The organism is uncultured Rikenella sp., assembly GCF_910577125.1.
In the GTDB taxonomy this organism is placed as follows: domain Bacteria; phylum Bacteroidota; class Bacteroidia; order Bacteroidales; family Rikenellaceae; genus Rikenella.
Map to the genome: position 1 here is coordinate 1 of NZ_CAJTMN010000007.1, position 46,620 is coordinate 46,620.

Sequence of the window (46,620 nt, forward strand, 5' to 3'; positions counted from 1 at the left end):
CGGGGCCCAAAGCAACGTCAGTTGCGGGCCTCCGCTGCGGGAGGCTTCGGCCCGCTTTGAATGGAGACTGCCATTATAAAGAGACGCCGCGTCCCGTTTATTCCGAGAGGCAACGCAACTGAAAACCGTGGGCGCGACTGCTCGCATCCGAAGGATACATGTACGTCATATCGAATAACAGACGCCAGGTGCCCGTGCTACTGCCGGGTACTGACGAAGACCAGATCGTACCTTCGCTGCCGATGCTACGCTGCACGCCGTCCGCACGATAGCGGTAGCCCGGGGCGGGGGGGTGATTTCCCTTTTAAGGCGTCGGCGCGCGGTTGGCTTGAGGGTACTGCCCTTACGCCGGGCGGGCGGTGCGTGCCGCACTCCCAATTGGCCGTGTCAGCCCCGTTTATTCCGAGAGGCAACGCAACTGAAGACCGCTGGCCCGGTGCGCCGTGTAGCTGGGGTAGAGTACCGTCACGTTGAAAGACAAGTTCACGCCACTGGTGTTGCTGACCGTCGAAGACCAGCTGTAACCGCTGCCGCCGACGTACACCGGATCGCCCGAGCGCGAATGGCGGTTGCCCGGGGCGGGAGCTGTCCGGTGTCGAATACAGGAAAAAACAGTATATTTGCCTACTCGTAAAATTTCATTCGATTCCCTTAATCTATCTCCCAAGGCAGAGAAGCCCCATGAATACCGATACAGCTCTCCTCACCGCCGCGAAAAGACTCCCCGAGAGAACCGTCGAACGCCTGAGCGAATATCGTCGCATGCTGCTGGAGTGCTTGAAACAGGGAAAAACCCATATCTATTCCCACGAACTCGCTTCGATGCACGGCATTACCGCCGTTCAGGTGCGGCGCGACCTGATGCTCATCGGCTTCAGCAGCGATACCAAGAAAGGCTATGACGTGGAGGTGCTCATCGACTTTATCGGCACCCTGCTCGACAGCCCGGCCGGGTTGAACGTCGGCGTGATCGGGATGGGGAATCTGGCTCAGGCTGTGACCCACTATTTCAACGGGAAACGCTCCAAACTGCGCATTACCGCCGCTTTCGACATCGATCCGAACAAAGTGGGGCATACGGTGGCGGGGGTGCCGTGCTATCATATGGAGACCTTTGTCGAAACCGCCCGGAAACTCGATCTCCGGATCGTGATCCTGACTTCCCCCTCGTCGGTGGCGGCCGGGATGGTCGAACCCGTCACCCGGGCCGGGATACGCGGAGTGCTCAATTTTACCTCCACGCCGCTCAATTTTCCGGACGACATCTATGTCGAAGATTACGACATCATTACCTTGCTGGAGAAGGTAGCCTATTTCTCCAAAGGAGATTTGTCGGACTCCGTTGCGGTGCAGGATTAATTTCGGAGGAGAGACCTCTCATGGAAGTGCATTACGGATTCGAGACCCTGCCTGCGTTCGATCGAACGGCCGTCGCCGTGGGGTCGTTCGACGGCGTCCACCGCGGACACCGGCTGCTGATCGACCGGCTGAACGCGGCGGCCCGCGATCTGCCCGGCGGAGAGGGAACTTCGGTCGTAGTGACCTTCGACCCTCATCCGCGGTTCGTGCTTCGGGGAGAGAATCGGCTGTTGAGCACGCTGCCCGAAAAACTCGACCTGTTGTCCGAGACAGAGGTAGACCATGTCGTGGTCGTACATTTTACGCCGGAATTCAGCCGGATCGACAGCGAAACCTTTGTCCGCGATTATCTGAGAGGTCTGTTGCGGGCCGAGATCGTCCTCTCCGGCGAAGGGCACCATTTCGGTCACGACCGCTCCGGATCGATCGAAGCCTTGGAACGCGACGGCATCCATACGGCCAGTCTGGGGCGGTACGAACAGATCAGCTCGACCGCGATTCGGCGGGCGATCGAGGCCGGAGAGATGGAACGAGCCGCCGGAATGCTCGGAGCGCCTTATCTGATTCGGCGAGATACGCTCTCCGACCCCACGAAACTGCTTCCGCCGGCGGGCGAGTATCGGGTCTCTTTTCCCGACCGCGGTCCGGCCGAGGACCAACTGTACGTCGACTCCTCTCTGGCCGGACGACAGGATTTGCCCCTTCGCATCCGGGTACTTGGAAAATAGCGATATATCGTCTATATTTGTTCATGGATCGAATGCCGCTTCCTGCGGACGGACGGTCTGCCTCTGACGATAACAAAACGAACAAACTCTAACTGGATATGCGACTGATTATCGAACCCGATTATGCCCACCTCTCGCGCTGGGCGGCCAACTACATTGCGCACAAAATCAATGCTTTTGCTCCGACGGCGGGGAAACCGTTCGTACTGGGGTTGCCCACCGGTTCCACGCCGCTGGGGACGTACAAGGAGCTGATCGCGCTTCACAAGGCGGGAAAAGTTTCGTTTGCCAACGTGGTGACGTTCAACATGGACGAATATTGCGGCATCCCGAAAGAGCATCCGCAGAGCTACTACACGTTCATGTGGAGCAACTTTTTCAACCACGTCGACATCAAGCCCGAAAACGTTAACATTCTGAACGGCAACGCGCCGGATCCGGAGGCGGAGTGTGCGGCTTACGAGGCGAAAATCGAAGCGCTGGGTGGGATTCATCTCTTTATGGGCGGGATCGGGCCGGACGGTCATATCGCTTTCAACGAGCCGGCGTCGTCGCTGACCTCGCGGACGCGGATGAAGACCTTGACGCTGGATACCATTATCGCCAACTCGCGGTTCTTCGAAAACGACATCAATAAAGTGCCCAAGACGGCGCTGACGGTAGGTGTGGGGACGATAATGGCGGCCCGCGAGGTGCTGATTCTCGTGAACGGGCACGGAAAGGCGCGGGCTCTGCGGCACGGGGTGGAAGAGGGGATCAACCATATGTGGACGATCAGTGCGTTGCAGCAGCATCCGCACGGGATCATCGTCTGCGACGAAGACGCCACTTCGGAACTGAAGGTGGGTACTTATAAGTATTTCAAGGACATCGAAAGTCGGAATCTCGATCCGGAGACTCAGTTGTAGCTTTTGACTTACAGCGCAGTTTTATCCGTCTTTTCTTCCGGTTTTAAACCGGAAGAAAAGACGGATTTTTGTGTGGCATGTACTGTTCGCAGCGCAACATGTTTGAAATTGCGGGTAGACCCGGCCAAAGCATCCCGCAGTGATGCGCTCTAAAGTTTTTTCGGTTCCTTTTGTTCACAAAAGAAACAGGTCGAAGTGCGTGGATGAAGCATGGAACGATGAATTGGGCTGGGCAGAAAAGTGGAAATGCGTAGCATTTCCCGTCCACGGGACGTGGGGCCCGCGCGGCCCGAGCGCAGTACCCTCATACCAAGGCGCGCGGACAGAACTCATTTCCGTCGCCCGCCCGCTTAAAGAGGGATTTCACTCATTTTGCGGAGAGCAAAATCGAGATGAAATCCCAGCGGGCGACGATTAAAGTGCTCCGCGCGCGACTGCTGGAGTAGGAAATCGTTCAAAGCGACTTGCGCTTTGAACAAGATTTCCGCCAGCGCGCGTAGGGTAGAGGCTGCTATTTCGGAGTGCCCGGAGGCACCGGCGGAGCGATAGCGGAACCGTAGTGAGGCGGACACCGGGCGGTGCTTTGGGCCGTATAAGGCCGAGGATGGGGCGGTGAATTGGGCTGAGCTTTTGCGGCTCATAGAGCCGCGCAGTCCGCCGCCACCCCACGCGGCGGACTGCAACTTCGCGGAGCTCGTTGCGCCTCCGCTGGCGTCGAACTGTCGTTTGTATTGCGAGTGAGGCAGAGTTGAGAACAGGCCGGCGCCCGGGAGCGACCGCAATTCTCGACGCGTGAGCGGCGAGTTGCGGGCCTCCCGATGGGAGGCGTCCGGCCCGCGCGACCCTGCGGGTCGCAGGAACTCGGTCGATTAGGTAGAGGCTGCCTTTATTGGGGTAGACACGGCCAGTAAAAGACGTAGCGCGTCCGTTTATTCCGAGAGGCAACGCAACTGAAGACCGTAGGCGCGGCAGTTTGTATCACTGGTACGAAGGTATCCGGAGGAAAAATTCAAAAATTGTCCTTGAATTTGATTAACCGATGAGGACCAACTGTAACCGTAATAACCGGTATCCAACAAGCCACCTAGCCCTCCGCGATGTCCTGCGTCGCGGAAGCCCGGGGCGGGTGTTTCGTTTCCTGTTTATTCCGAGAGGCAACGCAACTGAAAGCCGTAGGTACGGCTGTTTACAAAACTGGGCTCAAGATCAGCGGTACTGAATGTCAGATATGCTCCATCAATGTCATTCGTTGCGGACGACCAGCTGAATCCGTGACAACCGATATATACCAGTGTCCCGGAGTTTGTATGACGGTAGCCCGGGGCGGGGTGTTGGGTTTGGAGCATTTTCTCGCGTACCTTAGAAGAACAAACGTGCTTTAGAAAAATAAAATCAGGCTTTGCAATTTAGCTTGCAAAACCTGATTTTCATATGAATAATCGGAAACGCTTATTTTGCCTGCAGCGTCAGCTTCGCACCTTTGACACCCGGCGCCGTCGCTTCGAAAACAATCTCGCCCGGCGCCTCCGCACTTTGTACGATCGCCGTCAGCTGGCCGCTGAAGAGCTTCATTTGCGGCAGGTGGAACAGCTCCAGCGAAGCCGGATTGCCATTCGCCGCCGCACGGTAACTCCCCGCGCCCTTCACCTTGAATCTGATCTCACGCGTGTCCTCCGGGCACAGGTTCCCCTCCTTATCCACCACCCGCACGTTGATAAACGAGAGGTCTTTGCCCGTCGCATCCAGCACCGTTCGATCCGCCGTCAGTTCGATGCGATGCGGCTTTCCTGCCGTACGAATCTCCTCGGTCGCCATCGCCCGGCCCGTCGAATCATAGGCCACCACGCGCACCGTCCCCGGCTCATATTTCGTATCCATCCACATCAGCCGGTAACGCTTCTGCCGCTCGAACGACGCCTGTGCCTCCTTCGTATAAGAACCCTCCACCCTGATCGTCGTATCCTTCGTGCGAATCCCCTGGCTCACCCCATTGATAAAGAGCTCGGCCGACGGGTAATTCGTGTAGACGAAGACCGGAATCGTATCCCCGATCCGTTCCTCCGGCCACGTCCAGTGCGGCAGGATATGCAGCGTCTCCTCGGTCGGGTTCCAGTGGCTGCGGTAGAGGTAATAGCGGTCTTTCGGAATTCCCGCCAGGTCGATGATCCCGAACAGCGAACTGTGGCTCGGCCAGTTCGTGTAGTACGGCGTCGGCTCGCCCAGGTAGTCGAATCCCGTCCAGACGAACTCCCCGATGGCATACGGCAAATCCTCGTGCTGGATGAAATCGTCCTCCGGCAGGTTCGACCAGCCGCAGTGTTCCACATCGTACGACGATGCCTGATGATCCGGATAGGTCTTCATCGCCGCCCGCACCACCGGAAACTTATAGACCCCGCGCGAACTAAGAGTCGAGGCGGTCTCCGTCCCCAGAATGATCCGTTGCGGCAGCTTGCGGTAGTTCTCCGGATACATGAACGGCCGGTAGTTGAATCCCGGCACCTCCATCACCGCCGCGAAGTTGTTGTTGATCACCGCCCCCGGATTGTCCATCCCCTGCGTCACCGGCCGCGTCGGGTCTTCGCGGTGCGCAATCGACTGGAGCCAGTGCGCGATCTTCGCTCCGTGCTCCATCCCCTGCTCCGGCACTTCGTTGCCGATGCACCACATCACCACGCTCGGCGCGTTGCGGTAGTGGCGGATCACATTGACCAAGTCTTTTTCCGCCCAGTCGTCGAACAGCCGGTTGTAGCCGTTCTGGCACTTCGGCGACCGCCATTCGTCGAACGTTTCGACCATCAGCATCATCCCCATCTCGTCGCAGGCTCGCACCAGCTCCGGCGCCGGCATGTTGTGCGACGTGCGGATCGCGTTGGCACCCATATCCTTCAGCATCCGCACCTGCCGCCGGATCGCCGCCTCGTTCACCGCCGCCCCCAGCGGCCCCAGGTCGTGGTGGTTGCAGACCCCCTTGAAAACCGTTTTTTTGCCGTTGAGATAGAACCCGTCGTCCGGCCGCACCTCGATCGTCCGAATCCCGAACGGCGTGCTGTATTCGTCCTTCAGGTCATCCCCCTCGTACAGCTTCGACACAGCCGTATAAAGCACCGGATTCTCCAAATCCCACAACGCCGGACGGTCGACTACAAGATCCTGTGTCAAGACACCCTCGTCATAATCGGTCAGCCGTGTCGTGGTCTCCGCCACCTTGTTTCCCGCGCTGTCCCGGATTTCCGTCACCAGCCGGTAGCGGTTCGTTTCGACGGTTTCCGGTAATATGACCTCCGTCTTCAGATTCACTTTTGCGAACCGCTCGTTCACCACCGGCGTGGTCACATACGTCCCCCAAACCGGAATGTGCGCCCCGTCGGTTACCACCACGTGCACGTTCCGGTACAAACCCGCTCCCGGATACCACCGCGACGACTCCGGCAGATTCTCCAACCGCACCGCCACCGTATTGTTCATCCCGTCGGCATTCAGGTACGGCGTTACGTCGAAGTGGAACGAGTTGTAGCCGTAGGGCCACTCGCCGACCCGCTGCCCGTTGACCCACACCTGTGCGCCGCTCATCGCCCCGTCGAAGAGCAGGGTCGCCCGTCGGGTCGAATCCCGGCCGAACTCCGGCACGTCGAACCGCGTCCGGTACCATCCGGTACCCACGAACGGCAGCCCGCCTGTCCGTCCGGCATGTTCGCTGGGCTCGACCTGCCCGTCCTGCACGATGGCGACATTTTGTTTGTCGTTGTTCGGATTGAACGGCCCGTAGATCGCCCAGTCGTGCGGCACCGTGACGGTCTGCCACCGGCTGTCGTCGTAGTCCGTGCGGAGGGCGGCCGAGTCGTCGGTGCGGGTGAAGCGCCACCCCTTTTCCAGCAGAAATTCGCGCCGGTCGGCCCGGGCGTTCGGCGAGCCGAAGCACCAGAGGCCGAGGGCCAGAAGCAGATAATTCCTTGTTTTCATCTTCGAACGGTTGGTTTTCGGGTAAAGATAACGATTTTATCGTTGCGAACCCTCCGTCGGCCCGGGCGTCCGGGAGATTTATTTGCGGATTCGGCGCGGAATCGCTACCTTCGCCTCCGCAAGCGGGCGCATGCTCCTGGTGCGTCGCGCGAGAGGCTCCGGTGGTGGAATGGTAGACACGAAGGACTTAAAATCCTTTGGCCATTGCGGCTGTGCGGGTTCAAGTCCCGCCCGGAGTACTGAACGGGCGGTCGATCGACGGATCGACCGCCCGTTTTGCTTCCGGCTAAGAACGGATTTTAGAGCGACTTCCGAAAAAATGTGCCTTTCCGTCGATCGGAAAAGAGCCGGGAGGGTTTGTATTTTTCGGGATTTTCGTATTTTTGGCCTCGAAAACTTAACCAAATCATCATTATGAAACAACTGCTCGAAAAGATCGCCGCTGAGATTGCGAACTTTCAGGAAAACGCTGCTTTGCAGTGCGAAAAAGGCAACAAAGCTGCGGGGACGCGTGCTCGTAAGGCTACGCTGGAACTGACCAAACTGATGAAGGAATTCCGTCAGGTATCGCTCGAAGAATCGAAGAAGTAAGGCGATTTTTGCGGCTCGCAAAAAATGAGACGAGCGCTTTTCCGACCCGGTCGGAAAAGCGCTCGTTCTTTATACACAGGCGCAGAGGGCCGTGCAGCATGGCAGCCCGTTACAGCAAAGCCTTGATGTCCCGGATGATCCGTTCGGCCAACGCATCGGCCGCCGCTTTGTCCCGGCTTTCGGCATAGATCCGGATGATGGGCTCCGTATTCGACTTGCGCAGATGCACCCATTCGGTCGGGAAGTCGATCTTCACCCCGTCGATGTCGTTCACCTTCTCCGAAGCGTATTTTGCTTTCATTTTTGCCAGAATGCCGTCCACGTCCGTCCCCGGCACCAGGTCGATCCGGTTTTTCGAAATGTAGTAGGCCGGGTAGGTCGCTTTCAGTTCCGACAGTTTTTTACCCGTTTTCGCCAGATAGGTCAGCAGCAGAGCCACCCCGACCAGCGCGTCCCGGCCGCTGTGCAACGCCGGATAGATCACCCCGCCGTTCCCCTCGCCGCCGATCACGGCATTCGTCTCGCGCATCTTCGCCACCACATTCACCTCGCCCACCGCCGCCGCGGCATACGAACCGCCGTAGCGCGCCGTCACATCCGCCAGAGCCCGCGACGAGCTCAGGTTCGACACCGTATTCCCCGGCGTCTGCGACAGCACGTAGTCCGCCACCGCCACCAACGTATATTCCTCGCCGAACATCGTCCCGTCTTCGTTGATCAGTGCCAGCCGGTCCACGTCCGGATCGACCACGACACCTAGATCAGCTCCCACGGCCGGAACGCAAGCCGAAATCTCGGTCAGGTGTTCCGGAATCGGTTCCGGATTGTGTGCGAACCGTCCGTCCGGCGTGCAGTTCAGCTCCACCACCTCGACTCCCATCGCCTTCAGCAGGGCCGGCATCACGACGCCGCCCACCGAATTGACCGCGTCCACCACCACCTTGAACTTCGCGTTCCGCACTGCCTCGACATCCACCAGCGGGAGTGCCAGCACGGCGTCGATATGCTGCCGGTCGTACGACTCGCGGGAGATCACGCTGCCGATGCCGTCGATCTCGGCGAACGCATATCCGTCCGTCTCCGCAATCTCCAGCACCCGTGCCCCTTCGGCCGCATTGAGGAATTCGCCCTGCCGGTTGAGCAGTTTCAGGGCATTCCATTGTTTCGGATTGTGGCTGGCCGTGAGGATGATCCCGCCGTCCGCACCGTGGCCCGTCACGGCCATCTCGGTCGTGGGGGTCGTCGCCAGCCCGATCGAGATGACATCCACGCCGCAGGCCATCAGGGTTCCTTCGACGACGTCGGCCACCATCTCGCCCGACAGCCGCGCGTCGCGTCCCACCACGACCCGCAGTTTCCGACCTGCCTGCGTCGCTTCCGGCGTCTGTTCGGCCAGCCACCGGCTGTACGAGGCCGTGAATTTCACTAAATCGAGCGGTGTGAGCGCGTCGCCCGGTGTACCGCCGATCGTGCCGCGGATACCCGAGATGGATTTGATCAGAGTCATGATTGTAAACCGTTTTGTTTTAAATTAAGCGGCAAGTTAGTAATTTAGCCGGACTTATCGACCCTCAGACTATGCAATTCGGTACATTTTTCCGGGAAAACCTGCGGCTCTCGTTCGCTTCGATCGTGGGAAATCGCCTCCGTTCGATCCTGACGATCACCATTATCGCGATCGGCATTCTGTCGCTGGTGGGCATCGTCACGGCGATCGAATCGATTAAGGAGAGTCTGGTCGAGTCGTTCGCCTCGATGGGAACCAACGGTTTTTCGATCCGCGACCGGCAGATGTTCGGCATGGGGCGCGGCGCACGCACCCGGAACGACAATTTCATTCCGTACGAGCAGGCCTGCGAGTTCCGCGACCGTTTCGAATTGCCGGCCTCCGTCTCGTTGTCGATGTATCTGGGGGGCGGGGCGACGGCGCGGTACGGATCGAACGAGACCAATCCGAATCTGACGGTGGCGGCGTTCGACGAAAACGGATTGCCGAACTCCGGTCTGGAGCTGGCCGAGGGGCGCAACTTTTCCAGACAGGAGGTCGAGCGGGGCGATGGGGTCATCATCATCGGGAGCAAGGTGGCCGAACTGCTTTTCCCGAATGGCGAACAGCCGGTCGGAAAGATGATAAACGTTTCGGGCAGCCGCTATGAGGTGATCGGCGTGCTGGCTGCTCGGGGGAACAGTCTGGGTATGGATAATAATGAAGGGTTGCGGACGATCGTTCCGATTACGACGGCGCGGCGGACTTTTTCCTGGATCCATGCCAGTACGGCGATTTCGGTGGTGCCGACCGATCCGCGGCTGCTGAACTTGGCGATGAGCGAGGCGGAGGGGCTGTTCCGTTCGATCCGGCGGCTGGGGGCGGGTGAGGCTGCGGATTTCGCGGTGGAACGGAGCGATGTGCTGATCGAACTTTTGGCCAATGACCTGGCGACGGTCACGCTGGTGGCTTCGATCGTGGGGATCATCACGCTGCTGGGGGCGGCGGTGGGGCTGATGAACATCATGCTGGTGGCGGTCAACGAGCGGACGCGCGAAATCGGCACGCGGATGGCGCTGGGGGCGAAACCGCGGATGATCCGGCAGCAGTTTCTCTTCGAATCCATTCTGATCAGTCAGCTGGGTGGCATCTGCGGAATCGTATTGGGCATTGCGTGCGGCAACCTGATCGCACTGCTGACGGGCGGAGCTTTCGTGGTGCCTTGGGGATGGCTGTTGGTCGGGATCGGACTGTGTCTGGCGGTGGGAATCGGTTCGGGCTACCTGCCGGCCCGTCGGGCGGCTGCGCTGAATCCGGTCGAGGCGCTGAGGTATGAATAGAACAGGTATTAATACCAGACAGAACCGGTGCTTGTGCTGTCGGCCATAAAGGGGCGCTGCCAAGTGTTGTCCCACAAGGTGCCGCGAATTAGATACAGACCTCCGACAGGTAATCCTTCGAAATGGATTTCGTAGTTTGGAGGCATGCCGACTCGACAAGAGTCGCAGAAGTGCCAATCGTTGTCTGCCCAATGATAGATTTCGAGTGGTGTGCGGTCGGCCGGATAAAATGTGTCCCAACGAACTGTCCAGTACAGATTGACGAATTCCATGTCAAGGTGTTGCGTATGCACGGAGTCGGGAAGAATTTCCCGTTTATGTCCCGATGAAGTCAGTACGAACGGTCTGCCTGCCGGATAGTTTCGTCCGCTGCGATAAAAGATCGGCAAATAGAGAATGTCGTTGTTCCCCATGTCCGTGAATGTCGCTGTTCCGTTTCTCAGCGGAGCCCATGCTACCGGCTGCCATGCGGCGGCATTGAAAACGGCCAGGTAAAGGATGCCGTTGTTTTTGTCAAGATTTTGATTCGGAGCGACGGTTACGTCCGATACGGGAACGTATTGTGCAGTTACATCTTTACGGTTGAACGTGGTGAAAAGCGGTGGAATATCTCCCGGTTCGACAGGAGGGTAGAACGTAGGATCGAAAGAGTAGGTACGGCGAAATATTTTGGGCGTTCGTGTGTTTTCGCAGACAGAACGGAATCCGTCCGGGTTGAATTCCGCAGGTTCGAATGGTTGCCATCGACCGGTTGTATCTCGGACAACTGTCCATTCGTGGCCGGAATTGCGATGGGCCCAAGCCGGACACTCGTCTATGGCGGCAGGAATTCCCAGTTCACGCATGATTTGCACGAAAAGGGCCGATATGGCGCGGCAACTTCCTTTCCCTTCTGCCATCAATTCGGAAATAGAAGGCTCGTTGAGCAAAGCGTGCGAGCGCAAATCAAAAATCATCCAGTCCTTTATATCATTGTTGATAAGTGAAGCCGCAACAATAGGGTCATTTCCTGCGGAGTCGAGCAGATGGGCATAGCGAATACGAATCGTATCTCCGATTCGCCGGTCGAACGGCTCTTTTCCTGCTCGGTAGGGAAGTAGGTATTCGCAAAAGTCGGCAAATGACATGCCGCGAGCGTAAGGGGAACCTTGCCAGCGTTCGAGAGCGGTACGAACGATCTGTCGTCGGAGTTCGGGTGACAGCAGGTCGGCGTCCCGATGAACGGTGTGGGTCGCCCGATAGATGCGGCGGAGGGAATCTAGTGTGTCTTTAGCTCGGTAAAGAGTCTTGTAGTCGTAGGGTGTAAAAAGAATGGTGTCGCCCGTACGGGGATTGAGCAGATGATCTTCCGTCCAACCATATCCGATTATATTCGTGTCGAGAAATCGTTCGGCACGCCACTGGTACCATCGATCCAGAATGTGTTTCCTGAAACCGATGGCTGTCGCTCCACATGCCAAGAGAAACGATACGATGATTGCGATTCGGTTTGTTATCATCTATCGAGAAGAGATTTAGCGAGTTATTCGTTCAGATAGTTGTAATATAGTTCTGAATATTTTGAGTTGCTTTTGCTGGGAATGAAAATATCGATTGCCGTTTTATCTTTCCAACGAAATAGAAGGGATTCGTTCATGAGGCGGAGGATGTTGTTTTGTGGAATGGAATCGTAGTCAACTATGGCATAATTGTACGAAGCCTGCAAACGTTGAAATTTTGCTTGCAGATTCTGGATATAATATTTCGGAGCCAAGATCGTGATATTATGATTGAGTCGGTTGTGTTAAAATCAGTTGTAATGAAACAATGTAAACGATTTTCCTTTTGCATCAAATATAATGGTACACATATCACCATCATACCCGGTGTCACAATATTTGTTTCCAATCATTTCGCCGAGGGCAAGCACAAGTTCAAATACGTAGTTGGTGTGTGGAGGGTGGATTTTATTCGAAGATGAATTGCTCGATAATTCGATTATTGTGAGTAACTACGACTGTTTTATTCAATGCCGAAATGGCGTTGCCAGGCAAAGAATGTCTGATTACTTGTCTGTCGAATGTATATGATGAGTCTCCTTGTTCGAGATAGTATTCAATGAGTGGTACATGATGTCGGCTGACAGGAATGATGTATAGGGGAATTTTTAGGTCAGTTTGACCAAGAATATTACAAAAATCAAGTAGTTGGCCGATACAGACAGAGCATCCGGAATTGAGTAGATAAAACATACTATATCCTTGTTTATCAATAAGTACTGAGTCTATTACAGCATTGAGGTGCTTAATTTGATTTATAGCAGAAACTGCTTTTGATTGGGTAGTGTCGCAGTTGTTGACAATTGTTGTGAGAATTGTTATTTGTTCATTTATGCGGTTCTCGTTTTTAGTTTTAACTGGATTGCCGCAAGACGTCAATCCTCCGACGATCAATAAGAGGCAAATGTATCGGTTCATTTTACTTAATTGTTGATGGTGCTGAGTCTTACGAGTATGGGCATATTGTCCGGATCGTGAGATGTAGCATAGATCGAACGGCCATCTTTACTGATTGAGATAGCATTGATGTAGGCTGGATAATAGTAACTGTCAATAAAGTTTCCGTCCCAGTCGAATTGGAAAATCCATGTGTGCAGATCTTTTTCACTTTTTGTCTGAAAGTCGATGAGATCGCCTGTATAAGCCACGTAAAAATAATCGTTGTTGTAAGTATATGCCAAATAGGTGTATGGAACGAGCGGGCCAAAAATCACTTCGCACTTATCATAAATCTTATATTGTACCTCGTGAAAGTCGTCGGGGCCTTGAATGGTCTTGAGCGGATTTGCTAATGTGTCGTAAATTTCGATGTTTGGTTGACGTAAAGGTATGTATATCAGTTTGTCTTTCGTCGGGCTGAGAAATAAATTGCCTTGTGCTATGTTGCGAGTCTGATAATCAAATTCTCCGAAATCTGTATCAGTTGTGTTGGAATCACCGATCAAGAGACGATACGTTTTGTTTCCCAAACCAGATCGCTTGTCGTAGAAACAGTATGGATTCTCGAATACCAACTGACCGTTTGCCAGTCGATTTTTTCCGTACGAAAATACTTGACACTTTTCAAATGACGGTATGTGGTAGTTTTCCGGGGATTTGAGCACTACATCCAAGTCGATGAATGTCAATTGTTGTCGGACAGGATCGGATATCTTTAATGTGTTTTGTTCTAATTCAATGAAAGGTAATAACATTTCTCCCGGGCCTTTCCCTAACCGAATATAACCCCCGATTTGCTGATTGTTTGTTAAATTGTAGAGCTCGATGAATGGAGCATCTTCAGAAGGTGTGTTTATTACAATAAGAACGGTGTCTTGATACACGAAATATTGTTTCGCATACAAAAATTCTTGGGCCAAGGATAAAGTATCGGCATTCAATGCTTTGGTTTCGGTTTTTATCGAGGGAGAGAGTTGCATGACAACTCTTTGTTCTGAGTGAGAGATACATCCGGCTAATAAAAAGGCTAATAAACCATACAAAATAGCAATGTGTTTCATGTCTTGATGAAATTTAAAGGAGATTTGTGTTAACAATACACAAATCTCCTTCTTTTAAGAATCAATTAGAGAAAGGGGTGCCGTAGCAAGATACGTTGTCAAACCAGCAAATACTGCCGTTTCCTCGGCATCCGCCAAGTACATTTCCTTGATTGTCATATACCTCACATTCGGCAAGTGATTCGATGTTATTCATATTAAGCACTGACATGCCAGAAATGTTTTTTGCCACTAACAGACCTATGCTGAAACAACAAACAGCACAAAAACCAACGATTAGATGTTTTCTCATTGAGAAGTTATTTAAAAAAATCTTATTAAGAATAAAGTCAGGGTAAATACTCATTGTCTTACTCCTTTGCATATAACGGTACGGTTGTCACTGGCAGGAAGAGAACAGGTACCTGTTTCGCCTACGCAAGATGCGATTACTGTACCAGCATTATGTACTTCGCAGTCTGCAAATGATTCGACGTTGTTTAACGTCAGGTTACTCCACAACAAAATATTGTCGGAGTAATGTACAGCAGCTGTAATTCCTGTGCTGAGGCAAAGGGCGGCAAAAGCTCCGAATAAAACCTTCTTTTTCATAATCATTTGGTTTTTAGGTTAATGAATGATCTTGAGCGAACTCTGTGTTTTGCCTTTGCAAAGATAGTATTTTATTGACATAAAAACATAAAAACGATTTATAGTTTAAATATCTTTCCGTATCTTTCGATGGAACTTCATTATCGTTACGAAGATAGATATTTCTCAATTGTTTTGTTCTGTGGAATGAAAAATTTAATGATAGGCTACAAAGACTGGCCATATCGCTCCCAACGTCGGCGGCCGGTCGTCGGATCGTGTGAATCCCAGATATGGGTAGCGATACCGACGATATAGTCGGCCGGAACGAATCCGAAATAACGGGAGTCAAATGAGGTGAGGCCGTTGTCGCCGCTGACAAAATAATAATCATCTCGAAAACAGTATTTTGTGGTGAGATGTCCTCCGATAAGATAATAGCCGGTTGGGGTTTCGACGGCGTCCTGTCCGGTTTCGCGGCGTATGATAGGCTGATAGAGGGCGAATGTCAGGCTGTCTAGATGAATCGTTTCGCCTTGTCGGGGTACGAGAAGCGGTCCGAAATTCCGAATAGTCCATTCCGGAACGCACCACGGATAAATCCGGTGCGGACTGTGGCGGGCTATGCTGTCGGGCATATGGGCCAATTCCTGTTGAGCTGGAAGATAGCCTACGGGGTCGGCGTGGCCGGAGATGCGGTAATGGCCGTCGACCACCGAAAGGGTGTCGCCAGGCAGGCCGACGATCCGTTTGACGTACATTTGGTTGATCCGAAAGTGGATGCCGTGGTCGCCGATGTTCGGGAAATTGAAAACTATGATGTCGTTTCTTTGCAACTGCCGGAAGCCAGGGATGCGGAATACGGATGGTTCGGAGGCGTCGCTTAAAAAGTCGAGTGATCGGTAGATTCGTGCGCCGGCAAGTAGCTTGTTTACCAGAATGCGGTCGCCGGGATGAATGGTTGGATACATGGAATCAGTCGGAACCGGATAGCGGTCCCATACGAAAATCCAAAACAGATATTTCAAAATGAATAGCCCGATTAGCAGACCGATGATGCGGAGGCTCCATTTCTGAATTCGACTTTTTAAATGTGTATCCATAAAATTCAAAGTGTTTGCTTTTTAAATACAAAAATACGATCTTTAAATTTTGAAACTATGAGAAAAGAGAATCTTGCGGTACTTGGCGAGTGGGTGGTGGCCGGGCTGGCGGCTGTCATGTTTTATGTGATTCTGGTGACGTCGAATGCGTTGTATAACGGATTGGTGATGGCCAAATACTTTACTTTTTTGTCGTGTTTGGTAGTTTTTTCCGTGGCAGTAGCCGTGTGGGCAGTTGGTAGTTTACGGCGTAAGGAAAATAGTTACAGAATAACATGGATTGATGGGGCTGTTGGGATATTTATCGGGTATTATCTGTTCAATACTCTTGGGTGGGGTGCGGCTAATCCTCGACAAGTGGTTCTTTCGGTTGGTATGGGGATTTGGTATGCAGGCTTGCGTATTCTATTTACTTCGGAGCGGATTTTTCGCATATTAACCGGTATATTGTTGCTTTGTGCGGGATATGAAGCTATTCTCGGGCTGTTACAACATGGTGGATGGATGCTTTCAAATCATGGGTTGTATACAGTGACGGGGACGTTTTTTAATCCAGGGCCGTATGGCGGATTTTTGGCGATGTTTGTGCCGATCGCTTTATATGGTATGATTCGGCGGGAAAAAAGCAGAGTGGGGATGGTTTGTCGGTGGTTGGCAGGAGGGGGTTTCTTTTTTGGGCTCGTTTTGCTCCCGATCACATGGAGCCGTATGGCTTGGTTAGCAGCGTTTACGGGATGTTTGGCTGTGTTGGGAGAACGGTATGGTGCTGCCTTGAAAACAGTTATCATTGAACATCGTCGGGTGATAATTTGTTTGACCGTTATTGCAGTCGTTGGATTTGTTGTCGGAGGGATAGGAATGTGGCGATTGAAAGCGGCTTCAGCAGAAGGAAGATGGTTGATCTGGAAAATTGCGACTCGGATGATTGGGGATGATCCGGTGACAGGGTGTGGTTTCGGACGATTTGCAGGGGGGTATGGTGAATGTCAGGCCGAATATTTTACAGATCCGCGTTTGGCTGCAGAAGTTCTTGTGGCAGGTGCTCCGCAATATGCTTTTAATGAATATGTACAAATATTGGTTGAAGGAGGTGCAATTGGGTTTGTGGGATTTATGACCATGGCGGGACTGGGACTTTGGGGGCTTTGGCGGCGGAGAAAAACGACAGGAGGACTCTTTTTTGGTACAGTAGGGTTGGCGGTTTTTGCAGGTGGGTCATATCCTTTTGCATTGACAGAGTTTCTGTTAGTCGGTATGTTTTTGTTGGCGGTTGCGGCTCCGGCGGCGGCTGGAATACGGGTGCATCGATACGGTGTTGCAGGATGTTGGATAGTGCTTGTATTGACGTGGACGATATTTATTCTGTTAGCTGAACGACCGCGCAAAGAGGCTTATGAGGAGTGGCGGACAGATCGGATGATGTATGATATGAAATTGTATGGTCAGGTGGTGCGGAGTGCAAAACTCTTGTTTCCTTATCTAAAGACAGAACCGGAATTTTTGTTTGAGTACGGCCATTCGTTGCATTTTGTGGGAGATTACAAAAACAGCAATGACGTGTTGATGCAGGGAGTTTTGTTGAGTGCCGATCCGATGTTTTGGAATGTGATGGGAAATAATCATAAAATGTTGGGAAACTTTTTACAGGCCGAAAAATGCTATTTACGTGCGGTGCATGGTGTTCCGAATCGTATCTATCCGTTATATTTGTTAACGAAATTATATCGGGAGACGGGGCAAAAAGCAAAAATGCGGTTGTTGGGGAATGATATTCTGAATTTTCGGGAAAAAATCGTTTCGCCGGCATGTGTCGAGATAAAAAGAGAGGTGGCTCAGTGGATGAATGAACCTTAAAACTGCACAGTCGAGCGCTTGTGTCCTGTGCGGGAGGAGGTTTGGGCAGTGGTGTGTCGATCCTGTTGCTTTGCGGTTCCGAGCGGCTCCGCTCCGCAGCGGGCGACGACCGGAAAGCTGTTGCGGATGAAACCGGAAAACGTTATCTTTGTCCGAGATCTCTCCCGGCGGGGGAGGACTTTGCAATGAACATGAACGGACTGAAAAAGATGCGATTCGACAAACGGGTGCTCGCAGCGGCGATGCTTGTCGCCGGAATGGCGGCGGGATGGTCTTGTGCGAAGAAAGCGCCTGATATTACTGCCGGAATGGCCCGCGAAACGTTTGACGCCTGGGTGGCCAAGTATGCGCCGGCGGCGTATGCCAATCCGTGTCAGGACGTCTATGTCGAGTTCGTCGAACGGGGGCCGGAGGGCGGAGCGGTGCCGGTGCTGGGATACAGCTGGCTGACGCTCGATTATACGGGGAAAACGCTCGACGGGACGGTGTTCGTGACCCGGTCGGATTCGATCTCGAGACGGGTGGGGAAGTTCTCCTATATGACCCACTATGCCGATGATTTTCTGGAGTTCTCGACCTCTTCCACCAAGTTGTGCGACGGGTTGCGGCAGGCTCTGCAGACGATGCGGGTGGGGGATTCGGTGAGGGTCTATATCCCGATGGACAAGGGGTACAGTTATTCGATGGGTATGAACGATGCCTATGCCGGGGAGAATGTGACGTATGCCATGATGCCCATCATGTTCGAGATGCGGTTGCGGGATCTGACCATGTCGCCGTTCGTCTGGGAACGGGATTCGGCCGAGCGGTATGCGCGGCAGCACTGGGGGACGGACTATCGGAACGATACCGTGGGGATGTTCATGCACATCGAAAAACACAATCCGACGGGGGATACCATTACGAAGGACTCGTCGGTCTATGTGTTTTACGAAGAGTACTTTATGGACGGATTCCTGGCGGCGACCAACGTGGATACGGTGGCGGCGAAATGGCATTTTACGGCCACCTCGTCGGGCAACGGATTGGATGAGACGGCGTATGATCCGCTGTTGCTGCAGGGGAGCGCCGGGGCGAATGCTTCGACCAATAAGGTGCTGTATATAGCGGTGCAGGGGATGCGGAAGGGAGAGGTGGCGGAGGTGGTGACGGTCTCCACATGGGCGCAGGGCGATGCGGGGAGTACGACGGTTACGCCGGAGGTGTTGCCGTATCAGCCGATGCGGTACCGGATCCGGGTACTGGAGAAGTGGCCGGAGGAGACTGAAGATGAGGGGGATGAATGATTGTCCGGATGTTTCAGGGCCAGCCTTAGGTTTAGAATTAGAACAGGATGAAGATGGCGGGACGCTTTTCGAAAGGAGGCGTCCCGCCTTTTTTCCACTCCGCTATCCGCTGCGAGCGGATATACTGTTCCGGCTCCGCCAGGTCGCAGGCCACACAGAGATGGGTGTCGGCCTGACAGACCGCCAGCAGGTCGTCGAACAGCCGCCCGTTCCGATACGGTGCCTCGATAAAGATTTGTGTCTGCCGCTCCTCCTGAGCTCGCCGCTCGAAACGGCGGATGGCGCGCTGCCGCTCCGGCCCTTTCACCGGCAGATAGCCGTTGAAAGCGAAAGACTGTCCGTTGGCTCCCGAAGCCATCAGCGCGAGGGTGATCGAGTTCGGGCCGACGAGCGGCACGACTTCGACCCCGTGCTGGTGAGCCGCGGCGACCAGCAGTGCGCCCGGGTCTGCGATGCAGGGCAGGCCTGCTTCCGACATCACGCCGATGTTTTCGCCCCATTCGAGCAGCGGTTCCAGCATCGGTGCCACCTCCTCCGGCGGCGTATGCTCGTTCAGCTCCGTGAAAGTCAGCTCGTCGATCGGTCGCCGCACTCCGCTCCGGGCCAGAAAACGCCGCGCCGTGCGCGTGTTTTCCACCACGAAATAACCGATCTCGTCCAGCACCCGCCGGTTTTCGGCCGGCAGCGTGACGTCCCAGGAGGCGGTTTCGCCGATCGGCGTCGGTATCAGGTATAATTTTCCCATGCGAATGATTTTGAGAGGGAGGCGGATGTGTAGAATATCTCTCAGAGCTATTCCACATCGAGCCGCACGACGGTAATTCCCGCTCCGCCGAACTCCTCGTGTTCGTCGGTGGCCGAAACCACCAGCGGCACCGTCCGCAGGTAGCGCCGCACCTCCTCCTTCAACGCTCCCGTCCCCTTACCGTGCAGAATCGTCACCTGCGGGAATCCCAGCATGATCGCCTCGTCGACGAAGGCCTCGACGCTCTGCAGCGCCTCGGCTGCCCGCATCCCGCGAATGTCCAGCTGCTGCTTGAAGTTGAGCCGTTTTTTCGACGTGTCGTAGCTCTCTGCCGCCGTGGATGCCGACGTCGGGAAGGAGGAGCTGCTTTTCCGTTGTAATTTCTTGTACTCCGCGTGCGGGACGATCTCCAGCCGGCTCTTGTCCACCACGGTCGTCACGTGTCCGAATGCCACCGTCGCCTTTCCCGAGCCTTGCAAGGCGAGTACTTCGCCCACCGTCTGCTGCCCCTTGATCCGGACATGAAATCCCGCTTCAATCTCTTTGGGCTTGGCCGGTCTCTCCGGCGCAGCTCCCTCATCCGTATCCGAAGCGGTCGCACGTTGCGCCTTGCGCTCCTTTCGCCGCTGTTCACGCTCGCGCAGCTGCTTCATCTTCCGGGCGATCGGATCGTCGGCCTCCGATTCCGGCAACGCCGCCGTCTCGCTCCCCGCAATCAAGGTGCGGAAGGCGTCGAATTCTCCCCGTACCTGTCTTGTGCGCTCCCGTTCGGCCTGCGACTCGCGAATCTCGCGGATCGTGCGCTCGATCTGACGGTTGGCCTCTGCTAAAAGTCGTTCTGCCTCCGCGCGCGCCTCTTTCAGGATTTTTGCCTTCTCCGTCTGAATCTCCGACAGCTGCATCTCGTATTGAGCCGCCGTCCGGTCTATATTTTTCTCCGCCTGCCGAATCCGCTCGCGCTTCGATTCCCAGTACCGCTTATCCCGCGCCGCCTCGCGGATATGCTTCTCGGCATTGGCCTGCGCGGCGCCGATCTTCTCCTGTGCCGCCTGGACGATCTCTTCGGGCAAACCCACCTTCCGCGCGATCTCGAATGCGAAAGAACTCCCGGGCCGTCCCATCTCCAACCGGAACAGCGGCCGGATGTTCTGCAGGTCGAACGCCATGGCGCCGTTGGCAATCCCCGCCGCCCCCGCCGCATAGTATTTCAGGTTGGCGTAGTGGGTGGTGATGATTCCCCGCACGTGTCGCTCTTCGAGCCGCTGGAGCACCGCTTCGGCGATCGCCCCGCCCGTTCCCGGCTCGGTGCCCGATCCGAATTCGTCGATCAGCACGAGCGACCGTTCGTCGGCATGCCGCAGGACGGTTTTCATATTGACCAGGTGCGAGGAGTAGGTCGAGAGGTCGTTGTCCAGCGACTGCTGGTCGCCGATGTCGATAAAGAGGCTGTCGAAAATCCCCATCTGCGAGTCGCTGTCGGCCGGGACGAGCCACCCGCATTGCAGCATGTATTGCAGCAGTCCCGCCGTCTTGAGGCAGACGGACTTCCCGCCGGCATTGGGCCCCGAGATCAGGAGGATGTACTTCTCCGCGGTCAGCGTCAGGTCGAGCGGAACGATCGCCTTTTGCTCCTTTTTCAACGTCGCTTCGAGCAGCGGATGGCGTGCCTGACGCAGATGCAGGGTCGCTTCGTCGCGCAGTTCGGGCAGCACGGAGTCGGTCTGCAAGGCATACCGGGCCTTCGCTTCGATAAAGTCGAGGTCGGTGAGATAAGCTCCCGCAAGAAGCAAAGCGGGGAGCTCCGGCCGGAGCCGGTCGGCGAAGGCGGTCAGGATGCGCACGATTTCGCGCCGCTCTTCGTTGGCGAGTTCGCGGAGTTCGTTGTTGAGTTCGACGACTTCGATGGGCTCGATATAGGCGGTGCGTCCGGTCGCCGATTCGTCGTGCACCAGCCCTTTGATTTTCCGTTTATTAACAGCGGCGACCGGAATTACGGTGCGGCCGTCGCGCACCGACACTTCGCTTCCCGCCTCGACCCAACCGGCTGCCTGGGCCTGTCGCAGAATGGCCTGAAGGCGTTTGTCCGCCTGCGAGGCTTTCTCGTATTGTGCCTGCCGCAATCGGGCGAGCTCGGGCGAGGCGTTGTCGCGGATGAGACCGCTCTCCGGATCGATCAGCCGGCCGATTTCCCGGTGCAGCGGGGTGAAGTCTTCGATCGGTGTGGTGCGCTCGCCGAGCAGCGGGTAGAGTCGGGGCGCTGCATCGCCTCCCTCGTCGCCCCGCCGGAAAAAGCCGGTCAGCAGGCCGAGCTGTTCCAAAGCCCGCTGCAGGTCGACCATCTGCGCCGGCTCCAGATAGGTGTTCTCGATCCGGATCCGTCGCAGAAAAATATTGATATCGGGATAGTTGCCGCCCGGGAAATCGCTTTCGACGATCAGAATATCACGCATCTCGGCCGTCTCGCCCAGCAGGCGGCCGAGGGTCGCGAAGTCTGCGGTGAACGCGGCGTCGCGCACGTGTTGTCGCCCGGTCTCGGTGCTGCACAATTGTGAAACAGCGTCCCGGATCTGGGTGAACCCGATGCGTTGTTCGAAATCGTGCGGATAGATCATGGTCAGTCGTTCTTGCGGCCGAATACCGAGAAGTGGATGTAGCGTCCCGGATTGGCTTTCATGTCCTGTAACAGGAGGGTCAGCTCGTTCGACGCTTGGGTCAGGTTGTCATACAGCTGCCGGTCGTAGATCAGCTTCCCGGCGCTCCCCTCCGCCCGATTGACCGCCGCGAGCGCGTCGTCGAGCCGTTTCACTGCCGTCGTCGCGTCGTTCAGCAGGGTCGGCAGGCTGACGCTCAGCGTGTCGGCCATCCCTTCGACCCGATCGACGATACCGGCCATGTGCGGAGCCGCCTCGGCCAGCTGGCTCGACAGTCGGTTCAGGTCGGCCATCGTCTGTCGTAAATCCCCCGCCACCACGGCATCCAGGTTGCCGCTGATCGAGTTGGCGTGGGCCAGCAGACCCGACAGGTTCGCCACATTCTCGTCGCTCAGCACGGCGTTGATGCCGTCCAGAGCCTTCGAAATGCGCGCCACGAGCGTCGTCGCCATCTCTTTGATCTGGTCGTATTCGGTGTTGACCATCTGCAGGATGCCCTGTTCCATCAGCGACGGAATGGTGTCTCCGTCCGCCAGCAGGCTCTTTTCCGAGCCCAGCTGCAGGTCGATCACCTTGGCTCCCATCAGCGAAGCGCTGGTAATCTTGGCTTTGGAGTCGACGGGGATCGGGTAGTCGCGTTTGACGGAAAATTCGGTGATGACCTTGCCGCTCTCCACGTCGTACCACACCTGTTCGACCGTCCCCACCCGGAACCCTTTGATGGTGACCGGCGACGAAGCTTCGATACCGTCCGAGTTGTCGTACACGGCGTAATAGGTGTTGTCGCGGCTGAAGATGTCGCGACTTTTGATGTAGTTGATTCCGAGGTAGAGCAGCAGTATCATGGCGATGCCGAACATGCCGATCCGCGCCTCGCGCGAGATTTTTTTCTTTTTCATAATTTACGGTTTGTCAGCCGGAAATGCGGGGGATTCGGGCACTCCGACTCACCGTCCGATGGCTTCGGCCAGCGGGATCGGATCGTCGTGCCGGAATGCGACCATGAACGCGTCCGGGAAGGTGCGCCGCACCTCTTTCTGCAAAAGTAACGCTTCTTCGTAAGAAAAACACTTTCCGTAGAAATATTTGTAGCGTCCGTCGATCCGCATTTCGGTAATGTGGTCGGCATAGGGGCCGAACTCGGTGCGGCTGATCCGCATCCGGGCGAGGGCGCTTTTGAGCTGGATGCGGTAGACGACATCCTGTTGTCGGGCCGGCCGCGGAGCCGGTCGCGGCTGTGTCGTCTCGGCCGGAGGGGTGGCAAACCGCACCTCGCGTTTGGCGGCGGGAACCGGCTGCGGCTCCTCTTCCGGAGTCGGCTGTCGGACGGGCTTCGGAGTGGTTTTCTGAGCGGATTTCTGGGGTGTCCTGGACGGCGTTTTCGAACCTTCGGCCGGTTTGGCGGCCGGTTCTTTTTTCGTCGGCGGCGGAGTGGCGAGGGCGCGGCTGTCGGTGTGCGTCTTGTAAGCCTTCACGGCCCGGAACAGCGCGGCGGCGATCTCCTCCTGTCCCGCCTGCGACCCTAAATATTTCGCCTCTTCCGGGTTGGAGATGAAGCCCACTTCGGTCAGCACGCTCGGCATCGGCGTGCGCCACAGGACGAGGAATCCCGCCTGCTTGACCCCCTTGTTCTGCCGCTTCGCTCCGGAGACGTATTGATCTTGAATCTGTTGCGCCAGCGAGAGGCTCTGGCTCCGATAGGCGTATTGCATCAGCGAGAAGAGGATCAGCGACTCCGACGAGTTGGGGTCGTAGCCTTCGTACCGCGAGGTGTAGTCCGCTTCGAGGCCGATCACGGCGTTTTCGCGCATCACCACCGAGAGGTTCTCGTTACCCTTGTCCTCCCCCATGACATAAGTCTCGGTGCCCGATGCGCTGCGGTTCGGACTGGAGTTGGTGTGGATCGAGACGAAGAGGTCTCCGTCGGCCTGTTTGGCGATTTTGCTCCGTTCGTCCAGCGCGATGAAGCGGTCGTCGCGCCGCGTGTAGACCACCCGCACGTCCGGCAGCTGTTTCTCGATGAGCCGGCCGAGTTTCAGGGCGATCCCTAAGTTGATGGCCTTCTCCTGCTGGCCGTTCCCGACCGCTCCGGGGTCTTTGCCGCCGTGCCCGGGGTCGATGACGATGCACCGCACGGCGCCGGTGGTCTTCTCCTGAGCCGCACAGGCTGCCCCTCCGAGCGGGAGCTGCATACTGAGCAGGAGGAAAAATACGTTCCTGAGGTGGGTGCGGAGCTTCATGCCGTACTGCTTTGCGATTCCCCGAAATTCCGTTATTTTTGCAAGTCGCTTCGTGGCTCGGCGAAGTGCGGGGGAACGGAGGACAAAAATAACCTATTTTCATCGGAATTTTGCGCGCGGCACTACGAAAACGGACACTTTTTGCGTTTCTGCTCTGGGCGGGGACGGCCGTTGCGGCCGTTCCGATGCCGGCGGCGGTCGCGGTTCGGTCGGCTGCCGCCGATTCGGTGGAGCGGGACACGCTGCCGGACATCGCGTCGCTTTTCGATATCCTGCCTCCGGCGGCGGATACGGCGGACAGTGCGGCGACGGTGCGGGATACCTTGCCGACGCCTGTCGGCGAGCGGAAGAGGCGGGGAAGTTCGCTCTCGGAGCGGGTCACGTTCAAACAACGGGACTCGCTGGTCTACAACGTGCGGTCGGGGAATCTCAACATGTACGGCAACGGCCGGGTCGAGTACACCGACCTGAAGGTCGAGGCGGAGCACATCAAACTCAATCTGGACGAGAAAAACGTGGCGGCGTGGGGCTATGTCGACACCTTGTCCGAGAAGTATGTGCGTCCGAAGTTCATCCAGTCGGACACGGAGTACGAGCTCGACTCGGTGCGCTACAACATCGACACCAAAAAGGCCTTGATCTGGGGGGGATATACCCGCGAGGGCGAGGGGATCATCTCCGGCGGGCTGGTCAAGAAGATGCCCGACGATGTGCTGCACATGAAAGGGGGGCGGTACACCACGTGCGATGCGGAGTGTCCGCACTTCTACCTCCAGATGACCAGGGGAACGGTCGAACCCAAGAAAAAGGTGGTCTTCGGGCCGGCTTACATGGTGGTCGAGGATGTGCCGATCTATCTGCTCGGGGTGCCGTTCGGCTTCTTTCCGCAGCAGGGGGCGCGGCATTCGGGCTTCATCATCCCGTCGGTCGGCGAGGAGGTCGTCAAGGGCTTCTTCCTGCGCGACGGGGGCTTCTACTTCGTCTTCAACGACTACATGGACCTGAAACTGACCGGGGGAATCTACACCCTCGGGTCGTGGCAGGCGGGAGCGGCCTCGAGCTATCGCCGGCGCTATAAATTCAACGGGAACTTTCAGTTCGACTTCGCCAAAGACATTTTCGGCGAGAAGGGGAGTGCGGACTACGTCAATCAGCAGAACATGCAGATCCGGTGGACGCACCAGCAGGATCCGAAATTCCGGCCCAATTCGACCTTCTCGGCCAGCGTCAACTACTCCACCAGCAAGTACAACCGCTACAATGCGACGAACATGAACGACTACCTCTCGTCGCAGACCAGCTCGTCGATCGCCTACTCCAAGAATTGGGTCGGGAAACCCTTCTCGTTCTCGATGAACGCCAGTCACAGCCAGAACATGCGCGACAGCAGCATGTCGCTCACCTTGCCGACCTTCGTCTTCAACGTCACGCGGATCAACCCCTTCAAACGCAAAAATGCGGTCGGCAAGGAGCGGTGGTACGAAAAGATCGCCTTTACGTTCCAGACCAACTTCTCGAACAGCGTCTCGAACTTCAAGCAGAACGAGTTCATGAAGAAAGATATGTTCGAACGGATGCGGTTCGGGTTCCAGCACCAGCTGCCGGTGAACGCCTCGTTCAACGTCCTGAAATACCTGAACGTGACGCCGGCCTTCAACTACACCGAACGGTGGTATTTCCGCAAGATTTATCAGGACTGGAATCCCGAGACCGAGCGGATCGAGAATACCGATACCACGCACGGGTTCTATCGCGTCTACAACTACGCGGCGTCGCTGTCGGCCAATACACGGCTTTACGGGATGTATGAGTTCGGTCGGAAAAGGAACGTCAAGTTGCGGCATGTGATGACGCCGAGCGTCAGCTTCTCCTATGCGCCGAACTTCGGGAAGGAGCGGTACGGCTATTACCGCACGATCCAGAGCGACAAGCATGGCGGGACGACGACCTATTCGCCGTTCGCCAACGAGATGTACGGGGTGCCGGGGAACGGCGAAAGCATGTCGCTGGGGTTCAGTATCGGGAATACGTTGGAACTCAAGGTGCCCAGCGCGCGGGATACGAGTGGGATGCGGAAAATCAAACTGCTGGAGGCGTTCAATATCAGTTCGGGGTACAATTTTCTGGCCGATTCCCTGAAACTCAGCGTCTTTTCGGTCACCGCCCGGACGACGCTCTTCAAGGGGGTGAGTCTGAATATCAATGCCTCGTTTGACCCGTATATGGTGGACGAGACGGGACGGCGCATCAACCGCTTCGTGGCGGCGCACGGCAAAGGGCTGGCGCGGCTCACCTCGTTCAGCACGGGTTTCAGCTACGGTTTCAGCTCGAAGGCGCGGCGCACGACGGGCGGTTCGTCGGGGCCGGCGGCCAGCAACAATCCGGACAACAGCACGTTGAGCGATGTCGATGCGGCGATGAACGATCCGAGTCGCAACGGGGGATTCTTCAACCAGACGGAAAATCAATATGCGGCGGCGATGCGGCGGGCGCAGTTGCTGGCCACGCAGTACTATGATTTCAATATTCCGTGGAGTTTTTCGTTCAATTACAGTTTCAATTTCAGCCGGCCGGGCAAGCGGATTACGCGGTCGCAGACGGTGAGCTTCAACGGTTCGGTGAACCTGACCGAGAAGTGGGCGGTGGAGTTCGGTGCGGGGTATGACTTCGAAATGAAGAAACTGACGCCGGGGACGGTGTTGATCCGGCGGGACATGCACTGTTTCCAGGCTACTTTGTCGTGGGTGCCGATCGGTTTCCGGCAGAGTTGGACCTTCTCGCTGCGGGCGAAATCCTCCTTGTTGTCCGACTTTATCAAGTACAAGAAAACCAATAGCTTCATCGACAACTATTATGCCTATTAGCGGGGGGGGCAGGCTTGCTGCGAGGTGCGCGAGCAGAGAATGGGACGAGGGAGTTGGGCCGAGGCTGCCGCAGCGAAACGTAGTTTCGCCCGTCCACGGGACGTGGGGCCCGGCCGGCCTTTATTATTTCCCTCCTAAGGCGTCGGCGCGGTGCCTTCGGGCACTCCGAGATGGCCGCCTCTACCCTAACAGGACAGAACTGCCCTACGCGGGCGGCGTCCGGGTGACCCCGGCGGGACAGAGCGATACTACGTATCGCTAAGGCCGCCTCTGCCCCGTTTATTCCGAGAGGCAACGCAACTGAAGACCGGCTGCCCGGTATGTCGTGTGGCTGGGGTAGAGATCCTGCGTGGAGAACCATAAGAACCGCCCGTAGACACCGTTTGCCGAAGACGACCAGCTATAGCCGTAGCGGCCGACGCCGCCCGGGGCGCCTATCCCCCCATAGTAGCCTGCGTCGCGGAAGCCCGGGGCGGGGTACCTTCAATTCTTATACTTAATTCATTGCTCCTGATCATGGATACACCTCGAAAAGTACGTTTCTATACTTTGGGCTGCAAGCTCAATTTTTCAGAGACGGCGACTCTGGCGCGGCAGTTCGAAGAGGGCGGCTTCGTGCGGGCCGGCAAGGGAGAGCGGGCCGATATCTGCGTGATCAATACCTGCGCGGTGACGGAACATGCCGAGAAAAAATGCCGGAACATCGTCCGGAAAGCGGTGCGGGAACATCCCGGAGCCATCGTTGCGGTGACCGGATGCTACGCCCAGCTGCGCCCCCGGGAGCTGGCCCGGATCGAAGGGGTGGATCTGGTGACGGGAAATCATGAAAAGGGGTTGCTCTACGACCAGGTGACGGAATTGTTGGGACGAGGCGATCGGACGGTCGAGGTGCACGCCTGTGCCGCCGAGGAGATCCAGTCGTTCTTTGCCGCCTTTTCGGTGGGAGACCGGACGCGGGCTTTTCTGAAAGTGCAGGACGGGTGCGATTATCGGTGTGCCTATTGTACGATTCCGGACGCCCGGGGGGCGAGCCGTAATATTCCGGTGGCGGAGCTGGTGGCCGAAGCGCGCGAAATCGCGGCACGAGGGGTGCAGGAGGTGGTGTTGACCGGAGTGAATATCGGAGATTTCGGGAGGACGACCGGGGAACGTTTCGTGGATTTGATCCGGGCACTGGACAGAGTGGACGGTATCCGGCGGTATCGGATTTCGTCCATCGAACCGAACCTGCTGACGGATGAGGTGATCGCTTTCTGCGCCGAGTCCGACAAGTTTATGCCCCACTTTCATATCCCGTTGCAGGCCGGGACGGATCGGGTATTGCGGATGATGCGGAGGCGCTACGATACGGCGCGGTTTGCGGAGCGGCTCGACTGGGTGCGCGAGGCGATGCCGGATGCGTTTGTCGGGGTGGATGTGATTGTGGGTTTTCCGGGCGAGACGGAGGCGGATTTCGAAGAGGCGTATCGTTTTCTGGCCGATTGGGTACGACCGGCATTTCTCCATATTTTCCCGTATTCGGTACGGCCGGGAACGCCGGCGGCAGAGTTGCCGGATCGGGTTTCGCCGCAGGTGGCGGCGCATCGGGTGGAGCGGTTGGGCGAGTTGTCGTCCCGGTTGCACGGAGCGTTCTGCGACCGCTTTGTCGGTTCGGTTCGTCCGGTGCTGTTCGAATCGACCGTGCGGGAGGGGCGGATGGTAGGGTTTACGGACAATTACATTCGGGTTGCGATGCCGTATCGATCGGAGGCGGTGAATCGGATCGTGCCGGTCGAACTGGGGGAGAGGCGGACGATGTCGTCCGGATATGCGGGTGGTGAGGAGTGTCTGTCGGGTCGGCCGTTCGGGGTGGAGTAGAGGCTGTTTATTATTTGGGTATAGGCTGCCTTAGGGTGGACACGGGCAGTTTTCGAGTGCCGAGCGGCCCCGTTTATTCCGAGAGGCAACGCAACTGAAGACCGTGGGCACGGCTGCTCGTATGGCTGGGATTGAACATGTTCGGTTCCGCAGCTAAATATTGGCTATGCGGCGGAACAGCCGTCGCCGACCAGCTGTACCCGCCATAGCCGACGTTCTTCAAACCGCCTAATTGCCCGATGTTGCCCGCGTCGCGGAAGCCCGGGGCGGGGGGATTGGGTTTGCTTTCGCGCGCCTTGGAAAATCATATTCAAAAGCGGGCAACGCTTTTGAATGATTTTCCTTTTAAGGCGACGGCGCGCGGTTTTCGTCGCCCGCGGCAATTCTCGTGGGTTGGCTGGATGCCAACCCACAGAATATGCCCTTTTAGGCGGGCGGGCGACTTTCGGGCTTTGTCCCGGACGGAACTGCCCTCGGGCCGGGCGGGCCCCACGTCCCGTGGACGGGAAATGCTTCGCATTTCTGCGGCTGTGTTAGTAAAACTGGGGTAGAGGCTGCTATTTCGGAGTGCCCGGAGGCACTTTATTCCGAGAGGCAACGCAACTGAAGGCCGTCGGCGTGGTAGTTCGCGTAGCTGGAGTGGAGTACCGTCGTGTAGAAGTTCAAGCACACACCACGACAGTGGTCGCCTGAATCGTAGGACGTGGACGACCGACCATACCCACCGTTGCCGACATTCACCGGCCCGCCCGAGTACGAATAGCGGTAGCCCGGGGCGGGATTGGAAGAGAGTCGGCGTCATCGACCATGAAACAGGATGATGCGGAAAGAGTTCCCCCCGTTTCCGATATTACCGCCGCGCCTCCGGCTTCGGTTTTTGCGTCACTTTCCGAATCAGAAAGTTTTTGAAATCCTCGTCCGTCACGAAAACCCGCGCCGCCTTATCCGCCGGCAGAATCTGGCGGAATTTCGTCATGTAGTCCGCCATCAGTTTCCGCTCGGCATCCATAACGCCCAGTACGATTTCGAACTGCCGCTCCGCATCGCGCCCCTCCCGGATCGCTCGATGTGCCGTATGCCGCTTCCGTCCCAGCTCCCGCCGGGCATTCCAGTATGCGTTGTACACCGGCCAGAAGCGTTGCGACTGTTCCGGTGTGAGTTGCAGCGCGTCGCTGAAGAATCCGATTTTCAGCTCCCTGATTTCATCGGCATGGGGCGGACGTTCCTGTTGCGGCATGATTTCCCGCGCTTGCACCTCTGCGACCGCGCATAAGGCGAGTCCGGCCAGAAATCCGCCCGCATAGCGGAAAAACGAAGCGAAAAGAGAGGTATGGGAGGTGAACTGGTGTTTCATTTTATGAGAAAATCATTCAAAGATTAACGATTGTTGTCGAGCAGCTCCGAGAAATCGACACCGCTGTATCCGTAAATATCCAGATAGTCGGTCACCGCCTCCGCCAGCAAGGTTTGCCGTGTCCCATCGTCCTCGTCCGACAGGTAGTCTTGCAACTCTTCGATATCCTCGGAGTAGAGCCGGTATCCCAACAGCGTCTCGCTCGTCTGCCCCTCCTGTGCCATCCACTCGCGCTGCTGGGCCCGATATCCCGTGAAGTAGAAGCCGACGGTCGCAAAAAGCACTAAACAGCCGAACGCTCCCGCCAGCCCCGCTATCCGTCCGAACCGTCCCCACCAGCGTCCCCCCGCCGTCGAAACGCCTGCTGCGGCCAAATCTTCCGCGACCTGTTCGCGCAGCGTGTTCCGCAGCTCTGCGAAATAGCCCTCCGGCACCCGATACGGATGTCCTTTCGGAGAGGTGTGCGGCGGTATGTTTCGTGGTGTGTTCATCGTGTTTTTGTGCTTTGTTCTTTTGACGCTCGGGACGAAACGGAGTTTAATCCCGGGCGGAAATTATTTTATGGCCCGGTGTCGATTATTCCCCCGAGTCGGAACGCTCTTCTAAAGATAGCGCGAAGTCCGAGCCCGACAGCTCTTCCCGCACCCACCGTTCGACTTTGGCCGCCGCATGGTGGTACGAAGCTTTCAAGGCGCCTGCCGAGGTCTCCAACACCGCCGACATCTCTTCGTACGGCATTTCGTCCCAATACCGCAGGGTGAATACCGCCCGCTGTTTGGCCGGCAGCCGGCTGACAGCCCGTGCCAAGGCTCGTTCGATCCCCTCTCCGTCGATCAGCCCCTCGCTTCCGGCGATGCGGTCGAATCCTGCGCCTCCGTCGTCTAAGGAGGCGAAAAGTCCTGTCCGCCGGCTGCGCAACAGGCTCAGTGATTCGTTGACCGCGATGCGATAGAGCCACGTGAAGAGTCCCGCTTCGCCGCGGAAGTCGCCCACGGCGTTCCAGACCTTCAGGAATACGTTCTGGACGACATCGTCGGTGTCGTGGTGGCTCACGACCAGTTTCCGCACCGTCCAGTAGATGCGCTGGCTGTACCGGTCGACCAGTTCGACGAACGCGGCTTCGCGTTCCGTCGGTTCGGCGGAGCGGAGGCGGTCGAGCAGCTGGGTGTCGTCGGCAGCGGTCATGGTCGTTGGATCTGTCAGCGGAAAAGTGGGGATTATTTCAATCGGTGAAAGTAGTAGAGTTCGTATTCCGGCAGGAGTTCCGGGTGGAGAATTCGGATCATGTCCGCCAGCACGCGATCCGGCCGTACGGCGCCGGATTCCCAGAAATCGCTCCCCCCCGCCGGTGTGACCTGTGCGTTGTTGTTGAATACCCGCTCCTCGCGCACCACCGGCAGGTCGGCGAACCGGCGGTTATCCTCTTTCAGCTGCTGTAAATCCTGTGCCGTCCCCGGCGCCAGCCAGTAGTCCGCCTCCTGCATCAGCACCCAGGCCTGTTCGGCACTCACCGGCCGGCTGGCGTCGCTGTCCGTTCCCCGGCCGAGGTAGTCGCCTCCCGCCTCCCGCACCAATCGGGCCATATAGCTCCGGTCGCCCGGCAGGTACCACACGTCGCGGTACGGCGCGTTGAGCATCACCTTCGGTCGCGGCGTCTCCGCCGGAATCCGGGCTGCCAGTTCCCGATAACGTGTCTCGATTGTGTCGAAGCACCGGATCGCTTCATTCAGCCTGTCGGTCAGCAACCCGAACGGGACGATCCATTCCGCCCGTCCCAGCGGGTCGTTTTCCAGATAGTCGGCGATGTAGACCACCGGCAATCCCAACTGGCGCAACTTTTCGGCCGCGGCATGTTCGCCTCCTACCCCGTAGAGGAACACGACATCGGGCCGTAATGCAACGATGGTTTCATAATCGAGATGGGTATCGTAACCCACCTCTTTCACCGCTCCCGTATGCACGGCAGGATTGGCGATGAAGTCGATCCCCGAAGCCCCTTTGACTGCCGAGACCTCTCCGAGCGCGTCCAGAAACGCGACGTGGGTCGAAGAGAGACAGACCGCCGATCGGATCGGATATCGGATTTCCCCCTCCCGAACCGTCTCCGCCGTGTCGGGAATCAGTCTGTAATCGTATCGGGTATTTTCCGCCCCCTGCCACGGATCGCGCACCCGCAGCAGCATGGAACGGCCGTCGTTCAGACTGTCGCCCAACAATTCGAACCGTTCGGCGTACCGGTTCCGGTAAACCGTCACCCAAACGGCAGTGTCGCTCTGTCCGTCCCCTCCTCTGCCGGAGAAACTTCCGCACGCGACGAATCCCGGTATCAGAATGACGGCAAGGAAGGACGTCCGGATGGTTTTGCTTATGCGACGGCTGAACTTCATTTGACAAATATAGTGAATGGGTTTGGAACGAAGTTTGCTTTCACTGGGGTAAACATCAACAATCGTTTAACAATATAAAAATTTTATGGCTATGAAATTCGAACTTCCTGCTTTACCGTACGCTCTCAATGCGCTGGAGCCGACCATGAGTGCGCGCACGCTCGAATTCCACTGGGGGAAGCACGAGGCGGCGTATATCAATAACCTCAATGCGCTGATCGAGGGGACGCCGCTCGAGAACGATACGCTGGAGGAGATTGTCCGCAAGGCGGACGGGGCGATTTTCAACAATGCGGCCCAGGCGTGGAACCACATCTTCTTTTTCTTCCAGCTGGCGCCGAACGCCCAACACGAACCGGGCGGTCTGTTGCGGGCGGCGATCGACCGGGATTTCGGCTCGTTCGAGGCTTTCCGCGAGGCTTTTTCCAAGGCGGGGGCGACGTTGTTCGGCTCGGGCTGGGCGTGGCTGTCGGTCGATGCGGACGGGCGGTTAGCGGTCACTCAGGGCCCGAATGCACAGAATCCGATGAGGAACGGGGCGATTCCGCTGCTCACGGCGGATGTCTGGGAACACGCCTATTATCTGGATTATCAGAATCGTCGGCCGGATTACTTGGCGGCTTTCTGGAATCTGGTGGATTGGAAGGTGATCGAAAAGCGGTACGAGGATACGTTGTAGGGCGGGCCTCCGTACGTTACGGGCTGTCTTTCGTCCCGGCTGTCGGTTTCGACCGGATAGGGGCGAGGGACAGCCTTTTTCGCGTTTCCGTTTATTCCGAGAGGCAACGCAACTGAAGACCGTGGGCACGGTGCGTCGTGCTGCTGGGGTAGAGTTCCGTCGCGCCGAAGTGCAAGAACACGCCGTTAGTCCCGCTGAAAGCGGACGACCAACTGTACCCGCGGTGGCCGACGCTCATCATACCGCCTAATCGCCCATCGTGGCCTGCGTCGCGGTAGCCCGGGGCGGTGCGTGCCGCACTTCCAATGGGCCGTGTCTGCATGAAGAGCCGGGGGATTTTCAAGGGGGATGTAAGTCCCCCTTGAATGTGTTCTTTGCCTACTTTCTATCACATAATAGAAAGTAGGGGCCCCCGCGGCCTAAGCGGAGCAAAGAAAAGAGATTGACTTAGAACCCAAAGACGGATAGCCGAACGACGTTAGGCCGATTGGGCTTTGTCCGCGCGCCTTACGCGATACATCCTATTTCGGCTTGCGCCAAAATAGTTGAATCGCTTCTTAAGGCGTCGGCGCGCGTCGAACTTCGACTGCCCTCGGGCCGCCGGGCAGGCCCCGCTTAATAAGGTAATGACAACCCTATCAAAAGCCCCTATGGGGCCCCGCGGTGGGCGGATGGCTGTGTCAGCCCAAGTTTTCGAACCGTTCTTTGTCCGTGCGCCTTGGGAAATCTTGTTAAAACGCACAAGTGCATTTTGACGATTTCCCTATTAAGGCGTGGCGCGCGGGTTTTTAACTTTCTCTTTTTTCAGTCACCCGCGGCAATTCTGCCGGATTGGCTCATCGCCAATCGGCAGAATATGCCCTCTTATGCGGGCGGGCGACGGGAGAGCTTTGAACCGGATGGAACTGCCCTTACGCCGGGCGGGCGGTGCGTGCCGCACTCCCAATTGGCCGTGTCAGCCCAACTCCTTGCCTCGTTTTTTCCGCGCGCCTTGGGAAATCTTGTTCAAACACGATTGCGTGTTTGAACGGTTATCGGAAGTCGATGATTTCGACTCCCGGATGAGCTTTGGGGTCGAACCGGAAAGTCGCTTCCGAAACCGGAATGTTGACTTTCCACTCCTTGAGTTGCAGCTCGATCGGTCGGTCGCTGCCCGGTACTGCAATCGAGATACGCACCGGCAGCGAGGTCGCCGGATCGATATAGAGAGTCAGAGCCGTGTAATCCGCCGTCGCCTGTTTCGGTTTCAGCTCCACGGTTTGCAATTCTTTGCCCTGTGCCGTCGTGACAGCCGGTAAAGAGCTGTGTTCGAAATCTTTCGGATCGATGTTCATCAGCTTCGCCGGATTGGAGAGGATGTTCGGATCGGCCGGGTCGAGCCGTTCGACGGTCACCTCCTGTGCCTTCGGCAGGTAGTTCCACAGCATCGTCCCGTCGTAATAGAGCTCCTGCCCGAAAACCGAGGCGACGAAGCGTCGGCCGCTCACCGTCAGGTTTCCGATCGTTGTCCCTTCCCCTTCGACCGTGGCGGTGAACCCCACCCGATAGCTCTTGTACGACTGAATTTTCGTACGCACAGCGTTCAGCAGTCTCTCCGAACGTTGGTCGGCGTACACCGTCGGAACACTCAGCAAAAACAGCAAAAAGAGGAGAAAACGTCTCATGAAACAGGCTGAATGACAAAAAATTACAAGTTGTCGAGAATCATTTCGAGCGACATCGGGTCGGCTACCAGCACCTGCCGCGGTTTTCCGCCCCCCTCGCTGTGTCCCACGATGCCGGCCGCTTCGAGCTGGTCGATGAGCCGTCCCGCCCGGTTGAAACCGATCGAGAATTTGCGCTGAATGGTTGAAGCCGAACCCTGCTGATTGGCCACCACGTAGCGTGCCACCTCTTCGAACAGCGAGTCCCGTTTGGCCAGCACATCGCCGCTCGCCGCAGAAGACGACGATTCGTCGCCCTCCGGCGTGTATTCCGGCAGTTCGTAAGCCGACGGATAGCCCTGCTGATGCTCGATGTGATCCGTAATCCGTTCAACTTCAGGCGTATCGATAAAAGCGCACTGCACGCGCGTAACTTCGTTCCCCGTGGAGATGAGCATATCCCCGCGTCCCACCAGCTGGTTGGCTCCCGGCTGGTCGAGAATCGTCCGGGAGTCGATCATGCTGGTCACCCGGAACGCGATACGCGCCGGGAAGTTGGCCTTGATGACCCCCGTAATGATGTTCGTCGTCGGCCGCTGCGTGGCGATAATCAGGTGAATGCCCACCGCCCGCGCCAGCTGGGCGATCCGGGCGATAGGGGTTTCGATCTCCCGCCCGGCGGTCATGATCAGGTCGGCGAACTCGTCCACGATGACCACAAAGTAGGGCAGGAAGCGATGTCCCTTCTCCGGATTGAGCCGCCGGTTGATGAACTTTTCGTTGTACTCCTTGATGTTCCGCACTTTGGCCGCCTTCAGCAGGTCGTACCGGGCGTCCATCTCGATGCACAGCGAGTTGAGGGTGTAGATCACCTTTTGCGTGTCGGTGATAATCGCCTCGTCCTCGGTCGGCATCTTGGCGAGGAAGTGCTTTTCGAGCTTGGAGTACAGCGTCAGTTCGACCTTTTTCGGATCCACCAGCACGAATTTCAGTTCGGCCGGATGTTTCTTGTACAGGAGCGAGGTGATGATGGCGTTCAGTCCCACCGATTTCCCCTGACCCGTCGCCCCGGCCACCAGCAGGTGGGGCATCTTGGCGAGGTCGAAGACAAAGGTTTCGTTCTGAATCGTCTTCCCCAACGCCACCGGCAAATCCGCCCGCGAAGCCTGGAACTTCGTCGACTTGATGACCGAGTACATCGAGACGACCTCCTTGTTCTTGTTCGGCACCTCGATCCCCACCGTCCCCTTGCCCGGAATCGGCGCGATGATCCGTATCCCCAGTGCCGAAAGGCTCAGCGCGATGTCGTCCTCCAAGTTTTTGATCTTGCTGATCCGCACTCCCGGCGCCGGCACAATCTCGTAGAGCGTGACCGTCGGCCCGATCGTCGCCTCGATGGTGTCGATCCGGATACCGAAGTTTTCCAGCGTCGTAACGATCCGGTTCTTGTTCTCGACCAGCTCCTGGTCGGTGACGATCACCCGTTTCGTATGGTCGTCCAGCAGCTCGATCGGCGGTTTCCGGTAGTGCGACAGCTCTAGGGTCGGATCGTACAGGTCGCTGTTGTTGATTACCTCGTCCTCCACCTGCTCCTCTTCCGGCTGCTCGACGATGAAGCTCCCCGGCTCGACTTCCTCCTCCGTCGCACGACGTTCCGTTCGCATTTCGGGCGTCGGTTCAGGGGTGAAGACCGGCCGCTGCGGTGCGGCAACCGGCTCCTCGACCGTCGGCTGCAACGGAACTTTCCGAGCCGCAGTCGCCGGCTTTTCCGGCTCCGCGGCCGGTGTCGGTGCAGGTGTCGACATGGAAGGCGGCATAGCCGGTTCCTCCGCCTGTCGTGTCGCGACGGTAAAACGCACCTCCTCTTCCGCCGGCTCCGGAACAGACGGAGCCGCATACTGCGTAGCGGCTGCCGGAGTAGCCGATGCCATGGCCGAATAGCGGAAGTACGGGTCGTAATAGTAGCTCTGCCAGTCGAACGAGTAGATGATGGGCTGACTCCATTCGTCGTAGCCCATCAGGTAGCCCCACGATCCGTCGTAGTTCTGTACCAGTCTGGCCCGTTCCGCCGCAACCGGCTCGTAGACCGGTTCATAAGTATATCTCTCTTCCTGCTGCGGAAGCGGGTATTCCGGATACATCGGTGCATCCGGGTCGATCTCGCAGCCCGCGGTCTCCATCGCGAGCGGAGGGTGCTCGTATACAGGCGGTTGTGTCTGCTCCGCCTCCGGAACCGGCTCGACGCGCGGCGTCTCTGCGGGCGCCGGAGCCGGTGGTGTCACCGGTTCCGCCGGCTGCTGTTCGGCCAGTGCCTGCCGTCTGGCCTCCGCCTCTGCCCGGAGCCGCATCATTTTTTTCTGAGCCTGCAACCGCTCCAGCTCCTGCCGTATGCGCCGCTCTTCGCGTTTCCGACGGCTGTAGGCCCGGTATTTGGACACCGCCTGCCGGATGGCCAGGTGGTTGGCGTAATACAGAATCCCTGCGAAAGCTGCGATGATCAGCAGCGAAGTTCCTTCGTATCCGATCATGGCGTTGAGCCACTGGGCGATGAAGATGCCGTGGGCTCCTCCCCATCCGGAGCCGATGATTCGGGGATCGGGGCCGAAGAAGTGCCCTGCGCCGATCGACCCGACGATCATCAGCAGGATGAGCGACCGGATGACGCGCCGGAGCCGCAAGGTCCGTACTTTCAGCAGCTTGAGGGCGATGCAGAAGAGGATGACGGGAACGAGTTCCCCGAAGATGCCGAACCAGCGGCCGACGATGCTTTGGGCGAAAATCGCCCCGATGCGTCCCCCCCAGTTCAGGGCATCCTGCCGCACGTCGACGAAGAGATTGCTCCACGTCGCGATGTTTTGGTCGACGTCCCAGTAGATGAGGTACGAGAAGGTCGAGACGGCCAGATAGCCCGACAGAAAGAGCAGGATCAGGCTGAGCCAGATATAGCGGTCGGTGCGGTTGTCCTGACTGTCGGGGTCGATCCGCGAGGCCGGACGTTGGGTCGGTTTGGCTGTCTTGTTCTTATCGGAGGCCTTGGCCGCCGGTTTCGTTTTGGTTCGATTCGTCGCGGTCGCGGCGCCCGATCGTGAGGCGGTGGCTTTTCGAACGGCGGCAGGCGAGTAGTCTCGCCGTGCCCGGCTGTCGGATGGTTGTGCCGCCGCCGGACTGCCGCTCCCGGTCGAAGCCGTCCGCCGGCTGGTGACCCGCTGCACCCGCTCCGTCCGGAGCCGATCCGAGGAGGACGCACCGGAGCGCTCCGCCGGTTTGCGGCGGAGTTCCCGGTCGCGCTGTGCGCGCCGGACGAGTTCGTCGGTCTGTCGTTTGCCGGTTGCCATGGGGTGTTATCGGTTCCGCGGTCGGGCGGCGTATTGTTCGGCGCGGAGACGAAGCTGTTCGGCCGCCTGGTCTCCGCCGGTGCTGATAAAAAGGTGTGCCGGAGTCTCTGGCGTGACTCCGTCCGGTTCGTAAAGCAAGCCGGATGCGGCTAAAATCTCTCGGGTGTGCCGTGCAATGGCCTCTGCCGGGTCGATGAGGCGCATGTCGCGTCCGTCGATAATGCGTTCGATCTGGGGCGCGAGCAGCGGAAAGTGGGTGCAGGCGAGCACCAGCCGATCCGCTCCGGCCGCTAAGAGCGGTTCGATGTAGCTGCGCAGGAGTCGTTCCGTCTCCGGTGCCTCTTCGAGCCCCTGTTCGACCTGTTCGACGAGCCCGTTCCCGGCCACCGGAATGACCCGCACGCCGGAGGCATACCTCCGGGCGGTGGTCTGAAACATCTCGCTGTGGACGGTAAACGCCGTCCCGAGCACGCCGACCACTCCGCTTCGGGTCGTCTCTGCCGCCGGTTTCACGGCGGGCTCCAGACCGACAAATGGCACCTCCGGCCACGTTTGTCTGAGGGTGGCGATGGCTGCCGTCGTCGCGGTGTTGCAGGCCACGACGATCAGTTTGACCCCCTCTGCTAGCAAGGTCTCGACGCCGGCCCGCACCAGCCGCACGATCTCTTCCCGCTCTCTCCCGCCGTAAGGGCAGTGGGCGGTGTCGGCCCAATAGACCGTCCGCTCGTGAGGCATCGCCCGGACGATGGCTGTCCGGATGCTGATGCCGCCCATGCCGGAGTCGATGATGCCGATGGGGGAGCGGGGGTCGGGATGCATGTGTGTCGGTTTTTACGGGAAACAAAGATACGAAAAAGGAGGACGCCGCCGAAAATTTTCGGCGGCGTCCGGCGGGTATCGGGTCGGAGCCCGATTATTTCGTAATGCCGAGCGATTTCTTCACCAGCGGCAGGATGTTGATCATCTCTGCGTCGTTGTAGTAGGCCAGCGCTCCCGCCACCAGGTCGAAGACTGCCGTGAGTCCCTGTTCCTTGCCGACTTTCGCCACCGCAGCCTGTGCCTTCTCCATCACCGGACGGAACAGTTCCATCTGTTTTTCATTGAGCTCCTGCTGAGCCGACTGCTGGAACTCTTCTAAGCGGGTCTGCAGGTCGATCAGTTCTTTTTCTTTCTGTTTCCGGATGGTTTCGGACATGGTGCTGAGCCCGTTGGTAAACTCCGTGCTTTTCCGGTTCATCTCTTCCCGCATCGAGGTGAACTGGCTTTCGAGGTCGTTGCTGAGCTGTGCCAGCTGTACCCGCACCGAGTCGCTCTCCGGCATCGCTGCGATCAGTTCTTGCGAGTTGATGTAACCGAACTTCTGCTGTGCATGTGCCATCCCGGTGCCGATAAACAGGAGTGCCGCCGCAGCCGAAGCAAAAAGGGTTTTCTTTGCGATTTTCATGGTATTGATTGTGTGTTATTGTTTTCTGGTTGGGTTTCTCTATGCAAACATCGTGCTTTTTTTCGAGATTAGAAAGTCTGGCCGAGCGAGAAGCTGAATTTGCTCCCGGCAGCCTTTCCGTTCGAGTCGGAGGTTTGGTCGAAGCCGTATCCCCAGTCGATCCCGAGCATCCCGAGGTAGGGCAGGAAGACGCGCAGCCCGATCCCCGCAGCCCGTTTCAGGCTGAACGGCTTGAACTCTTTGAGTTCGGTGAAGGCGTTCCCCGCTTCGCCGAAGGCCAGCGCATAGACCAGCGTGCCTGCCGTCCGCACCAGCGGATAACGCACTTCGAGGGTGTATTTGCTGAAGATCCGGGCATAGATCCCGTAGTCCGCCATCGGTGTCAGGGCATTGTTCTTGTACCCGCGCAGCCCGATGGTCTCCACCCCGTACATGCTGTACCCCGACAGTCCGTCGCCTCCCATCTGGAAGCCTTCGAACGGCGAGGGTTTGTGCTTGTCGTAATGTCCCAGGTATCCGAACTGCGCCCGCGCCATCAGCACCAGTTTGTTGTTGGCCGAGAGCGGCACGAACCATTGGGCGTTCAGTTGCCACTTGTGGTATTCGATCCATTTGTAGCGTTCGCGGTCGGTCATCGGCTTGCTGTAATCCTTTCCGTCGAACGCCGACCACGGCGGAGTCAGTGCCGCCGAGAGGTCGAATTTCGATCCCCGGGTCGGATATTGCTGGATGTCGTCCACCGAGTTGCGCGACAGGCCCAGGTTGAGCGCCAGCGTGTTGCAGCTCCCGTCCTTGACGATGAAGTAGTCCCAGTTGTAGAGGTTGTAGGTCTGCATGGTCAGCCCGGCCGACAAGACGAAGTACTGGTCCGGCCAGTTGAGCCGTTTCCCGATTCCGACGGTTCCCCCGATGGTTCCGAAGTGGGCGGTGGCTTTTTGTCCGATGTGGTATGCGTTGGTCTCCCGCGAGGTGTAGAACGATACCGAGAGCGAGGTCGGTTTCCGACCTCCGAGCCACGGTTCGATGAAGTTCACCGAGAAGGCCCGATAATAGCTCCCGTTGGTCTGTACCTGAAGCCCGATGGTCTGATTGTCCCCAGCCGGATACGGTCGCCAGGCCTTTTTGTTGAAGAAGCTGCGCAGCGAGATGTTGGTGAAATTGACTGCTACAGAGGCAATAAACATCCCGGCACCCCATCCCCCGGAGAGTTCGAGTTTGTCGTTGGGCACCTCGGTCAGCGAGTAGTTGATGTCCACCAGCTCCTGCTGTACGTTCGGATTGACGTTCGGCAGCAAGGTGGCCGCATCGAACTGGCCCATGCTGGCGAGCCGCTGATAGGTCTGCATCAGCAGGGCCTGGCTGTAGAGTTCTCCCGGCATGGTCGAGAGTTCGCGCCGGATCACATGGTCGTTCGTCCGGGTGTTCCCGTCGAACGTGACGTTCTTGATCCGGAACTGGCTCCCTTCGATGATCCGTATCTCGACGTCCACCGAGTCTCCGGGCACGACCGTCTCCACCGGATCGGCCATAAAGGCCAGATATCCCTGATCCTTATAGGTGTTCGCGATCGACATGTCGGTCGGCATCTGTCCGTTGAGCCGGGTGTTCATCGTCTCGCTGTCGTATACGTCGCCCGACTTCAGGCCGATCGTCCGCGCCAGGGTCTCGGTCGGATAGAGGGTGTTGCCTAACCAGCTGATATTCCGGTAGTGGTATTTGTTCCCCTCCTTGAGCTTGATGTAGATTCCCAGCCGCTTCGGCTTGTCGGGAATCGGGTAGAGCGAGTCGGTGATGATCTCGGCATCGCGGTACCCCTGCGACTTGGCGTAGTTCCGCACGTTTTCGAGGTCTTCTTCGAAGTCTTTCTCGTTGAATTTCGAGCTGCGGAAGAAGTTGATGCTCACCTTGTGGGTCTTCTTCATCGACCGAGTGAGTTTCTTGGCCGACAGGTGGTCGTTGCCGGCGAACTGGATCTCGCCGATCCGCACCTTGTCTCCCCGGTCGATGTTGAAGTGGACAATCACCGCTGTCTTGATCAGTGTGTCCGGGGTCACGGTGTAGTCGATCTTGGCGTTCCGGAAAGCCTTTTCGTCGTAGTATTTCCGGATGAGGTTCATGCAGGTGGTGAGCAGGTAATCCGACAGTTCGGCATTCTGCCGCAGCCGCAGTTTCTCTTCGAGGTCTTTCCGTTCGCTCCCCTTGACGCCAACGAAGTCCCAGCCGCGCACCTGCAGCTTCTCGCGCACGTAGAGGTCGAGGTCGACCGTGTCCCGGTCGCGGATGGTGGTTCCGACCTTCATGTTGGCGAAGAACCGCCGGTCGAGCAATCCCCGCGTGGCGATCGTAATGGCCTCTCCCGGAATCGTGATGGTGTCGCCGGCCGCGATCCCGAGGTTGTCGACGATCATCTGGGGGTCGACCGCCACGGCTCCGTGCACGCGGATTTTTCCGACGACATAGGGTTTCGGCTGCGCTTTGAAATCGACCCGGGGCAAGGCGTCGAGCTCCCGGTCGACCGACCGGCCCAGCAGGGAGTCGTAGATCGGCATCATGGCACTCATGACCCGGAATATGGAGTCGGGAGCGGCGATCTGCTGCCCGCGGGCAACGGATACGGCTCCCGTCGTTACGATCAGTATTGTTGCGAAAATCAGTCGTCTTACCATCCTCATGCGTCTCTGTGTTCGGTCCTGTCTCTTTTGACGTGGTATATCATAGTGGTCGGGCGCGGTCTGTCACTGTTGGTTTCAGAGCCGTCCGAATCGCCGTTCGCGCTGCCGGTACGCTTCCAGCGCCTTGGTGAATTGCGCTCCGTCGAATTCCGGCCAAAGGGTCTCGGTGAAGTAGAGTTCGGTGTAGGAGAGCTGCCACAGCAGAAAGTTGCTGAGGCGCTGTTCGCCGCTGGTGCGGATCAGGAGTTCCGGATCCGGCATGCCGGCTGTCGTCAGGTGTGCCGAGATCAGTTCGGGCGTAATCTCCTCCGGGGTCAGGTCTCCCCTCCGGATGCGTTCCCCGATTTGCCGGGTCGCCTCGGTCAGCTCCCACCTGGCGCTGTAGTTCAGCGCCACGTTGAGGGTCATCCGTAATTTTTCGTCCGGAATATCCGCGGCCCGGGCCTTGCGGATACTCTCCCGGAGCGCCTGCGGCAGCGACGCGAGGTCGCCGATGAAGTTCATCCGAATCCCCGCTCCGGTCAGCGTGTCGAGTTCGGAGAGGATCGCTCCCGCAATGAGCGACATGATGCCGTCTACCTCCGCCTCCGGCCGTCCCCAGTTTTCGGTCGAGAAGGCATAGATGGTGAGGTATTCGATCCCCGCTTCGGCCGCCGTCCGCACCACTTCGCGCACGGTGTCCACCCCGTGCCGATGTCCGTAGAGGCGTTCTTCGCCCTGTCCTTTCGCCCATCGTCCGTTGCCGTCCATGATGACGGCGACGTGTCTCGGCGTAGATCCCGAGGCCGGTTCCCGTACGGGTATGTGGTTCTGTTTCTGTGTCATAAGCGGGTGCAAACACCTCTTTTTCCCTCAGGCCGCATCCGGGATGGGACTTTCGTGGAAAAACTTTCGGCGGCGACGACCGGTGTCGGTCGATGCAATGTGCAAATATAGAATTTTATTTCGGCTTCGCGATGCTGCGGGCCCCCTTTTTCCCGGAAGCGGCCTTCGGACTCCGGACGGTGTTATTGCCGTTCGAACCGTTGCCGTTGCGCTTCGAAGAGGATGACGGCCGCCGCCGCGCTCACGTTCAGCGATTCGATCCGCCCCACGAGCGGAATGCCCGCCTCGACGTCGCACAACCGCAGCACCTCGCGCGAGATGCCTTTGTCCTCCGCCCCCATGACGATGACGGTCGGTTTCGTGAAGTCGACTTCGTAGACCAGCGTATTGCTCTTTTCCGTAGCCGCCACGCACTGCATGCCGATCCCCTTGAGCAGCGCGATGGCTCCCTTGAGCGATCCCGCCCGACAGACCGGGATCAGGGTCAGCGCCCCCGCCGAACTCTTGATCGCTTCGGCATTGACCGGGGCGGAGTTCTTGGCCGGCATGATCAAAGCCGCCGCCCCCGCACACTCTGCGCTTCGGGCGATTGCGCCGAAGTTCCGAACGTCGGTCACCGAGTCCATCAGCATGACTAACGGTGTCTCACCCGCCGCGATTTTCGTTTCGAGCTCTTCGGCCAGTTCGTTGATGTCTTTATAGGAGATCGCCGCCACGACAGCCGCCACCCCCTGGTGGTTCCCGTTGCGGGTCAGCCGGTTGAGCTTCTCGACCGGTACCTCCTGAATGTGCAGCCCTGCCTCCAGCGCCTGTTCCCGCAAGGCGTTCGCCGCGCCGACATGCGCCCGTTCCGCCGCAGCGAGTGTCTCGCCCGCCGTCTTCCGGAAGTAGATTTTTTCGATCTCCGTTCCCGCTTCGATCGCTTCGCGCACCGGATGGATGCCGAAAATCACGTTTTCCGGCGCCCGCTCCTCCCGTTCTTTCCGCTCTTTTTTCGGAGCGGCTTTCGGAGCGGGTCGCCCGGCCTGTCGCTGCGGCCGGGAATCGCCGCGCGGTTCGGCATCTGCCGGCCGGCGGTAAAAGCTCTTTTTGGTCGAAGGATTTTCGTTATCGAATGCCATAATTTTCTAATTTTTCGGTCGTTTCGGCCCACTCGGCCATCGTCGTGTCCAGTTGGGTCTTCAGCTGGTTGTACTCCTCGAAGAGGGCCATCGTGTATTGTTCCGGATCCATCAGCCGTGCCTCCAGTTCCGAGGTCTTTTGCTCCAGCTCCGCAATTGTGCCCTCTAATTTGGTCACCGCGTTCCGCAGCCGTGTCACCTGCCGGTCCCGCTCTTTCTTTTCGGCGTATGAGAGCTCCGGCCGCTTCTTCTGTTCCGGCTGTTTCGGCGCGGTTTTCTGCGGCTCTTTGGCAGGCGCGGCGGATTTCTGCACCGCCGGAGTAGAGGAGGAGCTGCGTTCGATTTCGTGCATATTCTCGATCTGTCTGGTTCTCAGGAAGTCATAAATCCCTCCCAAGTGCTCCTTGACTCGCCCGTCGCGGAACTCGTAAACCTTGCTCACCAGCCCGTCCAGAAACTCGCGGTCGTGCGAGATCACCAGCACCGTCCCGTCGTAGGCCATCAGCGCCCGCTTGAGGATATCTTTCGACCGCATGTCCATGTGGTTGGTGGGTTCGTCGAGAATCAGCAGGTTGTACGGTTCGAGCATCAGCCGCGCCATCGCCAGCCGCGACCGCTCGCCGCCGCTCAGCACCTTGACCTTCTTGTCGATCTCCTCGCCCCGGAAGAGAAAAGCTCCCAGTATATCCCGGAGCCGTGTCCGGATATCTCCCACGGCCACCCGATCCAGCGTGTCGAACACGGTAAACTCTCCGTCCATCAGGTCGTCCTGGTTTTGGGCGAAGTAGCCGATATGCACGTTGTGTCCGGTTTTAGCCGTCCCCTCGGTCGGGGTGAGCTCGCCCAGCACCATCCGCACGAACGTGGTTTTCCCCTCGCCGTTCCTTCCCACGAGGGCCACCTTCTCGCCCCGCTCCACAATGATGTTGGCTCCCGAGAAGACATGTTTTTCGGCCTTGTCTCCCTTCGCGGGAAAGGTCATGCCGGCCTCCTTGGCCTCCACGACCACCTGTCCCGACCGCGGAGCCGACGAAAAACGGATGTTCAGCGTGGCATTGTCCTCCTCCTCGATCTCGATCCGGTCGAGCTTTTCGAGCTGTTTGATCCGCGACTGCACCTGGTTCGACTTGGTCGGTTTGTAGCGGAATTTTTCGATGAACTCTTCGGTTTTCTCGATCATCCGCTGCTGGTTCTCGTAGGCGGCGATTTGCTGCTGTCGCCGTTCGGCGCGCAGTTCGACGTAGCGGCTGTACGACACCTTATAATCTGTGGCCCGTCCGCACGAGAGTTCGATCGTCCGGTTCGTCACGTTGTCCAGAAAGGCCCGGTCGTGCGAGATGAGGATCACCGCTCCGCCGTAGTTTTGCAGATAGGCCTCCAGCCACTGGATGCTCTCGATGTCGAGGTGGTTGGTGGGCTCGTCGAGCAGAAACAGCGTGGGTTTTTTCAGCAGCAGTTTGGCCAGCTCGATCCGCATGCGCCACCCGCCCGAAAAGGTGGAGGTGGGCCGGTTGAACTCCTCGCGCTTGAACCCGAGCCCGAGCAGGGTCTTTTCCACTTCGGCGTCGCGGTTGTCGCCGTCCAGCAGGTGGTAACGTTCCGTGGCTTCGTGCAGCCGGTGGAGCAGCCGTTCGTACTCCTCCGATTCGTAGTCGGTACGGGCGGAAATCTCCTCTGTGCAACGTGCGATCTCCTGTTCGAGACCGATGATCTCGGCAAAGGCTTTCCCGCACTCGGTGACGAGGTCGGTGTCGTCGGCCACGCGCATCTGCTGGGGCAGGTAGCCGACGGTACAGTCGTCGGTCTTCGAGATGCTCCCGGAGGTCGGGGTCTGAAGACCGGCTATAATCTTGAGTATGGTCGATTTCCCGGCGCCGTTTTTGCCCACCAGCCCGATCCGCTCTTTGGGGTTGACGAGGAACGAGACGTCGCGAAACAGGTCGCTGCCGCCGAACGATACGGTCAAATTATCTGCGGATAACATATTCTCGTTAGTTTGTTATAATCCCGTTTTTTGATACGGGAGTGAACTGTTCTTTTTGTGAACAAAAAGAACCAAAAAAACTTTAGAGGATGC

Annotated in this window: 38 protein-coding genes and 1 tRNA gene; 11 read left to right on the forward strand and 28 right to left on the reverse strand. The window is 57.6% G+C overall.

Features of this window, described 5'->3' with window-relative positions:
- Positions 1–97: 97 nt before the first annotated feature.
- Both QZ292_RS01775 and QZ292_RS01780 read right to left on the reverse strand, forming a co-directional pair.
- Positions 98–256, reverse strand: a complete 159-nt coding sequence (locus QZ292_RS01775; protein WP_294596991.1) for a hypothetical protein — start codon at positions 254–256, stop codon at positions 98–100.
- A 141-nt stretch (positions 257–397) separates the two neighbouring features.
- A complete protein-coding gene (locus QZ292_RS01780; protein WP_294596996.1) occupies positions 398–544 on the reverse strand; it encodes a hypothetical protein in 147 nt (48 codons plus the stop codon).
- A gap of 137 nt (positions 545–681) precedes the next feature.
- On the opposite strand from QZ292_RS01780, the gene QZ292_RS01785 reads away from it, so the two are divergent.
- The 3 genes from QZ292_RS01785 to nagB all read left to right on the forward strand — a co-directional run bounded on the left by QZ292_RS01785 (position 682) and on the right by nagB (position 2,995).
- Positions 682–1,359, forward strand: a complete 678-nt coding sequence (locus tag QZ292_RS01785; RefSeq protein ID WP_294596999.1) for a redox-sensing transcriptional repressor Rex — start codon at positions 682–684, stop codon at positions 1,357–1,359.
- A gap of 20 nt (positions 1,360–1,379) precedes the next feature.
- Entirely contained in the window at positions 1,380–2,087 is a 708-nt protein-coding gene (locus tag QZ292_RS01790; protein ID WP_294597003.1) for an FAD synthetase family protein, read from the forward strand.
- A 98-nt stretch (positions 2,088–2,185) separates the two neighbouring features.
- Positions 2,186–2,995: a glucosamine-6-phosphate deaminase gene (gene nagB, locus QZ292_RS01795; protein ID WP_294597008.1), complete on the forward strand. Its 810-nt coding sequence runs from the start codon at positions 2,186–2,188 to the stop codon at positions 2,993–2,995.
- A gap of 929 nt (positions 2,996–3,924) precedes the next feature.
- On the opposite strand, the gene QZ292_RS01800 is transcribed toward nagB, so the two are convergent.
- Positions 3,925–4,071 carry a hypothetical protein gene (locus QZ292_RS01800; RefSeq protein ID WP_294597012.1) on the reverse strand — a complete coding sequence of 49 codons (147 nt, stop codon included), beginning with the start codon at positions 4,069–4,071 and terminating at the stop codon, positions 3,925–3,927.
- A 373-nt stretch (positions 4,072–4,444) separates the two neighbouring features.
- A complete protein-coding gene (locus QZ292_RS01805) occupies positions 4,445–6,958 on the reverse strand; it encodes a glycoside hydrolase family 2 TIM barrel-domain containing protein (RefSeq protein WP_294597014.1) in 2,514 nt (837 codons plus the stop codon).
- A 155-nt stretch (positions 6,959–7,113) separates the two neighbouring features.
- Here QZ292_RS01805 and QZ292_RS01810 point away from each other — a divergent pair.
- A tRNA-Leu gene (locus QZ292_RS01810) sits at positions 7,114–7,197 on the forward strand.
- Positions 7,198–7,372: 175 nt separating this feature from the next.
- Positions 7,373–7,549, forward strand: coding sequence for a histone H1 (locus QZ292_RS01815; protein ID WP_294597018.1), 177 nt, complete (start codon positions 7,373–7,375; stop codon positions 7,547–7,549).
- A gap of 109 nt (positions 7,550–7,658) precedes the next feature.
- Here QZ292_RS01815 and glmM read toward each other — a convergent pair whose 3' ends face one another.
- Positions 7,659–9,056: a phosphoglucosamine mutase gene (gene glmM, locus QZ292_RS01820; protein WP_294597021.1), complete on the reverse strand. Its 1,398-nt coding sequence runs from the start codon at positions 9,054–9,056 to the stop codon at positions 7,659–7,661.
- 71 nt (positions 9,057–9,127) lie between these two features.
- Between glmM and QZ292_RS01825 the strand changes: the two genes are divergently transcribed.
- Positions 9,128–10,375: an ABC transporter permease gene (locus QZ292_RS01825; protein ID WP_294597024.1), complete on the forward strand. Its 1,248-nt coding sequence runs from the start codon at positions 9,128–9,130 to the stop codon at positions 10,373–10,375.
- A gap of 8 nt (positions 10,376–10,383) precedes the next feature.
- On the opposite strand, the gene QZ292_RS01830 is transcribed toward QZ292_RS01825, so the two are convergent.
- From QZ292_RS01830 to lepB, 4 genes are all read right to left on the reverse strand, one after another.
- Entirely contained in the window at positions 10,384–11,874 is a 1,491-nt protein-coding gene (locus QZ292_RS01830; protein WP_294597026.1) for a transglutaminase-like domain-containing protein, read from the reverse strand.
- Positions 11,875–12,836: 962 nt separating this feature from the next.
- Entirely contained in the window at positions 12,837–13,913 is a 1,077-nt protein-coding gene (locus QZ292_RS01835; RefSeq protein WP_294597030.1) for a hypothetical protein, read from the reverse strand.
- Positions 13,914–14,255: 342 nt separating this feature from the next.
- Positions 14,256–14,504, reverse strand: coding sequence for a hypothetical protein (locus QZ292_RS01840; protein ID WP_294597032.1), 249 nt, complete (start codon positions 14,502–14,504; stop codon positions 14,256–14,258).
- Between the two features lie 206 nt (positions 14,505–14,710).
- On the reverse strand, positions 14,711–15,586 hold the full coding sequence (lepB, locus tag QZ292_RS01845; protein ID WP_294597035.1) for a signal peptidase I: 876 nt from the start codon (positions 15,584–15,586) through the stop codon (positions 14,711–14,713).
- A gap of 57 nt (positions 15,587–15,643) precedes the next feature.
- Between lepB and QZ292_RS01850 the strand changes: the two genes are divergently transcribed.
- Positions 15,644–17,440: an O-antigen ligase family protein gene (locus QZ292_RS01850; protein ID WP_294597037.1), complete on the forward strand. Its 1,797-nt coding sequence runs from the start codon at positions 15,644–15,646 to the stop codon at positions 17,438–17,440.
- A gap of 191 nt (positions 17,441–17,631) precedes the next feature.
- Positions 17,632–18,726 (forward strand): FKBP-type peptidyl-prolyl cis-trans isomerase, encoded by a 1,095-nt coding sequence (locus tag QZ292_RS01855; RefSeq protein WP_294597040.1) that lies wholly within the window; start codon positions 17,632–17,634, stop codon positions 18,724–18,726.
- A gap of 37 nt (positions 18,727–18,763) precedes the next feature.
- Here QZ292_RS01855 and QZ292_RS01860 read toward each other — a convergent pair whose 3' ends face one another.
- The 4 genes from QZ292_RS01860 to QZ292_RS01875 are packed head-to-tail and all read right to left on the reverse strand — an operon-like array spanning position 18,764 to position 24,362.
- Entirely contained in the window at positions 18,764–19,471 is a 708-nt protein-coding gene (locus QZ292_RS01860; RefSeq protein WP_294597041.1) for an SAM-dependent methyltransferase, read from the reverse strand.
- Between the two features lie 47 nt (positions 19,472–19,518).
- Positions 19,519–22,083, reverse strand: a complete 2,565-nt coding sequence (locus tag QZ292_RS01865; protein WP_294597043.1) for a Smr/MutS family protein — start codon at positions 22,081–22,083, stop codon at positions 19,519–19,521.
- A gap of 2 nt (positions 22,084–22,085) precedes the next feature.
- Positions 22,086–23,021, reverse strand: a complete 936-nt coding sequence (locus QZ292_RS01870; RefSeq protein WP_294597045.1) for an MlaD family protein — start codon at positions 23,019–23,021, stop codon at positions 22,086–22,088.
- A 48-nt stretch (positions 23,022–23,069) separates the two neighbouring features.
- On the reverse strand, positions 23,070–24,362 hold the full coding sequence (locus QZ292_RS01875) for an N-acetylmuramoyl-L-alanine amidase (protein ID WP_294597047.1): 1,293 nt from the start codon (positions 24,360–24,362) through the stop codon (positions 23,070–23,072).
- Between the two features lie 110 nt (positions 24,363–24,472).
- Here QZ292_RS01875 and QZ292_RS01880 point away from each other — a divergent pair, with 110 nt between their 5' ends.
- Both QZ292_RS01880 and mtaB read left to right on the forward strand, forming a co-directional pair.
- Complete coding sequence (locus tag QZ292_RS01880; RefSeq protein ID WP_294597050.1) at positions 24,473–27,226, forward strand: putative LPS assembly protein LptD; 2,754 nt, start codon at positions 24,473–24,475, stop codon at positions 27,224–27,226.
- 516 nt (positions 27,227–27,742) lie between these two features.
- Positions 27,743–29,083: a tRNA (N(6)-L-threonylcarbamoyladenosine(37)-C(2))-methylthiotransferase MtaB gene (gene mtaB, locus QZ292_RS01885; protein ID WP_294597051.1), complete on the forward strand. Its 1,341-nt coding sequence runs from the start codon at positions 27,743–27,745 to the stop codon at positions 29,081–29,083.
- 73 nt (positions 29,084–29,156) lie between these two features.
- Here the strand turns inward: mtaB and QZ292_RS01890 are convergent, their stop codons facing one another.
- From QZ292_RS01890 to QZ292_RS01915, 6 genes are all read right to left on the reverse strand, one after another.
- Positions 29,157–29,306 carry a hypothetical protein gene (locus QZ292_RS01890; RefSeq protein WP_294597053.1) on the reverse strand — a complete coding sequence of 50 codons (150 nt, stop codon included), beginning with the start codon at positions 29,304–29,306 and terminating at the stop codon, positions 29,157–29,159.
- Between the two features lie 359 nt (positions 29,307–29,665).
- A complete protein-coding gene (locus QZ292_RS01895; protein WP_294597054.1) occupies positions 29,666–29,824 on the reverse strand; it encodes a hypothetical protein in 159 nt (52 codons plus the stop codon).
- A gap of 109 nt (positions 29,825–29,933) precedes the next feature.
- Positions 29,934–30,437, reverse strand: coding sequence for a Spy/CpxP family protein refolding chaperone (locus QZ292_RS01900; protein ID WP_294597057.1), 504 nt, complete (start codon positions 30,435–30,437; stop codon positions 29,934–29,936).
- Between the two features lie 23 nt (positions 30,438–30,460).
- Positions 30,461–30,928 carry a hypothetical protein gene (locus QZ292_RS01905; protein WP_294597059.1) on the reverse strand — a complete coding sequence of 156 codons (468 nt, stop codon included), beginning with the start codon at positions 30,926–30,928 and terminating at the stop codon, positions 30,461–30,463.
- 85 nt (positions 30,929–31,013) lie between these two features.
- Positions 31,014–31,622, reverse strand: coding sequence for a sigma-70 family RNA polymerase sigma factor (locus QZ292_RS01910; protein WP_294597062.1), 609 nt, complete (start codon positions 31,620–31,622; stop codon positions 31,014–31,016).
- Between the two features lie 32 nt (positions 31,623–31,654).
- The gene (locus QZ292_RS01915) at positions 31,655–32,824 is read right to left on the reverse strand and encodes an ABC transporter substrate-binding protein (RefSeq protein WP_294597066.1); all 1,170 of its coding nucleotides are present in this window, start codon (positions 32,822–32,824) and stop codon (positions 31,655–31,657) included.
- A 91-nt stretch (positions 32,825–32,915) separates the two neighbouring features.
- Here QZ292_RS01915 and QZ292_RS01920 point away from each other — a divergent pair, with 91 nt between their 5' ends.
- Positions 32,916–33,503, forward strand: coding sequence for a superoxide dismutase (locus QZ292_RS01920; RefSeq protein ID WP_294597069.1), 588 nt, complete (start codon positions 32,916–32,918; stop codon positions 33,501–33,503).
- Positions 33,504–33,594: 91 nt separating this feature from the next.
- Here QZ292_RS01920 and QZ292_RS01925 read toward each other — a convergent pair whose 3' ends face one another.
- From QZ292_RS01925 to abc-f, 9 genes are all read right to left on the reverse strand, one after another.
- The gene (locus tag QZ292_RS01925) at positions 33,595–33,825 is read right to left on the reverse strand and encodes a hypothetical protein (RefSeq protein WP_294597072.1); all 231 of its coding nucleotides are present in this window, start codon (positions 33,823–33,825) and stop codon (positions 33,595–33,597) included.
- A gap of 709 nt (positions 33,826–34,534) precedes the next feature.
- Positions 34,535–35,167: an outer membrane lipoprotein carrier protein LolA gene (locus QZ292_RS01930; protein ID WP_294597075.1), complete on the reverse strand. Its 633-nt coding sequence runs from the start codon at positions 35,165–35,167 to the stop codon at positions 34,535–34,537.
- 23 nt (positions 35,168–35,190) lie between these two features.
- Positions 35,191–38,481, reverse strand: a complete 3,291-nt coding sequence (locus tag QZ292_RS01935) for a DNA translocase FtsK 4TM domain-containing protein (protein ID WP_294597078.1) — start codon at positions 38,479–38,481, stop codon at positions 35,191–35,193.
- Between the two features lie 6 nt (positions 38,482–38,487).
- Positions 38,488–39,300, reverse strand: coding sequence for a glutamate racemase (gene murI / locus QZ292_RS01940; protein WP_294597081.1), 813 nt, complete (start codon positions 39,298–39,300; stop codon positions 38,488–38,490).
- 94 nt (positions 39,301–39,394) lie between these two features.
- Positions 39,395–39,925, reverse strand: a complete 531-nt coding sequence (locus tag QZ292_RS01945; RefSeq protein ID WP_294597085.1) for an OmpH family outer membrane protein — start codon at positions 39,923–39,925, stop codon at positions 39,395–39,397.
- Between the two features lie 68 nt (positions 39,926–39,993).
- A complete protein-coding gene (locus QZ292_RS01950; protein WP_294597088.1) occupies positions 39,994–42,591 on the reverse strand; it encodes a POTRA domain-containing protein in 2,598 nt (865 codons plus the stop codon).
- Between the two features lie 81 nt (positions 42,592–42,672).
- Positions 42,673–43,422: a polyprenyl diphosphate synthase gene (gene uppS, locus QZ292_RS01955; protein ID WP_294597092.1), complete on the reverse strand. Its 750-nt coding sequence runs from the start codon at positions 43,420–43,422 to the stop codon at positions 42,673–42,675.
- A gap of 182 nt (positions 43,423–43,604) precedes the next feature.
- Positions 43,605–44,543 (reverse strand): 23S rRNA (guanosine(2251)-2'-O)-methyltransferase RlmB, encoded by a 939-nt coding sequence (gene rlmB, locus QZ292_RS01960; RefSeq protein WP_294597095.1) that lies wholly within the window; start codon positions 44,541–44,543, stop codon positions 43,605–43,607.
- Positions 44,530–46,527, reverse strand: coding sequence for a ribosomal protection-like ABC-F family protein (gene abc-f, locus QZ292_RS01965; RefSeq protein ID WP_294597098.1), 1,998 nt, complete (start codon positions 46,525–46,527; stop codon positions 44,530–44,532). Before abc-f ends, rlmB begins: the two co-directional genes overlap by 14 nt.
- Between the last annotated feature and the right edge of the window lie 93 nt (positions 46,528–46,620).

Coding starts and splice junctions, on each gene's coding strand:
- QZ292_RS01785 (WP_294596999.1), top strand. CDS start 682: ATGAATACCGATACAGCTCTCCTCACCGCCGCGAAAAGACTCCCCGAG.
- QZ292_RS01790 (WP_294597003.1), top strand. CDS start 1,380: ATGGAAGTGCATTACGGATTCGAGACCCTGCCTGCGTTCGATCGAACG.
- nagB (WP_294597008.1), top strand. CDS start 2,186: ATGCGACTGATTATCGAACCCGATTATGCCCACCTCTCGCGCTGGGCG.
- QZ292_RS01805 (WP_294597014.1), bottom strand. CDS start 6,958: ATGAAAACAAGGAATTATCTGCTTCTGGCCCTCGGCCTCTGGTGCTTC.
- QZ292_RS01815 (WP_294597018.1), top strand. CDS start 7,373: ATGAAACAACTGCTCGAAAAGATCGCCGCTGAGATTGCGAACTTTCAG.
- glmM (WP_294597021.1), bottom strand. CDS start 9,056: ATGACTCTGATCAAATCCATCTCGGGTATCCGCGGCACGATCGGCGGT.
- QZ292_RS01825 (WP_294597024.1), top strand. CDS start 9,128: ATGCAATTCGGTACATTTTTCCGGGAAAACCTGCGGCTCTCGTTCGCT.
- QZ292_RS01830 (WP_294597026.1), bottom strand. CDS start 11,874: ATGATAACAAACCGAATCGCAATCATCGTATCGTTTCTCTTGGCATGT.
- QZ292_RS01835 (WP_294597030.1), bottom strand. CDS start 13,913: ATGAAACACATTGCTATTTTGTATGGTTTATTAGCCTTTTTATTAGCC.
- QZ292_RS01840 (WP_294597032.1), bottom strand. CDS start 14,504: ATGAAAAAGAAGGTTTTATTCGGAGCTTTTGCCGCCCTTTGCCTCAGC.
- lepB (WP_294597035.1), bottom strand. CDS start 15,586: ATGGATACACATTTAAAAAGTCGAATTCAGAAATGGAGCCTCCGCATC.
- QZ292_RS01850 (WP_294597037.1), top strand. CDS start 15,644: ATGAGAAAAGAGAATCTTGCGGTACTTGGCGAGTGGGTGGTGGCCGGG.
- QZ292_RS01855 (WP_294597040.1), top strand. CDS start 17,632: ATGAACGGACTGAAAAAGATGCGATTCGACAAACGGGTGCTCGCAGCG.
- QZ292_RS01860 (WP_294597041.1), bottom strand. CDS start 19,471: ATGGGAAAATTATACCTGATACCGACGCCGATCGGCGAAACCGCCTCC.
- QZ292_RS01865 (WP_294597043.1), bottom strand. CDS start 22,083: ATGATCTATCCGCACGATTTCGAACAACGCATCGGGTTCACCCAGATC.
- QZ292_RS01870 (WP_294597045.1), bottom strand. CDS start 23,021: ATGAAAAAGAAAAAAATCTCGCGCGAGGCGCGGATCGGCATGTTCGGC.
- QZ292_RS01875 (WP_294597047.1), bottom strand. CDS start 24,362: ATGAAGCTCCGCACCCACCTCAGGAACGTATTTTTCCTCCTGCTCAGT.
- mtaB (WP_294597051.1), top strand. CDS start 27,743: ATGGATACACCTCGAAAAGTACGTTTCTATACTTTGGGCTGCAAGCTC.
- QZ292_RS01900 (WP_294597057.1), bottom strand. CDS start 30,437: ATGAAACACCAGTTCACCTCCCATACCTCTCTTTTCGCTTCGTTTTTC.
- QZ292_RS01905 (WP_294597059.1), bottom strand. CDS start 30,928: ATGAACACACCACGAAACATACCGCCGCACACCTCTCCGAAAGGACAT.
- QZ292_RS01910 (WP_294597062.1), bottom strand. CDS start 31,622: ATGACCGCTGCCGACGACACCCAGCTGCTCGACCGCCTCCGCTCCGCC.
- QZ292_RS01915 (WP_294597066.1), bottom strand. CDS start 32,824: ATGAAGTTCAGCCGTCGCATAAGCAAAACCATCCGGACGTCCTTCCTT.
- QZ292_RS01920 (WP_294597069.1), top strand. CDS start 32,916: ATGAAATTCGAACTTCCTGCTTTACCGTACGCTCTCAATGCGCTGGAG.
- QZ292_RS01925 (WP_294597072.1), bottom strand. CDS start 33,825: ATGCAGACACGGCCCATTGGAAGTGCGGCACGCACCGCCCCGGGCTAC.
- QZ292_RS01930 (WP_294597075.1), bottom strand. CDS start 35,167: ATGAGACGTTTTCTCCTCTTTTTGCTGTTTTTGCTGAGTGTTCCGACG.
- QZ292_RS01935 (WP_294597078.1), bottom strand. CDS start 38,481: ATGGCAACCGGCAAACGACAGACCGACGAACTCGTCCGGCGCGCACAG.
- murI (WP_294597081.1), bottom strand. CDS start 39,300: ATGCATCCCGACCCCCGCTCCCCCATCGGCATCATCGACTCCGGCATG.
- QZ292_RS01945 (WP_294597085.1), bottom strand. CDS start 39,925: ATGAAAATCGCAAAGAAAACCCTTTTTGCTTCGGCTGCGGCGGCACTC.
- QZ292_RS01950 (WP_294597088.1), bottom strand. CDS start 42,591: ATGGTAAGACGACTGATTTTCGCAACAATACTGATCGTAACGACGGGA.
- uppS (WP_294597092.1), bottom strand. CDS start 43,422: ATGACACAGAAACAGAACCACATACCCGTACGGGAACCGGCCTCGGGA.
- rlmB (WP_294597095.1), bottom strand. CDS start 44,543: ATGGCATTCGATAACGAAAATCCTTCGACCAAAAAGAGCTTTTACCGC.
- abc-f (WP_294597098.1), bottom strand. CDS start 46,527: ATGTTATCCGCAGATAATTTGACCGTATCGTTCGGCGGCAGCGACCTG.